The 42,162-nt window shown below is 62.9% G+C and carries 43 protein-coding genes and 1 riboswitch; of the genes, 19 read left to right on the top strand and 24 right to left on the bottom strand.

Annotated features, from left to right (window positions below):
* Nucleotides 1-177: 177 nt before the first annotated feature.
* The 3 genes from KFO72_RS28760 to KFO72_RS28750 all read right to left on the bottom strand — a co-directional run bounded on the left by KFO72_RS28760 (nucleotide 178) and on the right by KFO72_RS28750 (nucleotide 3,024).
* Nucleotides 178-810, bottom strand: coding sequence for a transglycosylase SLT domain-containing protein (locus KFO72_RS28760; protein WP_225033535.1), 633 nt, complete (start codon nucleotides 808-810; stop codon nucleotides 178-180).
* Nucleotides 811-927: 117 nt separating this feature from the next.
* Nucleotides 928-2,481 (bottom strand): phospholipase D family protein, encoded by a 1,554-nt coding sequence (locus KFO72_RS28755; RefSeq protein ID WP_225033534.1) that lies wholly within the window; start codon nucleotides 2,479-2,481, stop codon nucleotides 928-930.
* Between the two features lie 75 nt (nucleotides 2,482-2,556).
* Entirely contained in the window at nucleotides 2,557-3,024 is a 468-nt protein-coding gene (locus KFO72_RS28750) for a response regulator (RefSeq protein WP_225033533.1), read from the bottom strand.
* Nucleotides 3,025-3,276: 252 nt separating this feature from the next.
* Between KFO72_RS28750 and KFO72_RS28745 the strand changes: the two genes are divergently transcribed.
* From KFO72_RS28745 to KFO72_RS28735, 3 genes are all read left to right on the top strand, one after another.
* On the top strand, nucleotides 3,277-3,495 hold the full coding sequence (locus KFO72_RS28745; protein WP_035999855.1) for a hypothetical protein: 219 nt from the start codon (nucleotides 3,277-3,279) through the stop codon (nucleotides 3,493-3,495).
* A 349-nt stretch (nucleotides 3,496-3,844) separates the two neighbouring features.
* Nucleotides 3,845-5,407 (top strand): methyl-accepting chemotaxis protein, encoded by a 1,563-nt coding sequence (locus KFO72_RS28740; RefSeq protein WP_082433963.1) that lies wholly within the window; start codon nucleotides 3,845-3,847, stop codon nucleotides 5,405-5,407.
* Nucleotides 5,408-6,012: 605 nt separating this feature from the next.
* Nucleotides 6,013-6,267 carry a hypothetical protein gene (locus KFO72_RS28735; RefSeq protein WP_176052804.1) on the top strand — a complete coding sequence of 85 codons (255 nt, stop codon included), beginning with the start codon at nucleotides 6,013-6,015 and terminating at the stop codon, nucleotides 6,265-6,267.
* Between the two features lie 51 nt (nucleotides 6,268-6,318).
* Here KFO72_RS28735 and KFO72_RS28730 read toward each other — a convergent pair whose 3' ends face one another.
* Nucleotides 6,319-7,215: a hypothetical protein gene (locus KFO72_RS28730; RefSeq protein ID WP_054933000.1), complete on the bottom strand. Its 897-nt coding sequence runs from the start codon at nucleotides 7,213-7,215 to the stop codon at nucleotides 6,319-6,321.
* Nucleotides 7,216-7,425: 210 nt separating this feature from the next.
* Here KFO72_RS28730 and KFO72_RS28725 point away from each other — a divergent pair, with 210 nt between their 5' ends.
* The 4 genes from KFO72_RS28725 to KFO72_RS28710 all read left to right on the top strand — a co-directional run bounded on the left by KFO72_RS28725 (nucleotide 7,426) and on the right by KFO72_RS28710 (nucleotide 10,332).
* Nucleotides 7,426-7,959, top strand: a complete 534-nt coding sequence (locus KFO72_RS28725; RefSeq protein ID WP_054933008.1) for a carboxymuconolactone decarboxylase family protein — start codon at nucleotides 7,426-7,428, stop codon at nucleotides 7,957-7,959.
* Nucleotides 7,960-8,164: 205 nt separating this feature from the next.
* The gene (locus tag KFO72_RS28720; protein ID WP_054933007.1) at nucleotides 8,165-8,569 is read left to right on the top strand and encodes an FKBP-type peptidyl-prolyl cis-trans isomerase; all 405 of its coding nucleotides are present in this window, start codon (nucleotides 8,165-8,167) and stop codon (nucleotides 8,567-8,569) included.
* Between the two features lie 286 nt (nucleotides 8,570-8,855).
* Complete coding sequence (locus tag KFO72_RS28715) at nucleotides 8,856-9,368, top strand: low molecular weight phosphatase family protein (protein ID WP_054932999.1); 513 nt, start codon at nucleotides 8,856-8,858, stop codon at nucleotides 9,366-9,368.
* Between the two features lie 130 nt (nucleotides 9,369-9,498).
* Nucleotides 9,499-10,332, top strand: a complete 834-nt coding sequence (locus tag KFO72_RS28710; RefSeq protein ID WP_225033532.1) for a CHAD domain-containing protein — start codon at nucleotides 9,499-9,501, stop codon at nucleotides 10,330-10,332.
* Between the two features lie 31 nt (nucleotides 10,333-10,363).
* Here the strand turns inward: KFO72_RS28710 and KFO72_RS28705 are convergent, their stop codons facing one another.
* The 3 genes from KFO72_RS28705 to KFO72_RS28695 form a co-directional block, all read right to left on the bottom strand.
* Nucleotides 10,364-10,561 carry a DUF3562 domain-containing protein gene (locus KFO72_RS28705; protein WP_054932997.1) on the bottom strand — a complete coding sequence of 66 codons (198 nt, stop codon included), beginning with the start codon at nucleotides 10,559-10,561 and terminating at the stop codon, nucleotides 10,364-10,366.
* 243 nt (nucleotides 10,562-10,804) lie between these two features.
* Nucleotides 10,805-11,137 carry a hypothetical protein gene (locus KFO72_RS28700; protein ID WP_054932996.1) on the bottom strand — a complete coding sequence of 111 codons (333 nt, stop codon included), beginning with the start codon at nucleotides 11,135-11,137 and terminating at the stop codon, nucleotides 10,805-10,807.
* Between the two features lie 35 nt (nucleotides 11,138-11,172).
* Nucleotides 11,173-11,592: a secondary thiamine-phosphate synthase enzyme YjbQ gene (locus tag KFO72_RS28695; RefSeq protein WP_054932995.1), complete on the bottom strand. Its 420-nt coding sequence runs from the start codon at nucleotides 11,590-11,592 to the stop codon at nucleotides 11,173-11,175.
* Between the two features lie 139 nt (nucleotides 11,593-11,731).
* On the opposite strand from KFO72_RS28695, the gene KFO72_RS28690 reads away from it, so the two are divergent.
* Both KFO72_RS28690 and KFO72_RS28685 read left to right on the top strand, forming a co-directional pair.
* Complete coding sequence (locus tag KFO72_RS28690) at nucleotides 11,732-11,998, top strand: cupin domain-containing protein (protein WP_054932994.1); 267 nt, start codon at nucleotides 11,732-11,734, stop codon at nucleotides 11,996-11,998.
* Between the two features lie 135 nt (nucleotides 11,999-12,133).
* Nucleotides 12,134-12,997, top strand: coding sequence for an oxidoreductase (locus KFO72_RS28685; protein ID WP_225033531.1), 864 nt, complete (start codon nucleotides 12,134-12,136; stop codon nucleotides 12,995-12,997).
* A gap of 3 nt (nucleotides 12,998-13,000) precedes the next feature.
* On the opposite strand, the gene KFO72_RS28680 is transcribed toward KFO72_RS28685, so the two are convergent.
* Entirely contained in the window at nucleotides 13,001-13,675 is a 675-nt protein-coding gene (locus KFO72_RS28680) for an antibiotic biosynthesis monooxygenase family protein (RefSeq protein WP_054933006.1), read from the bottom strand.
* 27 nt (nucleotides 13,676-13,702) lie between these two features.
* Nucleotides 13,703-14,095, bottom strand: a complete 393-nt coding sequence (locus tag KFO72_RS28675) for a RidA family protein (protein WP_054932992.1) — start codon at nucleotides 14,093-14,095, stop codon at nucleotides 13,703-13,705.
* 200 nt (nucleotides 14,096-14,295) lie between these two features.
* On the opposite strand from KFO72_RS28675, the gene KFO72_RS28670 reads away from it, so the two are divergent.
* Both KFO72_RS28670 and KFO72_RS28665 read left to right on the top strand, forming a co-directional pair.
* A complete protein-coding gene (locus KFO72_RS28670) occupies nucleotides 14,296-14,772 on the top strand; it encodes a glycine zipper 2TM domain-containing protein (RefSeq protein WP_225033530.1) in 477 nt (158 codons plus the stop codon).
* Between the two features lie 45 nt (nucleotides 14,773-14,817).
* A complete protein-coding gene (locus KFO72_RS28665; RefSeq protein ID WP_060604201.1) occupies nucleotides 14,818-15,228 on the top strand; it encodes a VOC family protein in 411 nt (136 codons plus the stop codon).
* Between the two features lie 3 nt (nucleotides 15,229-15,231).
* On the opposite strand, the gene atzF is transcribed toward KFO72_RS28665, so the two are convergent.
* From atzF to KFO72_RS28625, 8 genes are all read right to left on the bottom strand, one after another.
* Nucleotides 15,232-17,034: an allophanate hydrolase gene (atzF, locus tag KFO72_RS28660; protein ID WP_225033529.1), complete on the bottom strand. Its 1,803-nt coding sequence runs from the start codon at nucleotides 17,032-17,034 to the stop codon at nucleotides 15,232-15,234.
* A 36-nt stretch (nucleotides 17,035-17,070) separates the two neighbouring features.
* Nucleotides 17,071-20,685 (bottom strand): urea carboxylase, encoded by a 3,615-nt coding sequence (gene uca / locus KFO72_RS28655; protein ID WP_225033528.1) that lies wholly within the window; start codon nucleotides 20,683-20,685, stop codon nucleotides 17,071-17,073.
* A 192-nt stretch (nucleotides 20,686-20,877) separates the two neighbouring features.
* Nucleotides 20,878-21,522 carry an urea amidolyase associated protein UAAP2 gene (locus KFO72_RS28650; protein WP_225033527.1) on the bottom strand — a complete coding sequence of 215 codons (645 nt, stop codon included), beginning with the start codon at nucleotides 21,520-21,522 and terminating at the stop codon, nucleotides 20,878-20,880.
* A gap of 14 nt (nucleotides 21,523-21,536) precedes the next feature.
* Entirely contained in the window at nucleotides 21,537-22,244 is a 708-nt protein-coding gene (locus KFO72_RS28645) for an urea amidolyase associated protein UAAP1 (protein ID WP_107202107.1), read from the bottom strand.
* Between the two features lie 17 nt (nucleotides 22,245-22,261).
* On the bottom strand, nucleotides 22,262-23,035 hold the full coding sequence (locus KFO72_RS28640) for an ABC transporter ATP-binding protein (protein WP_060604190.1): 774 nt from the start codon (nucleotides 23,033-23,035) through the stop codon (nucleotides 22,262-22,264).
* Nucleotides 23,032-23,847: an ABC transporter permease gene (locus KFO72_RS28635; protein WP_225033526.1), complete on the bottom strand. Its 816-nt coding sequence runs from the start codon at nucleotides 23,845-23,847 to the stop codon at nucleotides 23,032-23,034. Before KFO72_RS28635 ends, KFO72_RS28640 begins: the two co-directional genes overlap by 4 nt.
* 28 nt (nucleotides 23,848-23,875) lie before the next feature.
* Nucleotides 23,876-24,943 carry a putative urea ABC transporter substrate-binding protein gene (locus KFO72_RS28630; RefSeq protein ID WP_054932984.1) on the bottom strand — a complete coding sequence of 356 codons (1,068 nt, stop codon included), beginning with the start codon at nucleotides 24,941-24,943 and terminating at the stop codon, nucleotides 23,876-23,878.
* A 57-nt stretch (nucleotides 24,944-25,000) separates the two neighbouring features.
* Nucleotides 25,001-25,120: riboswitch (guanidine-I (ykkC/yxkD leader) on the bottom strand.
* Nucleotides 25,121-25,300: 180 nt separating this feature from the next.
* Nucleotides 25,301-26,257, bottom strand: coding sequence for a LysR family transcriptional regulator (locus KFO72_RS28625; protein WP_035999905.1), 957 nt, complete (start codon nucleotides 26,255-26,257; stop codon nucleotides 25,301-25,303).
* A gap of 188 nt (nucleotides 26,258-26,445) precedes the next feature.
* On the opposite strand from KFO72_RS28625, the gene KFO72_RS28620 reads away from it, so the two are divergent.
* From KFO72_RS28620 to KFO72_RS28610, 3 genes are read left to right on the top strand one after another with little or no spacing between them, the layout of a single operon-like run.
* Nucleotides 26,446-27,756: an MFS transporter gene (locus KFO72_RS28620; protein ID WP_107202072.1), complete on the top strand. Its 1,311-nt coding sequence runs from the start codon at nucleotides 26,446-26,448 to the stop codon at nucleotides 27,754-27,756.
* Nucleotides 27,757-27,788: 32 nt separating this feature from the next.
* The gene (locus KFO72_RS28615; RefSeq protein ID WP_225033525.1) at nucleotides 27,789-29,045 is read left to right on the top strand and encodes a Zn-dependent hydrolase; all 1,257 of its coding nucleotides are present in this window, start codon (nucleotides 27,789-27,791) and stop codon (nucleotides 29,043-29,045) included.
* Between the two features lie 13 nt (nucleotides 29,046-29,058).
* Nucleotides 29,059-30,087, top strand: coding sequence for a histone deacetylase family protein (locus KFO72_RS28610; protein ID WP_225033524.1), 1,029 nt, complete (start codon nucleotides 29,059-29,061; stop codon nucleotides 30,085-30,087).
* A gap of 194 nt (nucleotides 30,088-30,281) precedes the next feature.
* Here the strand turns inward: KFO72_RS28610 and KFO72_RS28605 are convergent, their stop codons facing one another.
* Entirely contained in the window at nucleotides 30,282-31,817 is a 1,536-nt protein-coding gene (locus tag KFO72_RS28605) for a complex I subunit 4 family protein (protein WP_060604177.1), read from the bottom strand.
* A gap of 393 nt (nucleotides 31,818-32,210) precedes the next feature.
* Between KFO72_RS28605 and KFO72_RS28600 the strand changes: the two genes are divergently transcribed.
* On the top strand, nucleotides 32,211-32,459 hold the full coding sequence (locus KFO72_RS28600; RefSeq protein ID WP_054932979.1) for a hypothetical protein: 249 nt from the start codon (nucleotides 32,211-32,213) through the stop codon (nucleotides 32,457-32,459).
* 109 nt (nucleotides 32,460-32,568) lie between these two features.
* Here the strand turns inward: KFO72_RS28600 and cyoD are convergent, their stop codons facing one another.
* The 4 genes from cyoD to cyoA are packed head-to-tail and all read right to left on the bottom strand — an operon-like array spanning nucleotide 32,569 to nucleotide 36,433.
* The gene (gene cyoD, locus KFO72_RS28595) at nucleotides 32,569-32,913 is read right to left on the bottom strand and encodes a cytochrome o ubiquinol oxidase subunit IV (protein WP_035999922.1); all 345 of its coding nucleotides are present in this window, start codon (nucleotides 32,911-32,913) and stop codon (nucleotides 32,569-32,571) included.
* The gene (gene cyoC, locus KFO72_RS28590; RefSeq protein WP_007743998.1) at nucleotides 32,914-33,522 is read right to left on the bottom strand and encodes a cytochrome o ubiquinol oxidase subunit III; all 609 of its coding nucleotides are present in this window, start codon (nucleotides 33,520-33,522) and stop codon (nucleotides 32,914-32,916) included.
* Nucleotides 33,522-35,528 carry a cytochrome o ubiquinol oxidase subunit I gene (gene cyoB, locus KFO72_RS28585; RefSeq protein ID WP_054932978.1) on the bottom strand — a complete coding sequence of 669 codons (2,007 nt, stop codon included), beginning with the start codon at nucleotides 35,526-35,528 and terminating at the stop codon, nucleotides 33,522-33,524. The genes cyoC and cyoB overlap by 1 nt, the downstream gene beginning before the upstream one ends.
* Before the next feature lie 2 nt (nucleotides 35,529-35,530).
* Nucleotides 35,531-36,433 carry a ubiquinol oxidase subunit II gene (gene cyoA / locus KFO72_RS28580; RefSeq protein ID WP_225033523.1) on the bottom strand — a complete coding sequence of 301 codons (903 nt, stop codon included), beginning with the start codon at nucleotides 36,431-36,433 and terminating at the stop codon, nucleotides 35,531-35,533.
* Nucleotides 36,434-36,711: 278 nt separating this feature from the next.
* Between cyoA and KFO72_RS28575 the strand changes: the two genes are divergently transcribed.
* The 4 genes from KFO72_RS28575 to KFO72_RS28560 all read left to right on the top strand — a co-directional run bounded on the left by KFO72_RS28575 (nucleotide 36,712) and on the right by KFO72_RS28560 (nucleotide 39,804).
* On the top strand, nucleotides 36,712-37,131 hold the full coding sequence (locus KFO72_RS28575; RefSeq protein ID WP_054933005.1) for a DUF1810 domain-containing protein: 420 nt from the start codon (nucleotides 36,712-36,714) through the stop codon (nucleotides 37,129-37,131).
* A 143-nt stretch (nucleotides 37,132-37,274) separates the two neighbouring features.
* Nucleotides 37,275-37,727, top strand: coding sequence for a Fur family transcriptional regulator (locus KFO72_RS28570; RefSeq protein ID WP_054932976.1), 453 nt, complete (start codon nucleotides 37,275-37,277; stop codon nucleotides 37,725-37,727).
* Between the two features lie 83 nt (nucleotides 37,728-37,810).
* Entirely contained in the window at nucleotides 37,811-38,473 is a 663-nt protein-coding gene (locus KFO72_RS28565; protein ID WP_225033522.1) for a response regulator, read from the top strand.
* A complete protein-coding gene (locus KFO72_RS28560; protein WP_225033521.1) occupies nucleotides 38,470-39,804 on the top strand; it encodes a sensor histidine kinase in 1,335 nt (444 codons plus the stop codon). Before KFO72_RS28565 ends, KFO72_RS28560 begins: the two co-directional genes overlap by 4 nt.
* A 54-nt stretch (nucleotides 39,805-39,858) precedes the next feature.
* Here the strand turns inward: KFO72_RS28560 and KFO72_RS28555 are convergent, their stop codons facing one another.
* On the bottom strand, nucleotides 39,859-41,310 hold the full coding sequence (locus KFO72_RS28555) for a heavy metal sensor histidine kinase (protein WP_224099426.1): 1,452 nt from the start codon (nucleotides 41,308-41,310) through the stop codon (nucleotides 39,859-39,861).
* Complete coding sequence (locus KFO72_RS28550; RefSeq protein WP_035999940.1) at nucleotides 41,310-41,987, bottom strand: heavy metal response regulator transcription factor; 678 nt, start codon at nucleotides 41,985-41,987, stop codon at nucleotides 41,310-41,312. Before KFO72_RS28550 ends, KFO72_RS28555 begins: the two co-directional genes overlap by 1 nt.
* Nucleotides 41,988-42,162 lie beyond the last annotated feature (175 nt).

Here is a 42,162-nt window from a genome sequence, read left to right as displayed (position 1 = left end):
GCCGCCCCGCACAGGGGCGACGCGTGAAGCACGCTAACGAATCGCGGATGCCAGCAAAAGCAAAAGCAAAAGCAAAACCAAAACCAAAACCAAAACCAAAAACCCCGACCAGCAACGCCTGAACCACACAAACAATTCGCCGCTGCCAACCCAAACACACGCGCATGCGCCAAGACGTCAGGGAAGGGCATCCGCTGACATCTTCATGCCCGGCTGCACGCTGCCGCCCAATACCGCACTAAACCGCCGCATATGCACCGCCACGCGGCGCGCATACCCTTTCCCGCCGCCGCTATAGCGCCAAAGCGCGGCATCGATATCGCCGTCCGCAGCATCGAGATAACCGCGCAAAATCGACGAGCCGATGCGCACGTTGATAGCGGGATCATCGAGCTCTTTCACGTTGGAAAAAGCACGCGGATGCGCGGCGGGCAGCACCTGCATCAGCCCGCGCGCACCGAGCGTGCTCACGGCGCGCGGATCGAAGCCCGATTCGACCGCCATCACCGACAACAGCAGCACGGGCGACATCGAATAGCGGTTGGCTTCAGTCAGAACGGCTTGCGCGATCGTCAGCGCATCGGTGGCTGAAACGCGGAATTGCGCGCGTAGGGTGGCGACGATATCGGCGGGAGAGGGAAGCGCGGGCGGATCGGCGCCCTGCGTTGCCGACGACGCCTGCGGCGCGGTTTCCGCTTGTGCATGGCCGAACGGCAGCGCGCTGCATAGCGCGAGGCTCGCGGCCATCAACGCGAGCCTGATCAGCGTGTACCGCCACCGTCCTTTGGCCAGATTGTGTTGTTCCTGCATATCGTCTGATACGAGCCCGGATGCAAGCACTCTACGAATATCGCCGTCGAAATTTTCAAAAGAAACGCACAGTGCGCGTAAAAACCGCGTAAAGGCAGGTTCGCCGTGCGGACTCCGCTATAGCTGCGATTCAATCGGCAAGATGCTCAAAAACCAGATACCGGCCTTGCGCATTGCCGACACATCCGGCTCGCTATCGAGTACTTTCACCGTGCCGTCGGGCGCCGTGTCGACCCACACGATACCGCTCGTGCCGTTCGCTTTCGCGCGCAATTCGAGCCGCCATGCAATGCGATCGAGGTTCGGCTCCAGCGTATCGACAACCTGCGCGGCGGCTGGCGCGCTCTCGCAGTACACGCCAATCTCCGTGTTGAGTTCGACCGAACGCGGATCGAGATTCATCGAGCCGATAAAGATGCTGTCGCGGTCGAACACGTATGTCTTCGCATGCAGCGACGCCTTTGACGAGCCGAACAGATGCTTCTTGTCTTCCGTTTTGTCTTCCGCGACGGGTTTCAGTTCGTAGAGCCGCACACCTGCTTCGAGCAGCGCCTTGCGGTAGCGCTGATAGCCGGCATGGACGGCGGCGACGTCGGTGGCGGCGAGCGAGTTGGTCAGCACCGTGACGCGCACCTGCTTTTGCGTGAGTCCCGAGAGCCACGCGACGCCTTCTTTTCCAGGCACGAAATACGGCGAGACGACGAGCATCTGTTGCGTCGGCTGCAAGTCGAGCGCCTTGAGTTGCGTCATCAGTTGGCCTTGCGAGTCGCCCGGCGCGCGCGCGATCTTCGCGGGATCGTCGTAGAGCAAAGTGGCTTTGCCCCATGAAAACACGGCATCCTGCGAATGAATGACCTGGGTGAGCCGTGAGCGCGCGTTCACGACGTAGGGGTTGCTTTCCTGCGAAGCCAGATACGCGTCGAGCTGTTTGCGTACGTCGGCCAGTGCCGCAGGGTCCGCCCTGCGGCCCATTAGCACGTCGATCGGATACGCGGCCTCGGAGTTCCAGAAAAGGTCGAATGCCGACGACACGTCATGCACGACAGGTCCATGCACGAGCACATCGAGATCGCCGAACGCGACGTCGTTCGAAGCGCCGAAGTACTCGTCGCCGATATTGCGCCCGCCGAGTATCGCGCCCTGGTTGTCCGCGATCATCGACTTGTTGTGCATGCGCCGGTTCACGCGAAAGAACTCGGCGGCCATGCCGAGCTTCTTGAACGTACGATTGGCGACGGGGTTGAAGAGACGAATCTGCACGTTTGGATGCGAGTCGAGCGCGAGCAGCAGATTGTCGTCGGCATTGGTGCCGAGATCGTCGAGCAGAATCCGCACGCGTACGCCGCGATCGGCCGCGCGCATCACGGCAGCCGCGAGCCCGCGGCCCGTCAGATCGTCATGCCAGATGTAGTACTGCAAGTCGAGCGTGCGGTCGGCTGCTTCCGCTAGCACGAGCCGCGCGACGAGCGCATCGACGGCATCGGGCAGCAGGTGGAACGCGGTTTCGTCGGGATGCCGCTGTTCTTGCGGCGCGAACGCGATGGCGAGCCGCGTGTTCTGCGTGTCGGTGACGGCGTGCGTCTGGATGCGATCTGCCTGCGGCGGCAGACTCGCGCACGAAGTCAGCAAGGCGACGGTGAAGGCCGCGAGAAGACTTCGTAACTTGATCATGGGCGCGCTCCGCAACGGCGATGCGCGTCAGATTAACGGGACGGAACGGCCCTTACAAGTGGCGTCGCGCGGCAGTTACGAATGATAGTACCCGCGCTTCAACGCGGGCATGGCCAGCAGCGTCGAGAGGATGTCGACGGCCGTCAGCGGATCGACGGGCTTTATGCATACGCCGTCGAAGCCGCCGGCGCGCAACTCGGCATAGTCATCGCCCGTTTCGCAGGCGGTGTAGGCGAGCAGCGGCACGCTCGCCATTTCAGGCAACGCTCGCAGTGTACGCGCCACCGCAAGCCCCGACAGGCCCGGCATTGCGATGTCGAGCACGACGCTGTCGGGGCGCCATTCGTTGGCGATCTTCAACGCGTCGCAGCCGTTGTACGCCACGCGTGTGTCGAAGCCGCTGTTGGCAAGAAACGCCGCGAGTGCATCGGCGGAATCGATGTAGTCGTCGACGACCAGCACACGCGGCGGCATCGAATGCGCGGCAAAGCGCGCAGCCGTCCATACGCGGCTTCGGGTTGGAGTGAAGGTTCTGTTGTGCATGCTGTCCCTCCTGCTCTTCTGGCACGGTTTCGGAAGTCTTATGGAGAAGACAGCAACAGGCATTCCACACGCCAAGCGGCGGCATTTGCATCAGATCGACGGTTGCAACGACTGAAATGGAGTGCGCCAGCGTGCAATACAACGTAAAAGGGAGGACCGAGCACGCGATTTGCCATGCTACGATTGATTCATCCGCCGGGAGAAACCCATGCCCGGATTGCATCGCACTTTCTTCGCTACAGGGGGTTTGCCATGCATTTCGACTACAAGGGATTTCACATCGACTGCCGGGCCAGGCACGACGAGGACGGCCACTATGTCGCCCAAGCCAAGCTCACTCGCGGGGCGACGGCCAATACGCCCGCCGAAGTGCACCAATCGGGCGATATCGATTCATTCGTCGACGAATCCGACGCCATGACATGTGCGCGAACATGGGCGATCGAGTGGATTGACGAAAACTGGGACTGATCTTCCCTTTCACGAAAACCCATAAGGCACGCGTTTTGCCGCCGCACCGGCGGCGCGCAGGCGCTGCCCGTTTCGCCCATTGTTTCTCGCCTACTGAGTACTTTGGCAGGGAGCATCCTGCCGATTCCCGCCCGGGTCGATTGAACGCCTGCGTAAAAACCCTAAATTGTTAAATATTGGGAGGCGGAAGCCGATATCCAGTAAATCGGAGCGAATCCGCGCGCAGAACCCGTAGACAGCGCGCGGACACCGCACGAACAACGCCTGAAACCTGAGAGCAGGCGTTTTTTTGCACAAAAAAGATTCATTGCGAAAACAGATTTTGTCGGTAAAAACCCGGGGGCCAGTAATGAAAAAGAACTTGACCATCAAGACAAGGCTGTTCGTCGGTTTTCTGTCCATGGCGGCCATCGCCGTTGTCATTTCCGTTGTTTCGCTATTCAGCCTTGCCAGCACGACGCAGGCATTCGGCCAGTACGTGCATGGCATCGACGCGCGCGCGCAGGTGGCGGCCGAGTTGCGCGCGGCCGTCGATCGTCGCGCGATCGCCGCGCGCAATCTGGTGCTCGTCACGACCCAGGCAGATTTCGACCTCGAGACGGCTGCGGTGAAACGCGCGCATGAGGATGTCGGCATCAAGCTCAAGCAGCTCAACGACATGATCAACAGCGCGAGCGACACGAGCGAAACCGCGCGTTCGCTGGCCGCCGAGATGAATCGCGTCGAAGGGCTTTATGGGCCCGTTGCGCTTAACATCGTGGGCCTCGCGCTGAACAAACATCACGATGAGGCGATCAGGGAAATGGACGACCATTGCCGTCCGCTGCTGGCCGCGCTCGTCAAGGCAACCGACGACTACGCGAGCTACACGAAGAAGCGCCAGGGCGAGATCGTGCAGAACTTCGAGGAGCGCTATGCGATGCTGCGCAACGCCATTCTCGGCGTGAGCGCGCTGGCGATACTCGCATCGCTCGTGCTTGCCATACGCATGGTGCGCTCGATCACGCAACCTATCACGCGCGCCGTCGAAGTCGCGCGCACTGTTGCGACGGGCGACCTGACAAGCCGTATCGTCGTCGACCGCGATGACGAAGCAGGCGAACTGCTGAAGGCGTTGCGCGACATGAACGACCGGCTCACCGAAACGGTCGGCCGTGTGCGATCGAGCAGCGCAAGCGTCTCCACGGCGACGAACGAGATCGCCACGGGCAACAGCGACCTTAGCCGCCGCACGGAGGCGCAGGCCGCATCGTTGCAGGAGACGGCGGCGAGCATGGAACAGTTGACCTCGACCGTCAAGCAGAACGCCGACAGCGCGCAGCATGCGAAGTCGCTGGCGTCGAACGCGTCGGAGATTTCCCAGCGAGGCAGCCACACCGTCGAACGCGTGGTGACGACGATGGAAGCGATCAGCTCCAGCTCGGGCAAGATCGCGGAGATCACCGGGATCATCGAAGGCATTTCGTTCCAGACGAACATTCTCGCGCTGAACGCTGCTGTCGAGGCGGCGCGCGCAGGCGAGGAAGGCCGCGGCTTCGCGGTGGTCGCGGGCGAAGTGCGCAGTCTCGCGCAGCGCTCGGCGCAAGCGGCAAAGGAGATCAAGGAACTGATTGCACGCTCGGTGCAAGAGATCCAGAGCGGCGCGTCTCTCGCAGATGACGCAGGTCGTACGATGGCCGATGTGAACCGGGCTGTCGCGCGCGTTTCCGAAATTATCGCGGAGATCGCTGCGGCTTCAGAAGAGCAAGGGCGCGGCATCGAACAGGTCAACCAGGCGATCTCGCAGATGGACACGGTGACGCAGCAGAACGCGGCGCTGGTGGAACAGGCTTCGGCTGCCTCGCAATCGCTGCGGCATCAGGGCCGCGAACTCGACGATACCGTTTCTTCGTTCAAGCTCGCCGTGGCTTGAACGCGGCCTTTACTTAAGCTGGGTGCGACAGCTTGCAAGCGGCGCGATTCATTCGCGCTGCTCGCGTATTCGCGCAAATATTGCTTCACCAGGCGATGAATGATTTCCGGCTTCACTTTTTTGCTCACGCGACAATCGGTAAATCATCAAGTCATATATGCACTTTACTTTCCATTCGATGTGAAAAAGAAATGCCAGGCGTATCCGTATTGCAAACAGGTTGCAGTGCGGTATAAACCTACTATGATAGGAACAACGCACCGGTCTCGATCCAGATGCCCATAGCGCCTTGTATGACGGCGTTTCAAAGGGTTTTGCGTTGCCGAGGCCCGCGTGTCGAAGGCCGTCGGGCCGCATCATGTGCACGGCTTGTCGGCGAATAAAGCGGCATTATCCCGGCGTCAACATTGCGCGATGAAAATCGCGTCGTTATATTTTGCGCCGGAAAACCATGCGTGGTCGTTTGATGTACTCAATTCAATCGCGCTTAACAGATGTGCACGGATGCACCGCTTTGCAGTGCGATCCGATTGCACGCGGAACCTGAGAGAGCAAACGCCGCAGCGGGCGGGGTTGAGCCATGGCGTTTTAGCGGAGAGGGCACGATGAACGCGGCATTGACCATTGAATCGTTCTGGAAGGCATTTTGCGCACGTCAGATTTCGCGTGGGGTATCGCAGGCGCAGCTTCGCGAGTCGAAGACGGCGTTCTATTCGGGCGCGGTCGCCATGTACGACATCATGATGACGGTCACCGATCCCAATCTCGATCCCCTAGAAGCACACTCGATACTCGCCGCGCTCTACGACGAGCGGGAAGACTTCCTGCGCATTCACGATATGGCGGCCATCGACCGCTAGCCAGCCGTCAAGCATGCCGCGCGGCATCGCGCCGTGCAATCATGAATAGCTTTATTGCGCAGTTTGCTGGCGCTGGTACTCGTTCTTCTTCATCTGCAGGTACGCTTGCCGGTCCACTTCGTGCAATTGACGCGGATATTGCTCGGTCGCATCGAACCACGTGGCGAAACGCTGATCGACGCGCTTGTCGGCGGGAAGCGCAAGCGAAGCCAGGTAGGCGTCGATGGCGAGGTAATAGCGCATCGTGTTGCGTTCCACCAGCCCGCGCACTCCGCCCACATAGTCGCCCGACGCTTTGGTGAATCCCACTTTCGCACTGCCTATCGTCGCGAGATACGTCTTCATCGCGATGCGTCCTGCCGTGCCGAATCCATATGAATACGTGAGATGCAGGAACGTGTGTCCTTTTCCGATATCGACGGCTTCGAGCACGATGCGATAGTCCCTCGTGCTGAGCGGTCCCGTTGCCGCGCTCAGATCGACCTGGAAATAATCCGGGTTTGTCGCCACTGACCTGTAGTTGAATTGCACGCGGTACGTGTCGCCGAGTTCCTGCTCCGTCTTCTTGCCCACGTTCATGCTGATGGTCGCGCCGTTGCCGCTGGCGGAGGCGCGGCAGTACTTCGTGTTCAGATGCAGGATCAAGACTTCGCACCAGTTGGCCGGGCCTTGCTGCGGGTCGTTGAAGGCTCGGTTGACGGTGGCGAACGGGTAATCGACGACTGCATAGATGTCGCCCTTCAACGTGTTCGAGGTCTCTTCCGAATCCAGATGGATCGGCCGGTTGAACGCGTTCGACTTGAGTTGCGGCGCGAGCGCGTCGTATTTGTCCTTGAGCGCTGTCGCGTTGTCGTCGGCCCAGCTCAGCGCGCCGAGCGTGAGGCCCATTAGCGCGAACACAACCAGTACGAATCGCCTTGTTATCCGCATGATCCCGTGAGTGCTCATGGCACGCGCTCCCGCTGACGGCGCTGTTATTGGGCAAACGTCGCACGAATATAGCAGAGACAGCGCACCACGCCGGTCAGCCGATGAGCCGTTCGAGCATAAACGTGATTTGAACCAGCATTCACCGTAGCAACGCACGTTCCTAGAATGACTTCCATGCGCTGACCCAGTCGCGCAACGCAAAGACCTCATCAACATATGGAGAACATCATGGAACGTCTGAATCGCCAACCCGTCAGTGAAGCAACCGGCCAGGCAGCAGAACTCTTTACAGGCATCAAGCGCGCGGTCGGCATGGTGCCGAACGCTTATGCCGCCATCGGCTCGAACAGCCCGGCTGCGCTGCAGATCGTGCTCGCCACGGGCGATGCGCTCGGCAAGGGCGCGCTGTCGCGCAAGGAAGTCGAAGCAATCAAGCTCGCGATCAGCGGCGTCGCGGAGTGTGACTACTGTCTCGCTGCTCACTCGCTGGCGGCGAAGAAGGTGGGCATCGCGGCCGACGATCTCGTCGCGCTGCGCGAAGGACGCGATGCAGCCGATGCGCATCTGAATGCCATCGCCACGTTCGCGCGGACCGTGTTCACGTCGCGCGGCACGGTGCCGGCGTCAGTCGTCGATGCCGTGAAGGCGGCGGGTTACAGCGATCAGCAGATTACGGAGACGCTGCTCGCGATCGCCGACATCACGTTCACCAACCTGTTCAACCGGGTCAACGACACGACTGTCGACTTCCCGAAGATCTGAACGCGCGGCGCATCAACGCTTCGAATCGCGGCTTTTCCCGCGGCGGGTGTTGTCCCGCCGCGGGTGTAGCCGTTCCAGGCGCACAGCGCCTGGAATCGCGCAATGGCGTAGTGCGCACGTATTTGTAGCAAGTTGATTCAGGTCTCCTGCCGCGCAGCGACGATCCGCTAGAATGAGGCTCGCTATTCACACCAAGGAGATACGCGTGAAATCAGTTGTTGCCCTGCTCGCTGCGGCCGCGCTCGCATCGGTGTCGCTCACCGCAAACGCTGCATCGACGGAGAAGTTGCCCTCTGGCGTCGTCGTCGAACACCTGACGCAGGGAAGCGGCCCGCAACCCACGGCGGCCGACGTCGTGCGCGTCAACTACCGCGGCACGCTCGCCAACGGCACCGAGTTCGACAACTCGGCCAAGCATGGCGGCCCCGCAGAGTTTCCGCTCGGCCGCGTGATCCCCTGCTGGACGCAAGGCGTCGCGACCATGAAAGTGGGCGAGAAAGCCAGGCTGACCTGCCCGGCTGCGACCGCGTATGGTTCGCGCGGCGTCGGCGTGATCCCGCCGAACAGCGATCTGACGTTCGAAGTCGAACTGCTCGCGATCGTCAAGTAACAGTAACGTTTAAAAAAAGCCGGTCTTTCAGACCGCGCAACGCCATGCGCAATCCGGCCTCCGAACGGCCGGGTTGTCCCGCCTGGCGCGCCACACCCGGCGCCCCCGTCACGCTGGCTCGACCCGGCAATTGGGACCAGACGCCTGATTATCGTTAACGCTGGCTGGCTGAACGCAAATTGGCGTGATACCTAAACGGTCTTGCGGCGAATCGGTTGGACGATTGGGATTCTGTCACCAATATGAAAAACTGTGCGCTCAGAATCCCGCAAAAAATAAAATCTGCATGACGGGGTGTAGGGTGACCAGAAAACAAAGAGTGCTGTTCCTTTGCAGGGACAACGCGACGCTCAGCATTTTGGCGGAAGCCTTGCTACGCGAGCTGGACGGATTGCATTTCGACGCATTCAGCGCAGGTCTCGAACCCGCCGACAAGGTTCAGGCGGCGGCCATGGGTGAGTTGCGCCATGGCTTTTCCAGTCTGGAGCTGCTGAATCCGAAAAGCTGGCTGGAATTCACGAGCGAATGGGCGCCGCAGATGGATTTCGTGGTGACGTTGTGCGACGAGTCGGCACGGGTCGACGCGCGCGCGTTCCATGGCGCGCCCACCTTTCGTCACTGGACGCTCACGCCGTCCGCGTATGGCGCTGCGGGCGCCGTCGAAAACGCGTTCTGGCAGATATTGAAGCGCGTCGAAGACTTCATCGCGGCCGAGCGCCGCCCGTGGCCATCGCTGAAGCTGCCCGCCGTGGCGGGCTGCACGCCCGACGCCTGCGACCTGCTGCTGAGCGGGCAGTGAGCCGCAACGCCGTTGCGGCGTCGCGCGCCGCAGCGGACGCAAGCCGACGGCACATCAAGGCAGCAGGTCCCTGAATTGCTTACTCGGTCATGACAGACACGCCGGGTCAGCAACCCATTCAGGGAACGCCATGAAAGACGACACACGGACTGCGCTGCCGCACGATGGCAACGCGCAAGCCCATTTCTCGCACTACGCCGCGCCGCTGATCGACAATGCGCTAGCCTGCGCCGCTGCATTGCGCGCGGATCCCGATGCCGAAGTCCTGCACAAGCTGCGCGTTTCGCTGCGACGCTTGCGCACGTTGCTGTGGGCGTACCGGCCGCTGCTGAACGAGCAGTTCGACAACCAGCAGCGCGCGCTTTTCAAGTTCTACGCGAGCGCTGCGGGCAAGACGCGCGACTGGGACATCCTGATCGCGTTGCTCGATGAAACGAAAGACGCCCCAAAGCAACCGCGCGACGCGATGCGCGCCGCCCGCTCGAAATCGCTCGACTCGAGCCGCGAGATCCTCGAACAGGCCGACGTGAAAGGCGCGTTGCGCGACACGCTCAAGGAAGCGAACCGGGAACTGAACACCGCGCACGAACGCACGCCGCTGCCGAAGTTCGCGCGCAAGCGTATCGGGGCGGCGCAGAAGTCGATGGCGAAGCGCATGAAGCGCGCCGCGCGTGCCACGCGCTCGGACTATGCGTCGTATCACGAGGTCCGCAAGGCGGGCAAAAAGCTGCGCTATCTGACCGAGTTCTTCGAGCCGATGCTGCCCAAAAAACAGCTGAAGGCAATCAAGCCGCTCAAGAAACTGCAGAAGCGCTTCGGCGCGTTGAACGACGTCGTGGCGAGCGAGCAGTTGCTGCGCGACAACCAGGCGCTGTTCGCCGACGATGCGGCCGCCGTGCACGCACTCGATGTGCTCGCGAAAGAGCGCAAGCGCCGCATGCGTGCCGCCGCGAAACTATTGTGACGCGGATGGAATGCGCTGTGAGGCTGGAACCTTACCGCCGTGACGCCGTGCGCGAGCGCAAGGTCTCGCGCACCCGCTTCGCCGCGAAGAGCGGCACATAGTCGAGGATGCGTGCGTCGCGCTCATAAGCCTGCACGGCATCGGTGTACATCTGCGAGACGACTTCTTCCGGGGCATCGGTGGATTCTGCGATTTCGTGCACGATCTTCTGCGAATCTTCCGTCTTCATGCAAGGCTCCTTGGAGTCAGTCGGCAATCTCGGTAGTCGGAACCTTGAATTGAAGGACATGCGATGCGAGTGCGCCAATAGAACTTCGCAATCGGTGGAACCGCGCGGTGGGAGCATCGGGGGCACGTGCAAGGAAAGCCTGTTTGATCATACAGATAGCGCGTGCACCCAAAACTTTTCCACAGGTCTTTCAACAGAAATTGTGGATAACATGAGCGCAATTCGGCCCCGACGGGCGCAGGGCTATTGAAGCCACTTGCGTACGTCTTTTTCCCATTCGGGGTCGCCGCAACCCTTCGGATTTTCCGGGCCGAGCACGGTGATATAGCCTTTGCTCTTCATGCACGACTCGTAGGCGCGCACCTTGGTGCACTGCCCCGGCCCCGCGTTGCGCGAGACCGTCTTGCACTGCGCGATGGTGCGGTCCATCGGGCCGAAGTCCATGTCGTTCGCGTTGGTGGTCATCGGCGCGTCGGCGCCTGACAGCGAGAACTCGACCGGGCCGGTGTGAGTGCAGGCTGCGGTCAGCATCGCGAGCGAGGCCGCCGCGACAAGAACAGGCGCGCGCAAAATCATGTTTCACTTCCTTGTTGGTGTTGTGCGTTGAAATGTCATTCACCGATCAGATGCAGCACGATATCGCGCTCCTGCGGCCGCGCGCGATGCTCGAACAGATAAATGCCTTGCCACGTGCCCAGCGTCATGCGGCCATGCTCGACGGGTATCGACAATTGCACCTGCGTCAGTGCCGTGCGCAGATGCGCGGGCATGTCGTCGGGGCCTTCCGTGTCGTGCTCGTAGCGCTTGGGATCTTCGGGCGCGAGCATCGCGAAGTGCCGTTCGAGATCGCGCTGCACCGAAGGGTCCGCGTTCTCCTGGATCAATAGCGACGCCGACGTGTGCCGGCAGAACACCGTCAGGATGCCCGTGGCGATCGACGCGTCGCGTACGAAAGCGGCGACCTCCGTGGTGAAATCGAACAGTCCGCGAGCGCGCGCCCGCACGTTCAGATGGCGAATGGCCTGGCGCATATATCGTTCTCCGTTGTGCGATATGAAATGACGGCTAACGAAGAGTTTACCGCGAGCCGCGCTGCCGATCCCTTGATGCAAAACCGGCTATGCTGATGCTTCTGCGTCATCGCACACACGAGAAAGGAAGGCCATCATCATGGAACGCGACGAATTCATCAATGCATTGAAGAGCGAAGGCTACGCGGAAATCGCGACCGCCACGCGCGACGCGAACGGCACGGTCGACGATCATGTCCACTCGTTCGAAGCGAAGGCGTTGATTCTGCACGGCGAACTGGCGATACGCATCGGCGCTGCGGAGCAGGTCTATAGAACGGGCGATGTATTCCATCTGCAAGCCAATGAAAGCCATTCGGAACGCTACGGGCCCGAAGGCGTTCAGTATCTGGTGGGCCGTAAATAAGCGCGAAGGTAAGCCTGAACCCAGGCAGACCGCCAGCAAGTTTCTCGTCTACCGGCTACCATTTTTTTCGAAGCGTCGACGCGATGTACACGCGTCGATGCCAGATCGCTCATTCCGTCATCGAGGAGGTTTTGAATGCCCACGTCCACGACGCCCGTCTGGTTCATTACTGGCTGTTCAACCGGCTTCGGCAAGGAACTGGTCCGCGCGGTGCTCGAACGGGGCTGGCGCTGCGTGGCGACGGCGCGCAACGTCGCGTCGCTCGCCGATCTGGCCGAGCCCGGCAGCGACGCCGATGGGCGTCTCGCCCGCGTGAAGCTCGACGTGACGGATGCCGCGCAGATCGCCGCTGCCGTCGAGACGGCGCAACAGCGCTTTGGCGCGATCGACGTGCTGGTGAACAACGCGGGCTATGGCTATCAGTCGTCGATCGAAGAGGGCGACGAAGCGGAGATACGCGCGCAGTTCGACGCGAACGTGTTCGGCCTGTTCGCGATGACACGCGCGGTGCTGCCGGGCATGCGCGAGCGGCGCAAGGGGCATGTGCTGAACATCACGTCGGTGGCGGGTATCGCGGGCTTTCCTGGCTCGGGTTACTACGCGGCGAGCAAGCACGCTGTCGAAGGCTGGTCCGACTCGCTCGCGACGGAAGCCGGGCCGCTCGGCATCCGCGTGACCTGCGTCGAGCCGGGCCCATTCCGCACCGACTGGGCAGGTCGCTCGCTCAGGCAGACGCCCAACCGTATTGCTGACTACGCGGACACGGCGGGCAAGCGCATGCAGGCGACGGCGCAAAACAGCGGGCATCAGGCCGGCGATCCCGTGCGTGCTGCTCAGGCAATGATCCGCATCACGGAGACCGACCAGCCGCCGCGTCATCTGGTGCTGGGCGCGTTTGGCGTCGATGCCGTTTCGAAGCGCCTGCATTCGACACTCGCCGATATCGAAGCGTGGCGCGACACGAGTGTCGGCGCGGACTTTCCGGACAGCGGGAAATAAGCTTCAGCCAGGCCGTGCAGCGTCGGGATAGTATTGCGGCGCTTCGCGGCGGTCGAACATGCCGTAGTCGCGCACCACGCGCACGCTGCGCAGCCGTGCGCCATCGGGCAATGCGAGCGCGTCTGCAAAGGCCTCGGCGGCTTGCGCATCGCGCCATGCAGTGAGCAGAACGACGTCGCCCGGCGTCAACACAGCGTCGAACGCATCCCAGGATACGAGCCCCGTTGTGTCTTCACGCAAGCCCAGCTTGCCCGCGACTTCGCGCGCGCCCGCCTGTTTCACCCAGTCCGGGTCGCGTCGCGCGTCGATCAGCACGATCGTGGTCGCGTCGCCCGTTTCTGTTTCGTCGAGTCGTTGCTCGTGCAAGGTGTGACGGGCGGGCAGGCGCGTGTCGCGCGTCACCTGCCCCACGCGCAGCCGATAATCGCTAAACGTCTGCGTGCGGCCTTTTTCCTGCACGCCGTGATGCGTCGCCTGCGTGCGCCACCTCACCAGCGCTTTCTCGTCGCGCCAGCCGGACAGCGACAGCAGCACGCCCTCGCGCGTGAGGCTGCCGTAGCGGACGTTATCGACGAAGCCGTCGATCTGCTCCAGTTCCGGCCTCAGCAGCTTCGCGTAACCGAGATACGCATCCCAACGGTCGGCGCGCGGTTGCACTTCGAACAGCACTGAAAACATCGTGTCCTCCACGTGAGCGAACGCGGTTCAAATCGCCGCAATGCAATCTATTTCGATGTCGAAGCGCCCCGGCCACGCGGGCACGCAGACAAAGATACGCGCCGGTGGATCGTTCGGAAAATAGCGCGCGTAAATCGCGTTGACGGCCGCGAACTGCTCGACCGACGTGCAATAGACATGGCACTTGAGCACATTGTCGAGCGACGAACCCGCCGTCTCGACGCACAGCTTCAGCTGTTCGAGCACGAGCTCGGTCTGCCGTTCGAGTGGCACGTCGGCGACTTCGCCTGTCTCGGGATCGAACGGCGGCAGGCCCGACACATAGATCGTGCCGCCGTGCCGCGTGACGGCGGAAGTGGGCGCCTTCCAGCGTTCCAGCCAGCCCGATAGCGGTTCGACCCGGATGATCTCGCGTTTCATTGCAATGCTCCGTTTGCATGATCTGGCTGTCATCGTAGCGCCGGGCACCGCGCCGACGTTTCAGGCTGAGACGAAATGACGGTGCGAATGCGCAAATGCGCAGCTCATTTTCCTCTCATTCTTCGAGCTTACGATTCACACATCGAAAGAACCTGCAACGCGCCACACAACCCGGTGCGCTGCTCATAGAGGGGAACATCATGAACAGGTCATTCGTTACAGCATGTGCTTCGGCGCTCGTCGCCTCGCTCGCCTTGAGCGGCTGCGCAACCTTCGACGGCTCCGCCAACGTCTACAGCGCGTCGCAGGCCCAGCGCGAGGCAACGGTCCGCTTCGGCACCATCGAAAGCGTGCGCCCCGTCACCATCGACACCAGCAACGGCCAGCCCGGCTTTCTCGGCGCGCTCGGCGGCGGCGCGATCGGCGGCATCGCCGGCAGCGCGATCGGCGGCGGTCGCGGCTCGATCCTGACGGGCATCATCGGCGGCATTGCGGGCGCGGTGGCGGGCAACGAGGTGCAGAACCACTTCGAGAAGAAGCAGGGCGTCGAAATCACCGTGCGCCTCGACGACGGTTCGCTGCGCGCCATCACGCAAAGCACCGACGGCCCGATGTTCTACGCGGGCGAGCGCGTGCGGTTGCTGTCGGAAGGCGGCGTGACGCGCGTGACGCTGTAAGCGCGGCAACGCGGGCAACAAAGGCAAAGGAAGAAGGAGAGCATCATGTTCATGCGCGACGACGTGATCTACGAGTTTCATCACATCGGCATTCCGACCAGCGACGTGCGCGAAGGCGAACGCTACAGCCCGCAGTACCGGATGTACACGAGCGACAGCGATTGCAAGCTCGCGCGCATCCAGTACCACCGCTTCGAAGCCGATAGCCCGCTGCACGAACTGATGCGGCGCATGCCGCACCTGGCGTTCAAGGTCGACGATCTCGACCGCGCGATCGAAGGCAAAGAGGTCCTGCTTGCCCCGTATGAACCGATCGACGGGTTTCGCGTGGCCGCGATCATCGACGGCGGCATGCCCGTCGAACTGATCCAGACCGTCCTCGACGACGAAGAGATCTGGACCCGTGCGGTGACGGGCAGGCACGCGCGGCTGTACGCCGCGCAATACGAAGCTTGAGTTTCAGGCGGCGCGCTGCAGCCACGCGCGCCAGCCGCCGTATTGCGTGATATCGACGGCGCCTTCGAGCCCGTACGCCTCGCAAACGAAGCCGGTTTCCCAGCGCCCGTCCGCAAGCTCGACCTTGCCGAGCGCGAGCGGCGCCGGAATGCCCGCGAGGAAGGACCCTGCTTCGCTGGCGGGCAATTCCCATACTTCGACTTCGATTGCCGCGCCGTTCGCCGCATCGCGCATCATGCCGGGCCGCTGCGTCGCGCCGCCGCCCGCGAGCGCATACAGCCGGTAGCGCGGCGCGCTGGCCGTCTTCTCGACGAGCCGCGCGCCACGTGCGATCAACTGCCCGTTCAGCGCCAGCCCTTGCAGATGCGCGCCGCACACCACGAGCTTCATCCTGTCATGGCGGGCTGCATTCGAGGTCGCATTCGCATGCTGTTGCGCGCCGCCGATCAGCGGCACATTCAGCTTGCGATGCAGCGCATCGGCGACGCTCAGCAGGTATTGATCGGTGAACCCGCGGCCGAACAGCGTGACGCCCCACGGCAGCCCATTGCGCATGAAGCCGGCAGGCGTCGCGACGGCGGCGTAATCGAGCAGGTTCATGAAGTTGGTGTAATACCCGAGCAGCGAGTTAGGGCTGATAGGATCGCGCTCCAGTTCGTCGAGCGTGACGGCGCGTGGAATGGACGGCGTCAGCACGCAATCGAGTTCCGCGAGCACGGCGTCGCAACGCTGCTTCAGCGCCTGGAGCCGGTATTGCGCGCGAAATGCATCGACGGCCGTCGTGCCCGGCGCCTTGGCGAGCACGTCGCGAATCACGGGCAGCACGGCATCGGGTTGCGATTCCATCAGCGCGCCTGCCACGCTGTAGCGCTCGGCAACCCACGGTCCTTCGTAGAGAAGTCGCGCCGCTTCGACGAAGGGCGCAAAGTCGATCTCGACGGCCTCGCCGCCGATCCCTTCTAGCGCCGCGCGCGCCTGCGCGAACAGCGCGGGGCTCTCGTCGCAGCCCGCGAATTCGAGCTGACGCGGCACGCCGAAGCGAAAGCGCGTGACGGCGCCGAACGCGGTCGCGTCGTTCCATTGCGGATTCACGCGGCTATAGGCGTCGGCGGGATCATGGCGGGCGGTGAGCGCGAGCAGTTCGCTCGCCTCGCTGGCTGTCGCGGTGAAATACGTCACGCAGTCGAGCGTGCGGCAGGCGGGCACGACGCCCGCCGTCGACAGCAAGCCCTTCGTCCCTTTGGTGCCGACCAGGTTGTTCAACGCGGCGGGCACGCGGCCCGAGCCGGCCGTATCGGTGCCGAGCGCGAAGCTCGCGACGCCGAGCGCCACCGCCAGCGACGATCCCGCGCTCGATCCGCCCGAAGGATATGCGGCGTGCACGCTGTTGCGGCACTTGCCGTATGGCGAACGTGTGCCGTTGAGGCCTGTCGCGAACTGGTCGAGGTTCGTCTTGCCGATCGGCACCGCGCCGAGCGCGATCAGTTGCGCGACGAGGGTTGCAGACTCTTGAGGCGTATACGCGAATGCAGGGCACGCGGCCGTGGTCGGAATACCGGCGAGGTCGATGTTGTCCTTCAAGGCGAACGGCACGCCGTAGAGCGGCAGCGAATCGGCATCGCGCCCGTCGAGCGCCGCGAGATAAGGCTCGATCTCAGCGTCCGACAGCAGATGAATGAACAGGTGATAGTCCGGGTTCAGCGCGGCGGCGCGCTCGCGCAATGCGCCAAGCAGCGCGCGCGGCGTCGCGCGGCCTTCACGATACGCGGCGCGCACTGCGGGAAGACGCAGATCGAATGAAGCCATGTCGGATGGTTCCTTAATGCGTTCAAGTGAGTTGTCTCATGCGTGCTGTTCGATCACGACGACGCGTTGTCCCGCGCGAACGGGCGAACCCGGCGCGACGTGAATCTCGCCGACCGTGCCCGCGCAAGGCGCGATAACGGATATCTCCATCTTCATCGATTCGATCACGAGCAGCACGTCGCCTGCTTCGACAGTCGCGCCGGGCTCGACGCGCACTTGCCAAAGGTTGCCGGCAATTTCGCTATCGACGGCGATCTGGCCGTCGGTGAGCGGCGCGATTTCCGCGTCGGCAGTGACGGGAGGCTCCAGCGCGTCTTCGTTGCTGCCCGCTTCGTGCCAACGCTGCCGCTCGGCCTGAAACGCGGCTTGCTGACGCGTGCGGAATTGCGCAATGTCTTGCGCCTCGCGTTCGAGAAACGCCTGATAGTCGGCAAGCGACAACTCGGTCTCTTCGATCTTCAGCGGATAACGGCCGAGCGGAAACGCTTCGCGGATGCGCAGCAGTTCGTCGGCGGAGACTTCGTAGAAGCGGATCTGATCGAAGAAGCGCAACAGGTACGGACGACCCGCAAAATCCGCGACTTCGCGATAGCGGTTCCACATCTGCAGCGTGCGTCCGACGAACTGATAGCCGCCAGGTCCTTCCATGCCGTACACGCACAGATATGCGCCGCCGATGCCGACGGAGTTCTCGGCCGTCCACGTGCGCGCCGGGTTGTACTTCGTCGTCACCAGCCGGTGACGCGGATCGAGCGGCGTCGCAACGGGCGCGCCAAGGTAGACGTCGCCGAGCCCCATCACCAGATAGCTCGCGTCGAACACGATGCGCTTCACGGCATCGATCGAATCGAGGTCGTTGATGCGGCGGATGAACTCCAGATTGCTCGGACACCAGGGCGCGTCCTTGCGCACGGTGGTCATGTACTTGTCGATGGCGAGCTGGCACGCGGGGTCGTCCCACGACAGCGGCAGGTGCACGATACGCGACGGCGCCCGCAGATCCTTTTGCAGCAGCACGCGCTGCCATGTCGCCGCGACGTGATCGAGCAGCGTCGCAAGCGGCAACTGCTCCGGCTGATAGTGGACCTGCAGCGAACGGATGCCGGGCGTCAGATCGATCACGCCGGGCAACTGCAACGCCTCGAGCGATTGCATCAATGCATGGCCGCGAAAGCGCAACACGAGATCGAGTTCGGACGGGCCGATTTCGAGCAGCAGATGCGTGTCGCCGGACAGTCGCGCGACGAGCCGGTCATCGCCTTCACCGACGTTGAGCACGATGGGCGACTGCAACGCCGCGCGTTCTTCGCCGGCTTGCGGAGTGCTTGCGTGCGCGGCGAGCGTGACTATTTCTTCGATACGTGCGCGTGCCGCTGCGCGGGCGGTGGCGATATCGACGGGCACGAAGCGCACCTTGTCGCCTGCCTTCAACTGGCCGATCTGCCACAGGTCCGCTTCGATCACCGTGACAGGACACACGAAGCCGCCGAGACTCGGGCCATCGGGGCCGAGAATGACGGGCATGTCGCCCGTGAAATCGACTGCACCGACGGCATACGGATTGTCGTGAATGTTCGACGGATGCAGCCCCGCTTCGCCGCCGTCGGCGCGCGTCCATTCGGGCTTCGGGCCGATCAGCCGCACGCCTGTGCGGCTCGAATTGAAATGGATCTCCCAGTCGGTGTCGAGAAACTGATCGATATAGGGCGCGCTGAAGTATTCGGGCGCGCCATGCGGGCCGTAGATCACGCGCAGCACGCGCACATCGTCGAGGCGCTGGGTGAGCGCAGCAGGCATTGAAGCGCCCGCATTGCGATCAGCGAGCGGATGAAGATGCAGCACGTCGCCCGCCCGCAGCGCGCGTCCGCCGTGGCCGCCGAACTGCCCGAGCGTGAAGGTGCTGCGGCTGCCCAGATACTGTGCGACGTCCAGCCCGCCGCGCACGCACAGATAGGCGCGCGCGCCCGCGCCGCGGATCGTGCCGAGCGCGAGGGTCGAACCGGCTGCGACGAGGAACGTCGTGTTCATCGGCTGCGGAATCTCGTCGAGCATGACGGGCAATGTCGCACCCGTCACGGTGACGACGGCATCCGTGTTGAACCGCAGCGTGGGCCCGCTCATCGTGATTTCGAGCGCGGCGGCCTGTGCGTCGTTGCCGAGCAGACGGTTGCCGAGGCGCAGCGCACGGTCGTCCATCGGTCCCGAGGGCGGCACGCCGACGGCCCAGTAACCCGGACGGCCCGGGTAGTCTTGCACGGTAGTCTGCGTGCCGCCGCTGAGCACTTCGAATGTCGATGCGCGATAACGCAGGCCTTCAAGGCAACGCGTCCACGGATGGCCGCTCGCGAACGGCGTGTCGGCAAGAATCTGCCGCAGATAGTCGCGGTTCGTCTCGACACCGTAGATGCGCGACGCTTCGAGCGCGGCGTCGAGCGCGTGGCGCGCCGCATCGCGGGTCGGTTGCCAGGCGATCAGCTTCGCGAGCATCGGATCGAACCACGGCGGCACCTCGCAACCGGCCTCGATCCATGTGTCGATGCGCAGCGCGCGGCCATCGGCAGGCGGGAACGACACGTCGGTCAGCAGCCCGGGGCAGGGCTTGAAATCGCGGCCGGGATCTTCCGCATAGAGGCGCGCCTGGATCGCGTGGCCTTGCGGCCTCAGATCGCGCGCCAACACGTCGAGCGGCGCGAGCGTGCCCGCCGCCAGTTCGATCATCCAGCGCACCAGGTCCACGCCCCACACCTGTTCGGTCACGCCATGCTCGACCTGCAAACGCGTGTTCACTTCGAGAAAGTAGAAGCGCGCAGCATCGCTGTCGTAGACGAATTCGACCGTGCCCGCCGAGCGATACGACACCGCTTGCGCGAGCCGGATCGCCGCTTCGCATAGCGCGGCTTCGACGCCGTCGGGCAGGTTCGGCGCGGGCGTTTCTTCGAGCACCTTCTGGTTGCGCCGCTGCACGGAGCAGTCGCGCACGCCGAGCGCAATGGCCGCGCCCTCGCCGTCGCCGAATACCTGCACTTCGAGATGCCGCGCTTTCTCGATGTACTTTTCGAGGAACACGCCGGCGTCGCTGAAATTGTTCTGCCCGAGGCGCTTCACGTTGTCGAACTGCGCCGCCAGTTCCTCCGCCGAGCGGCACACGCGCATGCCGATCCCGCCGCCGCCCGCCGTGCTTTTCAGCATCACCGGGTAGCCGATGCGTTGCGCCGCTTCGAGCGCGGCGTCGAGCCCGTCGAGCAGGCCCGTGCCTTCGAGCATCGGCACGCCTTGTTCGGCGGCGATCGCGCGGGCCGTGTGCTTCAGACCGAAGGCGCGCAATTGCGCGGGCGTCGGCCCGATGAACGCGATGCCAGCCGCTTCGCATGCTTCGGCGAACGCCGCGTTTTCGGACAGGAAGCCGTAGCCCGGATGGATGGCCGGTGCGCCTTGCGCGCGTGCGATTTCCAGAAGCTTCGCGATGTCGAGGTAGGTGACGCTTGCCGCGCCGTCGCCGAGACTGCATGCCGTATCGGCGAGGCTGACGTGACGGCTCGCGCGGTCCGCTTCGCTATAGACGGCGATGCCTTCGACGTTCAGTTCGCGCAGCGTGCGCAGAATGCGGCAGGCAATCGCGCCGCGATTCGCAATGAGGACTTTATCGAACATGAGTGGATGTTCAATGCGTGGGCGGGTCGTCCCGCCACGTGGGCATGCATGCCGAGGTCGTCCACGGCAGGTCGCTTCGTTTCGGTTCTTAAAAGCGGGCTGGGTGCTTCGTGTATTCCATAGCGCCGTCGATGCGCAGCAAACGCCCGGCGCGTACTTTCATCACCGTGTAGAGCCACAGACGCAGCGTGCTCAGTTCCATATCGTCAGCTCCGCGGGAGTGGGGTTGTAGGCGTTGCACGGATTGTTCAGTTGCGGGCAGTTCGAAATCAGCACGATCACGTCCATTTCCGCGCGAACTTCGACGTATTTGCCGGGCGCGGAAATGCCGTCCTCGAATGTGAGGCCGCCCTCGGATGTCACGGGCACGTTCATGAAGAAATTGATGTTGGCGGCGATGTCGGTTTTCGACAGACGGCCGTCGTGCGCGCAGGCGCGCAGGTAGTTGTCACGGCAGCTGTGCATGTAGCGCTTTTCGAGCGCGTAGCGCACGGTGTTGCTTTCCTGCGCGCATGCGCCGCCGAGCGTGTCGTGACGTCCGCAGGTGTCGGCGACGATGGTCAGCATCGGGTTGCCGAGGTTCGAATAGAGCACGGTGCCCGTGGTCAGATAAAGGCTTTGCTGGCGGCGCAGCGTGCGTTGCGCGTCGTAGCGCTCGCGCGGATCGGCGAGGCTGTAGAACAGCGTGTCGATTGCCTGATTGCCTTCTACGTCGCGAATGCGCAGCGTCTGGCCGGCTTTCAGTTCCTTGAGCCATGGCTCGCCCGCAGGCAAGGTCTCGCGAAAGATCGCGTCGGCGGGGTCGAGCCTGCTGGTCGTGAGGATGGATGTCGTCATGGCGCGCGTTCCGCTCAGAGAAAGAATCGTTCGGTGTTGATGAAGCCGCGCGCGTTTTCATCGCATGACGTGCGGCAGATTTCCGCGACCTGGCTGTCGGCGGCGCGCAGCGTGAGCTTCACGGGTTTCGGTGCGTACTCGGGGTTCGGGTCGAGCGGATGCTGGATCGCCGTCAGCACGACGAGCGTGTTCATCGGCGCATATAGTTCGATGTAGTCGCCCGTTTTCGAATTGCCTTCGACGAAGCTGAGCGCGCCCGCATCCGTCACATCGACGCGGCTGAAGAGATTGAGCGTCATGAGCAGATCCGACACGCCGAGCCCCCACTTGCCGAGTTCGACGAGCAGGTTGTCGGTGCCGTTGCGATAGAACGCGTTGCGCAGTTCCTGATAGCGGCCTTGTCCGTACTTCTCGAACACTTCCGCCGCGTTCGATACACCCGCGAGACTGTCGTGCCAGCCACACGTATCCGCGACGATGGCAGCGAGCACGCGGCCCATGTCGGAATACAGGCAATGGCCTTTGGTCAGTTTAGCCGTGTGCTGGCACTTGAGCGTATCGGGCAGATTCAGGCGCTCGCTTTTTTCGGTGGCATTGAAGAGCAGCATCGCGACGTTCGCGCCGCCGCGCGGATCGGTGATGCGCAACAACTGTCCGCGCTTGACGATCAGCGATGCATGGCCGCCGCCGGGCACGGTTTCTTCGAGCAATGTTTCGTTCATGTGTTGTGTCCTTTCCATCATGCAGGCACGGCGAGCAGCGGCGGAATCGTCGTCGCCGCGTGCGGTTCGCGCACGCCGTTGCGTTCGAGGGGAATGTCGTAGGTGATGCGCGCGCCGTACGCCTGCGGCGCTTGCGGATCGATGCGCACCTTGTCGAACACCAGCACTCGGCTGCCGAGCGTGAAGCCTTCCTTCAGATCGTGCGTGACCATGAAAACGGTCAGCTTCGCCTCGCGCCACAGGCCCGTCAGCAGTTCGTGCATGTCGCGGCGGATGCCAGGGTCGAGCGCGCCGAACGGCTCGTCGAGCAGCAGCACGCGCGGCTTCATCACCAGCGCCTGAGCGAGCGCGAGACGTTGCTGCATGCCGCCCGACAGTTGATGCGGATACTTGTCGAGCGAATCGGCGAGACCGACGCGCGCGAGCATCGCCACGGCTTCATCTTTTGCAAGGCGGCGGCGCGCGCCGAACAGGCGCCCCGTGAGCGGCGCATGCGGCAGTTCGAGGCCGAGCATCACGTTGCGCAGCACGGTGAGATGCGGAAACACCGAATAGCGCTGGAACACGACGCCGCGATGCGGGTCCGGCTCCGGCGGCAACGGTTCGCCATCGAGCAGGATGGCGCCGCGCGTCGGACGTTCCTGGCCGAGCAGCAGGCGCAGGAAGGTCGACTTGCCGCAGCCCGACGCGCCGACCATCGAGCAGAATTCGCCCTCCGCGATGCGCAGATTGAGCCGCTCCAGCACGACCTGATCGTCGTATTGTTTCCACAGGTTGCGGATCTCGATCATGCGCGGCCTCCGTTGTACCAGGGGAACGCCCACTGCGTGAGACGGCGCAGCGCTTCGTCGATCAACCACGCGAGCAGCGTGATCCACGCGACGTACGGCAGGATCACATCCATCGCGAGATAGCGGCGCACGAGAAAGATGCGATAGCCGAGGCCATTCGTCGAGGCGATCGCTTCCGCCGCGATCAGAAACAGCCACGCCGACGTCAGCGCCAGACGCAATGCGATCAACAGACGCGGCAACAGTTGCGGCACGATCACGCGCAGAATCAGCGTCCAGCTCGATGCGCCGAGCGTTTGTGCCTTGATCCATAGCTCTTCGGGAATTTCGCGCGTGCGCTGTTGCAGATCGCGGATCATCATCGGCGTGATGCCGATCACGATCAGCACGACTTTCGACAGCTCGTCGAGGCCGAACACGATGAAGAGAATCGGCAGCACCGCAAGCGGCGGGATCATCGATATCACCGTGATGAACGGCGACAGGGTGGTGCCCGCGAGCGGAATGCTGCCCGTCACGATGCCGAACACCAGCGCGATCGCCGCGCTCGCGGCCAGCCCGATGCCGAGCCGCTTCATGCTCGACACCGTGTCGTCCCACATCATGTATTCGCCCGTGCGCTTGTCTTCGGAGAACGCGTACTCGTGCAGTGCGTCCTTCATCTGCGTGGCGCTCGGCAGCAGCTTGTCGTCGGGATTGGCCTGCAGCCGCAGCGACGAGCCGGTGAAGTACACCGCGATCAGCACGATGAAGGGCAGCAGCAACAGCATGAGACTGCCGGTGCGGCCGGGATGTCGGTTGATGAGCCGCATGGGCCTCTCCTTCAGAACGCAGCCGCGCTCACAGCTTGCCTTGCGCGGCGAGGCGCACGTACGTCGGATCGAAACGCAGCTTCAGGTTGCTCTTGCTGCCGACCACCACGTTGTTGTCGAACGCCATGCCCACTGCGCCCGCGTTCGGTGCGCCCTTGCCGAGCAGCCCGTGATCGAACGAGAACTGCGCGACGCGCGTCATGATCTTCGGCATGTTCGGGCTGGTGGCGAAATCGAGCGCCTGTTGCGGCGTGTAGAAGAGCGCCGTGGTCGAGAGTTGCGCCTTGTAGCCCGCGAGGTCGGTGCCCGATGCTTTCGCCATCTCCGTGAGCGCGGCCTGGCTGTCGGGCGACGTGCCGTGCATCGTCTGCATGATTTCGAACCATGCGCCCGTCAGTGCCTTGCCGAGCGCGGGGTTGTCATGCAGCGTCTTCGTGTTGACGACCATCATGTCCATGATCTCGCCCGGAATGCGGCTCGAATCGAACACTTCGGTGACGTTCGGTTTCGCCTTCAGATCGGCGAGCATCGGGTTCCACGTGACGGCGTTGTGCACGGCGGGCGTCGCGAACGCGCCGGAAATGTCGGCATCCGACGTGTTGACGGTCTTGATGTCGCGCTCGCTCATGCCTGCCGATTCGAGCGCGCGCGCCAGCAGATAGTGCGAGACGGAGAGTTCGACGAGATTGACGGGCTGACCCTTGAGGTCGGCGACTTTCTTGCCCACGCCCTTGATGAGCACGCCGTCGTTGCCGTTCGAGTAGTCGCTGACGATCAACGCCGTGCTGTCCACGCCGCCCGTGGCGGGAATGGTCAGCGCGTCCATGTTGGTCATCGCGCAGCCGTCGAACTTGCCGGCCGTGTACTGGTTGATCGATTCGATGTAGTCGTTCAACTGCACGACATCGACGTTGATGCCGTACTTCTTCGCCCATTTGGACATGATGCCTTGCGTTTTCGCATAGCCCCACGGCATCCAGCCGGCGTAGATGGTCCAGCAGACCTTGAAGTCCTTACGGGCTTGAGCGAATGAAGGCGTGGAAAAACACAGGGAGAGAGCGACGGCGGCAGCGGCTGCAAAACGAAGCTTGCGCATGAGGTTGACCTCGCAGGGACGGTTATCGACGGCAGGAGCGGCGCGACGCATCGCGTTCTCTCCCGGGCTTTTATCCCGCCGTGTAACCTCATCGAGGTCGACAACTCTCGGACCAGCGTCGCACACCGGATGCTTGCGTTCGCATCGATGCGGACCGGAACCCTAGTCGTCCATTTGCCAGATTGTGACTGCTAAACCGGATGCTGCACCGGCTCCTGCCTGTCACTAAGCGATAAGCATGCCATTGCCGTCTTTACTTGGATTCGGCGCTTGTCGCATGCGGTTCGTGCACAAGGTTGAAGCGAGATCGCGATCTGCGCGCGCGCGTGCGCACCAGTCGGGTGCTTCGCAGACAGGTCATTTGCCCAGTCGTTCCGCCAGCGCATAGCGGCGCATGCAGCGCTCCATGCTGTCGAGAAACGCGTGATCCGCCGCATTCATCTTGCGCTCGCGATGCCACAGCAGATGCACGTCGACATCGACGAGTCCTTCTTCGGGCGGCAGACGCCACAGGCGCTGCTGCGCGATGTCGTCGCGCACGATGTGCTCGGGCAGGCAGCCGATGCCGAAGCCCGCGAAGATCAGCCGCCGCACTTCATCGAGACTCGGCGACGACGCGACGATGCGCCCCGTGAAGCCCTTCTGGTCGCGAAACACGGTCAGCGGCGACAGGCTGTCGCCGATCTGGTCGCTCGTGAACGACACGAAGTTTTCCGCGAGCAGGTCTTCCATTGTCAATGGCGACTTGCCGTACAGCCGGTGATGACGGCCGCAGAAAATCGCATAGCGTTGGCGCAGGAAGCAGCGCATTTCCAGTTTGTCGTGCGGCGAGCGGCACAGGCCGAGGCCCGCCGTCGCCGTTTTCTGCAGCAGCGACGAGATGATGTCGGACGAGCGCATCACTTCGATCTGCAAGTCGATACGCGGATACGCGCGATGAAAGTCCGCCAGAAACTCGTCGTACACGGGCGACTCGATGCGGCTGATGGTCAACAGGCGAATCGACCCGCTGATGTCCTCGGTGCGGTCGTCGATCTCGGTTTCGAGCCGCGAGATGTTGCCGTAGATATCGCTCGCAATGCGATAGACCTCTTCGCCCGCCTGGGTCGGCGCGAAGTACGGGCCGCGCCGGTCGATCAGCTTGCGCTCCAGCGTTTCCTCCAGACGCCGCAACGCCTGGCTCACGGCTGGCTGCGTGACGTGCAGGCGTGCGGCGGCGCGGCTCAGGCTGCGCTCCTGCATGATGACGAGGTAGGTGCGCAGCAGATTCCAGTCGAGCCGGTCGTTCAGAAAGCGGGCGATGTCGGTACGCATCGAAGGAAATTATAAGTTGAATTTATGAACCGAATAATAACTCGAAATTTGACTAATGTTTTCTGGCCGCCGATAAATGTCACATGCCGTGGCGCGCGACCGCCCGGGGAGAAGGGCGGCATATCCATCCCAACACCGCGCGCGAAACCACGGGTTCAACCCACGTCAGACGTGTATCAGGAGCCAGCATGACCCAAGCCATCAGTACCGCCCGTCAGCCGGGACGCGCCGCAACGGCCGCGTTCATCGGCACGATGATCGAGTGGTACGACTTCTATATCTACGCGACGGCCGCCGCGCTCGTATTCGGCGAGCTGTACTTTCCGTCGGGCGACCGCTTCGTCAGCACGATGGCGTCGTTCGCGACCTTTGCCGTGGGCTTTTTCGCGCGGCCGCTGGGCGGCATCGTGTTCGGCCATCTTGGCGACCGCATCGGCCGCAAGAAAGCGCTGATGACCACGCTGATGATGATGGGCGTTGCGACCGTGTGCGTCGGCCTGCTGCCCGACTATTCGAAAGTCGGCATGCTTGCGCCGGTGTTGCTCGTGCTGCTGCGCGTCGTGCAGGGGATTGCGGTTGGCGGCGAGTGGGGCGGCGCGGTGCTGATGGCGGGCGAACATGCGCCGCAAGGGCGCCGCACGTTCTTCGCTTCGTTTGCGCAGCTAGGCAGCCCGGCGGGACTGATTCTGTCGCTGATCGCGTTTCGCGCGGTGACCTCGATGGACAAGGCGGACTTCATGTCGTGGGGCTGGCGTCTGCCGTTCCTCGCCAGCTCCGTGTTGTTGATCGTCGGTATCGTGATCCGTCTCGGCGTGAACGAATCGCCGGAATTCCAGCGTGTGAAGGAATCGAACCGCACGGCGAAGCTGCCCATCGCCGAAGTGTTCAGCTCGGCATGGGGCCTCGTGCTGCTGTGCATCGGCGCGAATACGATCGGTATTGCGGGCGTGTACTTCACCAACACGTTCATGATCGCGTACACGACGCAATACGTCGGCGTGACGCGCTCGCTGATTCTCGATTGCCTGTTCGCCGTCGCGATCATCCAGTTCGTGTCGCAGCCGCTAGCCGCTTGGCTGGCAGAGCGCATCGGCGGCGCGCGCTTCCTGAAGATCGCGGCCTTGCTCGCGATGATCTCGCCGTATCCGATGTTCATGCTCGTGCAAAGCGGCTCGGCCGTGCCGATGGTGATCGGCATCGCGATTGCCGTGGTCTGCATGGCGAGCTTCTACTCGGTGATCGCAGGCTTCGTCAGCGGCATCTTCCCGACACGCGTGCGCTACTCGGGCATCTCGCTCGCGTACCAGGTGTGCGGCGCGGTGGCGGGCGGTCTCACGCCGCTGGTCGGCACGTGGCTCGCGCATCGCTATACGGGCCAATGGTGGCCGCTCGCGGTGTTCTATACCTGCCTCGCGGGGATTTCGCTGGTGTGCATCGTCGCGCTCGACGCACGGCGCGCGGCGCACGCGGAACAGGCTGAAGCCGTCGGCGCGCATTGAACCGAACTCACGTTGAACGACCCGGAAGACTCATGAAAGATCTGTTGCAAATCGACGGCGCGCGCCTTTGGCGAAGCCTGACGGACATGGCGCAAATCGGCGCGACGCCGAAGGGCGGCGTGCGGCGTCTTGCGCTCACCGATGAAGACGTGCGCGGCCGCGATCTGTTCGCCACGTGGTGCCGCGACGCGGGCATGACGGTGAGCATCGACGAAATCGGCAATCTGTTCGCGCGCCGCGAAGGTGCGCAGCAGGATGCAGCGCCTGTGCTGATCGGCAGCCATCTCGACACGCAGCCGGAAGGCGGCCGCTTCGACGGCGTCTACGGCGTGCTTGCCGCGCTCGAACTGGTGCGCGCGCTGAACGACGCCAACATCGTGACGGAGAAGCCAATCGAAATCGTCTCGTGGACCAACGAGGAAGGCGCGCGCTTCACGCCTGCGATGCTCGGTTCTGCGGTGTTCACGGGTATCACGTCGCTCGACGACGCGCTGGCGAAGGAAGACGCCGATCACATCACGCTCGCCGATGCGCTGACAAAGAGCGGCTATCGCGGCGCACGCGCGGTTAAAGGCCAGGCCGTCGATGCGTATTTCGAAGCGCATATCGAGCAAGGCCCCGTGCTCGAAGCGAACGGCACGACCATCGGCGTCGTGACGGGCGGCCAGGCGATCCGCTGGCTCGACGTCACGGTGACGGGCATGGCCGCGCATGCGGGCACGACGCCGATGCCGTATCGCAAGGATGCTTACTTTGCGAGCGCGCAGATGGCGACGGAGCTGGAGCGCATCGTCGAACGCTACGCGCCGCGCGGGCTCGTGACGATCGGGCAGGTCGGCATCAGGAATGCGTCGCGCAACACGATTGCAGGCGAAGTGTCGTTCACCGTCGATCTGCGTCATCACGAAGACAGCGAAGTCGATGCGATGGAGCGTGATCTGCGCGCGGCCTTCGAGCGCGTGGCGCAAGCGCGCGGCGTGCAGCTTCGCGTCGAAACGTACTGGCGCAGCCCCGCGACGCCGTTCGATAGCGCATGCGTCGATCTGGTGGCGCAAGCGGTCGAAGCGCTCGGCTATTCGAACGAACGCATCGTCAGCGGCGCAGGTCACGATGCGATTCATCTCGCGCGTTATTGCCCGACGGCGATGGTGTTTATTCCGTGCGTCGACGGACTGTCGCACAACGAGGCCGAAGACGCGCTGCCTGAAGACGTCACGCGCGGCGCGAACGTGCTGCTCAATGCGGTGCTGGCGCGCGCGGGCGCGATGGCGACGGCGGATGCGCAATAAGAAAGGATTGGCGATGAAGACTTTTTTTCACCCCGAACAACTGCTGCATCATCCGCGCTCTTATCTGTCGCGTGGCCAGATGCGTGAGCCGCAGGAAGTGCCCGAACGCGCGGCGCGGCTGGTGGCCGCGGCGAAGTCGCTGGACTTCGATGTCGTCGAACCGGCCGATCATGGCACGGCCGCCATTGCCGCTGTGCACGACATGAACTATCTGCGCTTTCTGGAAGAGGCGCACCGCGACTGGAAGAAGATGCCCGACGACTGGGGCGACGAAGTAATGTCGAACATCTACGTGCGCGATCCGAATCCGTTGCGCGGCGTGCTCGCGAAGGCGGCGCGATATCTTGCCGACGGCAGTTGCCCCGTGGGCGCGAATACGTGGCGTGCCGCGTACTGGTCGGCGCAGAGCGCGTTGGCGGCGGCGTCGGCCGTCAACGCAGGCGCGCGCGAAACCTATGCGCTGTGCCGGCCGCCGGGCCATCACGCACGCGCCGATGCGGCGGGCGGCTTCTGTTATCTGAACAACGCGGCCATTGCGGCGCAGTCGTTGCGCAGCCGCTTCAGGCGCGTCGCGATCCTCGACACCGACATGCATCACGGCCAGGGCGTGCAGGAGATTTTCTACGGACGCGACGACGTGCTGTACATCTCCATTCACGGCGATCCGATCAACTTTTATCCCGTGGTAGCGGGCTATGAGGAAGAGCGCGGTGCGGGTTCGGGCGATGGCTTCAACGTCAATCTGCCGATGCCGCATGGTTCGTCGGAAGCGGTGTTCTTCGACAGGCTCGACGACGCACTGCGTGTGTTGACGCGCTTCGAGCCCGACGCGCTGGTGCTCGCGCTGGGCTTCGACATCTACAAGGATGATCCGCAGTCGCAGGTGGCCGTCACGACGGAAGGTTTCGGGCGGCTCGGTGAAGCGATCGGCGCGTTGCGCTTGCCTTCCGTGATCGTGCAGGAAGGCGGCTATCACCTGGAAAGTCTCGAAGCGAACGCGCGAGCGTTCTTCGGCGGTTTTATGGAGAGGCGCGGCGGATAAGCGCGCGTTTCAGGCTCGATGTAGAAACGGCCTCGCAGCGATGCGAGGCCGTTTTTTGTTGGGCCTGTGCAAATGCGCCAGCGCAAATGCGCCAGCGCGAATGCGCCAACGCAAATGCGCCAACGCGGATGCGCCAACGCAAATAAAAACGGGCGTCCGATGGACGCCCGTCGAATGCTTGCCGTCGAAGCCGATCAGCCCGGCATACGAGGCGCAGCAGCCGGCGCACGGTTGTTCGAAGCGACGCCCGTATCCGTCGGCAGCGCGGAGCCCTGTGCTTGCGCAACGAGGTTTTCCGTGGCCGGGCCGATCGCGTCCGTGAAGGTCTTCGGACGCACGCCGATAGCCAGCACCAGCACGGCCATCGCGCCGAGCAGCACGAATTCGCGGCGGCCCAGATCGCGCAGGCTCGACACGCGCGTGTTCTTGACCGCGCCGAACATCACGCGCTTGTACATCCACAGCGTGTACGCGGCGCTCAGGATCAGCGTCAGCGCAGCCGTCGCGCCAACCCAGAAGTTGAAGCGGATCGCGCCCATCAGCACCAGAAACTCGCCGACGAAACCCGACGTGCCCGGCAAGCCGACGTTCGCCATCGAGAACAGCATCGCAAACGTGGCGAGCTTGGGCATCGAGTTGGCGACGCCGCCGTAGGCATCGATCGAGCCGTTCTTCGTGCGGTCGAACAGCATGCCCGTGCACAGCAGCATCGCGCCCGACACGATGCCGTACGACAGCATCTGCACCACGGCGCCTTCCGTGCCCATGCGGTCGAACGTGAACAGGCCGAGCGTGACGAGGCCCATGTGCGCGACGGCGGAGTAGGCGAGCAGCTTGCGCATGTCGGTCTGCGCGAGCGCGAGCAGGCTGCCGTAGATCACCGCGACCAGCGACAGCGCGATCATCGCCGGTGCGAAGAAGTGGCAGGCGTCCGGGACGATAGGCAGCGCGAAGCGCAGCAGGCCGTAGCCGCCCATCTTCAGCATGCCGAGCAGCACGGCGGCGCCCGTCGGGCCATCCGAGTGGACGTCGGGCAGCCACGTGTGCACGGGCCACATCGGCACCTTCACCGAGAAGGCCGCGACAAAGCCGATGAACACCATGATCTGCGGCATGAAGTCGAGCTTCAGCGTGCGCCACGTGGCGATGTCGAACGTGTGCGAGTGCGCCCAGAGGTAGATCAGCGCGGCGAGCATCGCGAGCGAGCCGACCAGCGAAAAGAAGAAGAAACGCACGGCTGCGTAGACGCGGCGCTTTTCGCCCCACGTGCCGATCAGCAGATACAGCGGAATCAGCGACGCTTCGAAGAACACGAAGAACAGCATGCCGTCGAGCGACGTGAACACGCCTTGCATGCAGCCGGACAGCAGCAGGAACGCGCCGTAGTACTGCGCGACGCGCGTGGTGATCGATTCCCACGACGCGATCACGATGATCAGCGTCGTCACGGCCGTCAGCACGGTGAACCACAGCGAAATGCCGTCGACCCCGAGGTGATACGAGATGCCGAACTCGGGCAGCCACGCGGACTGCTGCTCGAACTGCATCGTCGACAGCGACGAATCGAAACCCGCTACCAGCGGAATGACGGGCAGGATGCTGACGGCCGCGCCGATCAGCGCAAGCCAGCGCGTGCGGCTTTGCGCGCTGTCAGAGCCGCCGAGCAGCACGACGATACCGGCGACGATGGGGACCCAGATCAGGAGGTCGAGGACTGATGGGAGGTGCATTTGCTCTTTGATGAAACGCCTGAACGCGAATAGCAGGCCCTCGCCCCCAGGGCGAAGGATCAAAAAACCTTACATGGACATTTCGACGGACGGCCCCGAGGGGCGCGGGACGATGCGCGGCTTGCGCACGCGCGTAACCAAAACGCATGACGGTCAGGGTTAACGAGGATAACTCAAAATAATAATGTTGCGCTGCCACAAGTGCGTTTTTTATTTATTGCGAAACTCGGCATTGACATTGCTGGATGGTCCTGCGCAGGAGAAGTGCGCTGCACAAAAAAGCGGCACTGGAAGCGCTTCCACACGATGCGGCGCAATGGCGGCTTACAGGGGTTGCCCTAGATTTAAGCGTCCGTTGTTCGCTGTACGCTTAAGTCGCGAGGAGACGAACCCATGAGAAAAGTTTTCCACATCGCCGTTATTGCCGTTTTGGCTTACCTGGTTGCCGACCGGGCGCTGCTGCATGCGCAGGCGCGGGAGGCCAGCACGTTCGCTTGCGCGCAAGGTGCCGAACAGGTGAAGCTGGATGCGCTGGGCAGAGGGTTTGGCGACGCTGCCGCCAGCAGTCAGGGCGAAGCGTTCAGGTCGGGATGTCTCGTGACGGGACGTGGCCGTCCGATGGAGATGCTGGCGCGCAACTGATCAGCAGTTGATGTGCAAATAAAGCGCAGATGAAGCAGGGGAGGGAAACCGCGCCGGCCGCACGCTATGGCATGTGCAACCGGCGCGAGGATGCGCGCTTAACGCAAGGTTAGCGCGACATCATGTTCATGCTGACGTTATGCATGACCCACAGCGTACCGCCGATCACGATAACAGCCGTCAGCACGGTGAACGCAAACGCGGTCACGTTCCAGCGCTGACCCGACGACGTGTTCATGTGCAGGAAGTACACCAGGTGCACGATGATCTGCACGAGGCCGAGACCGGCGATCGCGTAGAGCGCCTGCGTGCCCGTCGCCCAGCCCGCCAGCACCACGCCGAATGCGGCTGCCGTCAGAATGACGGACAGCACGAACCCGATCATGTAGCTGCCGAAACTGCCGTGGCTTTCGTCCCCGTGCGCCGAATGTGATGAGTGAGAATGGCTGCTCATTTAGATCACGCTCGCAAGATAGACAAACGAAAAAACACCGATCCACACGATGTCCAGGAAGTGCCAGAAAAGGCTCAGGCACGTCAGACGGCGCAGTTCGCGCTCACCCAGAGCGGGCGCGCGCACCACCTGAATCATCATCACCAGCATCCACACCAGACCCGACGTGACGTGCAGGCCGTGCGTGCCGACCAGCGTGAAGAACGCCGACAGGAACGCGCTGCGGTCAGGACCCGCGCCGTCCGCGATCATGTGCGAGAACTCGCGGATTTCCAGCGCGACGAACGATGCGCCCAGCACGAACGTCACAGCCAGCCAGAACAACGTGGTGCTCTTGTTGTTCTTGTGTGCGCCGAGCATCGCGAAACCGTACGTGATACTCGAGAACAGCAGGATCGCCGTTTCGATCGCCACGCCCTGGATCTCGAACAGATCCTTGCCGCTCGGACCGCCCGCGAACTGGTGGCTCATCACTGCAAACGTCGCGAACAGCGCCGCGAACAGAATGCAGTCGGTCATCAGGTACAGCCAGAAGCCGAACACGGAATTGGACGGAGCGTGTTCCGCGTCGTGATGATGCGGGTCCGCAACAATAGCTTTTTGTAGCATCAGGCAATCTCCTCAGCTTCGGGCAGTTGCTTGGCGATCGCCGCGCCCGAACCAGCGCCGTTACGTTCTTCCATCATGCGAACGGTTTCGGCGGGGATGTAGTAGTCGGTGTCGTTATCGAAGCTGCGTGCGATCCACGTACCGATCGCGCCGATAAAGGCCGCGATAGCCAGCCACCAGATGTGCCACGTCAACGCGAAGCCCAGCGCGAGGCTGAACACGCCGATGAAGAAACCAGCGCTGGTGTTCGACGGCATGTGAATGTCGCGGTAGACGGGCTTCTCGACATTGCCGCGTTGCTTCATGTCGTGGAATGCATCCAGTTCATGCACGACAGGCACGGTCGCGAAGTTGTAGATCTGCGGCGGCGAAGTCGTCGCCCATTCGAGCGTACGGCCGTTCCACGGATCGCCCGTCAGGTCGCGGTTTTCCGGCTTGTTGCGGTCGCGGATCGAGACCACGAGTTGCAGCAGCTGGCAGGCGATACCGATTGCGACGAGCACGGCGCCCAGTTCGGCAACCAGCAGCCACGGGTGCCATGCCGGGTTGTCGTAGTGGTTCAGACGGCGCGTCATGCCCATGAAGCCGAGCACGTACAGCGGCGTGAACGCAACCCAGAAGCCGATCTGCCAGAACCAGAACGCAGCCTTGCCGAGCTTCTCGTTCAGCTTGAAGCCGAACGCCTTCGGGAACCAGAAGTTCATGCCGGCGAGGTAGCCGAACAGCACGCCGCCGATGATCACGTTGTGGAAGTGAGCAATCAGGAACAGCGAGTTGTGCAGCACGAAGTCCGCGCCCGGAATCGCCATCATCACGCCCGTCATGCCGCCGATCGTGAACGTGACCATGAAGCCAATCGTCCACAGCACGGGCGTCGTGAACTCGATGCGGCCCTTGTACATCGTGAACAGCCAGTTGAACACCTTCACGCCCGTCGGGATGGCGATGACCATCGTCGCAATGCCGAAGAACGCGTTGACGTCGGCGCCCGAACCCATCGTGAAGAAGTGGTGCAGCCACACGAGGAACGACAGCACCATGATCGCGCACGTTGCGTAGACCATCGTCTTGTAGCCGAACAGCGGCTTGCGCGCGAACGTCGAGATGACTTCCGAGAAGATACCGAACGCCGGCAGGATCAGGATGTAGACCTCAGGGTGGCCCCATGCCCAGATCAGGTTCAGGTACAGCATGGCGTTGCCGCCGGCATCGTTCGTGAAGAAGTGCATGCCGAGGTAACGGTCCAGGCCGAGCAGCGCGAGCGTGACGGTCAGGATCGGGAACGCGGCCATGATCAGCACGTTCGTGCACAGCGCAGTCCACGTGAAGACAGGCATCTTCATCAGCGTCATGCCGGGTGCGCGCATCTTGATGATCGTGACGAAGAAGTTCACGCCCGTCAGCAAGGTGCCGATACCCGACAGCTGCAAGCTCCACAGGTAGTAGTCGACACCGACGCCCGGGCTGAACTGCAGCTCCGACAGCGGCGGGTATGCGAGCCAGCCCGTTTGCGCGAATTCGCCGACCAGCAGCGAGATGTTGATCAGGATCGCGCTGATCGCCGTCATCCAGAACGACAGCGAGTTCAGGAACGGGAATGCGACGTCGCGTGCACCGATCTGCAGCGGCACGATCAGGTTCATCAGGCCGACCATGAAGGCCATCGCCATGAAGAAGATCATGATGACGCCGTGCGCCGTGAAGATCTGATCGTAGTGGTGCGGCGGCAGATAGCCAGGCGCGTGATACGCGAGCGCGAGCTGCGTACGCATCATGATCGCGTCGGCGAAGCCGCGCAGCAGCATGATCATCGCAACGACGATGTACATCACGCCGAGCTTCTTGTGGTCGACCGACGTGAGCCATTCGGTCCACAGGTAACGCCACTTGCCGAAATACGTGATTGCGCCGAGCACGGCCAGCGCGCCGAGAATCATCCCGGCGCCTGCGACCACGATGATGGGTTCGTGGTACGGAATGTCTTCCAGGGTTAATTTACCGAACATGCTTACCCCTTGGTCCCGTTAGGTGCACAGTTCACGTCCTTCATGTTGTCGATGACGTGACCGTTGTTGTAGCGGGCAACAATGTTGTTGAAGAGCTTGGGATCGACCGACGAGAAGTACGACACGGAGGCCTTTTCTTCCGGCTTCGCCACTGCGTAATAGCGATCCATGGAGAGGTGGTCCGTCGATGCGCGTGCTTTCGCGACCCATGCGTCGAAATCTTGCTGCGACTCGGCGAGCGCGCGGAACTTCATGTCCGAGAAGCCCTTGCCGCTGAAGTTGGCCGAGGTGCCGGCGTAATCGCCCGCTTCTTCAGCCAGCAGATGCAGACGCGTCTGCATGCCTGCCATCGCGTAGATCTGGCCGCCCAGTTGCGGGATGAAGAACGAGTTCATCACCGTGTCCGACGTGATGCGGAAATTCACCGGAGTGCCCACGGGAATCGCCAGCTGGTTCACGGAAGCGATGCCGAGATCCGGATAGATGAACAGCCACTTCCAGTCGAGCGCGACGACTTCGACATTGATCGGCTTCACGTTCGATTCGAGCGGCTTGTACGGGTCGAGCTCATGCGTGCTCTTCCACGTCAGGACGGCGAGGAACAGAATGATCAAGGCGGGGATCGTCCAGACGGCGACTTCGATTGCCGTCGAATGCGACCAGTTCGGACGGTATTCGGCGGACTTGTTCGATGCGCGATAGCGCCATGCGAACAGCAGCGTCAGGAAGATGACGGGAATCACGACGATCAGCATGGCCCACGTCGAGGTCGCGATCAGCGACTTCTCGGCGGCGCCGATGGGGCCTTTCGGCGTGAGCAGCTCGAGGTTGTTGCACCCCGAAAGCAGGAGGGCTGGGGCAATTGAAACGAGACCGGCTAGCCGGCCCGCGATTTTTTTCGTCATCGCGGCCCTCTACAAAAACAAACGAACGAACGCATGCATTTCCTTGCTCCTTTTATAAGCGCTCGCATAATACGAAATGCACGTGTTGCAGTACAGCACTTTGATGCGAACGAACTATTGCGCGATCAGAGGTGAGACATAGTGTCGCAATGCCGCATCGGAGCCCCTTTTGTGGCGCGCCGACGGTCGGAAAGGCTGGGCTGAAAGGTTGTTGTATGGAGTTGGCGGGTATGCCGGATGCGTTTGCTGCGGCACGCCAAAGAATTGCGGAGGACGGGATGGACGATAAATTCGACCTTCGACGCTTCGTCGATGCTCAGGCACCTATTTATGAGCAGGCGCTAGCGGAATTGCGAGGCGGGCGCAAGCAAACCCACTGGATGTGGTATGTCTTTCCCCAGTTTCAGGGGCTCGGATCGAGTCAAATGGCCCAAAAATTTGCCATTGACTCACTCCCCGAAGCTGTCGCGTATTTGCAACATCCGGTGCTCGGTCCCCGTTTAAAGCAGGTGACGCGGGCCGTCAACGAAGTCGAGGGCCGGTCGATCGAGACCATCTTCGGCTATCCGGATTACCTGAAGTTCCATTCGTCGATGACGTTGTTTTCGAAAGCCGCGCCCGACGAGCCGGTGTTCACCGAAGCGCTCGCCAGATACTTCGGCGGCAAGCCGGACGAGAGGACGCTGGAGCTCCTCTGAGCGTCGTACGCAAAGCGCGCCGAAGGACCAAGACGCGCTGCGCCCGCCCCGCAAGCCCGCTAAGCAATTCTTAAGGATCGCGCGGCCAGAATGGCCCGTTGCGAAGCCCGACAGAGGCTTTGCGCTACCGGACGGGGCTCCCCATGATTGCAATCTACGCTGCGTTAAAAGCGGCCGGCCTGCGCCCGACCTCGAGCCGGGCCTCCGTGCTGAGGCTTTTCCACGAGCTCCCGCACGAGCATTTCACCGCCGATCAGGTGTATCGCAAGCTGTCGCGCGAGCCGGAGCCTTGCAGCCTGGCGAGCGTCTACCGCGCGCTCTCGCAGTTGCATGAGGCGGACCTCATCTCGAGCGCGACCTTGGGCGATGCGCGCATCATCTACGAACTCAATCGCGGGCAGCGCCACTATCACCTCGTCTGCAACCGCTGCGGACGCATTCAGGACGCGTACGATCCGGGCCTTGAACAGCAGCAGGCCAAGATCGCCGCCGATCAGCACTTTCACTACCTGGCGTCGAGCCTCGTGATTTTCGGCCGATGCGAAGCCTGCGAAGGCCTCCCTGCGATACCGAAGCGCGTCGGCGCGAGCGTCTGAGCGGCCTTCCGGCGAAGCGCTGCTTAAGGGCGCGTTAAGCTACGGGTTTCGAGAATGGAGGCTATCGACGGAGAGCATGGGCCATGCGTTTGCTGCTGGTGGAAGATGACGAAATGATTGGCGAGCCCGTCGTGGATACGATGCGTGGCGCGGGCTATGCCATCGACTGGGCGCACGACGGGCGCGAAGCCGAGCTGTCGCTCGCCCACGACGTCTACGATCTGGTGCTGCTCGATCTCGGCCTGCCGAAGGCCGATGGCATCGACGTGCTCAGCCGCTACCGGCGCAGCGGCGGCGGCGCGCCCGTGATGATTCTCACCGCGCGCGACGCCGTCGAGAGTCGCATTGCGGGGCTCGACGCGGGCGCCGACGACTATCTCGTCAAGCCCTTCGATCTCGACGAACTCGCGGCGCGCGTACGCGCGTTGCTGCGCCGGCGCACGGGGCACGCCCATCCCGAGTACGCGCACGGCGATCTGACCTTGAACCCGGCCGCACACGAAGCGACGCTGAAGGGCGAACGGCTGTCGCTCGTGCCGCGTGAATTCAGCTTGCTGCAGGCGCTGATCGAAGAGCCGGCGCGCGTTTTCACGCGCTCCGAACTCGAAGACAAGCTGTATGGCTGGGGCGAGGAAGTGGGCAGCAACACCATCGAAGTGCATGTGCATAGCCTGCGGCGCAAGATCGGCGCCGACCAGATCGTGACGGTGCGTGGCGTCGGCTACCGGCTCAAGCGCGCCGTATGACGTCGATCCGGCGCTGGTTGCTCGGCTGGCTGATTGCGGGTCTCGCGCTCGCGGCGTTGAGCGCGGCGTATGGCATTTTCTATACCGCGCGGCTCGAAGCCACCGAGCTGTTCGACTACGAATTGCGCACGGTGGCGCTCTCGGTGCCGGCGACGGTCGGCAGCATCAACGAACTCGCGCGGCGCACGCCGGACTTCGCGGGCCTCGCCGACGATCGCCTGTTCATCGAAGTGTGGGACGACGCAGGTCAGAGCGTGTACAAGTCGCTCGAAGGCATAGACGTGCCGCGCTATCCGCCGGGCTTGCGCACCGTCGAGCGCGACGAGTATCACTGGCGGGTCTTCGGCGTACAGGAAGGCGACCGGTTCGTGCAGGTCGCGCAACCCGTGTCCGTGCGCGAAGATCTCGCGCTGCATCTCGCATTGCGCACGCTGTGGCCGCTCGCGCTGCTTCTGCCCGTGATCGTGCTGATCGTGCTGTTCGTGGTGAGACGCGGTCTTGCGCCGATCGGCAGCATCTCGCGCGCACTCGCGACCCGTTCGTTCGATTCGCTCGATCCGCTGCGCCTGGACGGACGCATGCCCGTCGAACTGAAGCCGCTCGTCGATGCGCTCAATGACCTGCTGCACCGCCTGAACCTCGCATCGCAATCGCAACGCACTTTTGTCGGCGACGCTGCACACGAACTGCGCTCGCCGCTCGCCGCATTGAAACTGCAGTTGCAGGGGGCCGAGCGCGACGGCTCGCTGGTCGGCAACAAGCAGACTTTCGAGCGCATCGAAGGGCGTCTGAACCGGCTGATCCATCTCGTGCAACAACTGCTGACGATGGCGCGCGAAGACGCGCAGCGCAACGCGCATTTCGAGCCGGTAAGCCTGCGCCGCCTGTGCGAGCGCGCCGTGGGCGACTTTTCGACGCTCGCCGAAGCGCGGCAGATCGACCTCGGCCTGGAGTTCAATCCCTCTCGCGATGCCGACGACGCCTACAAGGTCAGCGCCGAGCCAGCCGGTATCGAGGTGCTGCTCAACAATCTGATCGACAACGCTATCCGCTATACGCCGCGCGGCGGCAAGGTGGATGTGATCCTGAAGCGCAATGGCGACACCGTCGGCCTGTGCGTGTCGGACAGCGGGCCCGGCATTCCGGACGTGGAGCGCGAACGCGTGTTCGACCGCTTCTATCGCAGCGCGGGCAACAAGGAACATGGCAGCGGGCTGGGCCTCGCGATTGCGCTGAAAGTCGCGCAACGCCATCAGGCGACGCTGAGCATCGACAACAACGAAAACGGTACGGGGCTTCGCGTCACGCTGTCGGGACTGCGGGCGCAATAGAGCCGCAATAGCCGCTGAATAGCAGCTGAATCGCGGCTAGCTTGGCGCGCGCACTCAACGAAACGTCAGCACGAAGCGCGTGCTGCGCGCGTCGCTTTCCGCATGCACGGTGCCACCGTGCAGCTCCATGATCGTGCGCACGATTGCGAGGCCCAGCCCCGTCGACCCCGGCGAGCCTTGCGGCGAACCTGATGACGGCAACGAACTGCGCGACGGGTCGACGCGATAGAAGCGGTCGAAAATCCGTTCGAGATGTTCGGGCGCAATCGGCTCGCCTTCGTTCGACACCGTGATGCGTACGCTGCCGTCGGTCTCATGAGCGTCGAGCACGATCTCGCGGTCGCGCGGTGTATAGCGCAGCGCGTTCGCGAGCAGGTTGCCGATGGCGCGGCGGAAGAGTTCGAGATCGGCGGTGAGCATCGCGGCGCCTGTCACGCGAACGCGCACGCCGGCATCTTCCGCGACACCTTCGAAATACTCGCCGATGCGCGTCAGTTCCTGTACGGCATCGAACACGCGCATATGCTTGACGAATTGTGGATGCTCCGCGCGCGCGAGAAACAGCACGTTCTCGATCATGCGCGACAGGCGTTCGCACTCTTCGAGGTTCGATGCGAGCAGGGCTTCGTATTCGTCGGCGGAGCGCGTGCGTGCGAGCGCGACTTCCGTCGCGCCGCGCATATTGCTGAGCGGCGTGCGCATGTCGTGCGCGAGATCGGCGGTGAAACGCGACATCTGTTTGAAGCCGTGATCCATGCGTTCGAGCATGGCGTTGAGCGTGGTCACCAATGTTTCGAGTTCGCGCGGCACGCGTTTAACGGCAATGCGCGTGTTCAGGCGGTTCACGGTGACTTGCGCGGCGCTCGCGGCGATATCGCGTACGGGCCGCATCGCCGCGCGAATCAGCAGGTAGCTGAGCACGGTGGTCAGCAGCACGCCAATGATGCCGTAGATCTTGATCTGATCGCGGTAGTGATCGAGCAGTTCGTAGCGGTCGCTCAGGTTGCGCGCGATCAGAATGCTGACGGTTTCGCCGTCGCGCAAGGTTGCGTCGGTGGCGACGCCGCGAATCGGCGCGCCCGTGTTGTTGCGCCACGCGACGATGTCGTCTTGCGTGATGCGCGCCGTTGGCGGCACGCGCTGAATGGAGCGGCCGGTGGCGAGAATCGAGCCGTCGCTGGCGGGCATGGGCATGCCGAGCGTGCTCGTCAGATTGTGTTCGATGGCGAGTTGCCCGTCGGGATCGAACACTTCCATCGACATGCCGGGATTGCCCAGCACGATGCTCGTGATGCGGTCGCCATGCTCGCGAATGCCTTTCGATGCTTCGATTTCCTGCGCGAGGCGTCGTGCATGACGGGCCGCGAGCACGATGCTCATGTCGTCCTGCGAACTGATCTCCCGTTCGAGCGCGCGATACAGAAAGTTGCCGACCAGCACGAACACGGCGAGCGTCGTCGCGCCGAATGCGAGCGCGAGCGTGGTGGTGATCGAACGGCCGCGCATCAACCCGCGTCCTTGATTTCGAGCACATAGCCGACACCGCGAACGGTATGAATCAGCTTGACGGGGAAGTTGTCGTCGATCTTGCTGCGCAGGCGGCGAATGGCGACTTCGACGACGTTCGTATCGCTGTCGAAGTTCATGTCCCATACGTACGACGCGATCTGCGTACGGCTGAGCACCTCGCCGTGCCGGCGCGCGAGCAGTTGCAGCAGCGAGAACTCGCGCGGCGTGAGATCGATGCGCGTCGTGCCGCGCTTGACGCGGCGGCGGTTCACGTCCATTTCCAGGTCGCCGATGCGGATCAGTTCGCTTTCGCGCGGCGGCCCGCGACGCGCGAGCGTGCGTACGCGTGCGAGCAGTTCGACGAACGCAAAAGGTTTGACGAGGTAGTCGTCGGCGCCGAGTTCGAGACCGCGCACGCGGTCGTCGACGTCGTCGCGGGCGGTGAGAAAGAGCACGGGGGTGGTGCGCGTGGCGCGCAGCGTTTTCACGACGGTCCAGCCGTCCATCCACGGGAGCATTACGTCGAGGATGATGACGTCGTAGTCCTCCTCCTGCGCGAGAATCAGGCCGTGGGAGCCGTCGTTCGCTACCTCGACTGAATAGCCGGACTCTTCCAGTCCTTTCTTCAGGTAGGCGGCTGTTTTGGGTTCGTCCTCGATGACCAGGATGCGCATTGTTCTGCTCCGCTTTGCGGATAGAGGGGGATGGTTTGATCATACCGAGATGTGGGTGGGGGTTGATTACATTTCGGTAATGTTGGTTTTGGTTTTGGTTTTGGTTTTGGTTTGCTGGTGTTTGCGCTGGCATCCGCGAATTGTTAGCTCGCTTCACGCGTCGCCCCTGTGCGGG

The sequence above is a fragment of the Paraburkholderia sp. XV genome, from assembly GCF_020177535.1.
Lineage (GTDB): Bacteria > Pseudomonadota > Gammaproteobacteria > Burkholderiales > Burkholderiaceae > Paraburkholderia > Paraburkholderia caribensis.
The sequence above is the reverse complement of the archived record's forward strand: the minus strand, read 5'-3'. Positions and strand labels throughout refer to the sequence as shown.

Coding starts and splice junctions, on each gene's coding strand:
- KFO72_RS28565 (WP_225033522.1), top strand. CDS start 37,811: ATGCGTTTGCTGCTGGTGGAAGATGACGAAATGATTGGCGAGCCCGTC.
- KFO72_RS28675 (WP_054932992.1), bottom strand. CDS start 14,095: ATGAAACGCGAGATCATCCGGGTCGAACCGCTATCGGGCTGGCTGGAA.
- KFO72_RS28695 (WP_054932995.1), bottom strand. CDS start 11,592: ATGCGCCAGGCCATTCGCCATCTGAACGTGCGGGCGCGCGCTCGCGGA.
- KFO72_RS28600 (WP_054932979.1), top strand. CDS start 32,211: ATGAGAAAAGTTTTCCACATCGCCGTTATTGCCGTTTTGGCTTACCTG.
- KFO72_RS28690 (WP_054932994.1), top strand. CDS start 11,732: ATGGAACGCGACGAATTCATCAATGCATTGAAGAGCGAAGGCTACGCG.
- KFO72_RS28605 (WP_060604177.1), bottom strand. CDS start 31,817: ATGCACCTCCCATCAGTCCTCGACCTCCTGATCTGGGTCCCCATCGTC.
- KFO72_RS28615 (WP_225033525.1), top strand. CDS start 27,789: ATGAAAGATCTGTTGCAAATCGACGGCGCGCGCCTTTGGCGAAGCCTG.
- KFO72_RS28705 (WP_054932997.1), bottom strand. CDS start 10,561: ATGAAGACGGAAGATTCGCAGAAGATCGTGCACGAAATCGCAGAATCC.
- KFO72_RS28630 (WP_054932984.1), bottom strand. CDS start 24,943: ATGCGCAAGCTTCGTTTTGCAGCCGCTGCCGCCGTCGCTCTCTCCCTG.
- KFO72_RS28750 (WP_225033533.1), bottom strand. CDS start 3,024: ATGCACAACAGAACCTTCACTCCAACCCGAAGCCGCGTATGGACGGCT.
- KFO72_RS28610 (WP_225033524.1), top strand. CDS start 29,059: ATGAAGACTTTTTTTCACCCCGAACAACTGCTGCATCATCCGCGCTCT.
- cyoA (WP_225033523.1), bottom strand. CDS start 36,433: ATGACGAAAAAAATCGCGGGCCGGCTAGCCGGTCTCGTTTCAATTGCC.
- KFO72_RS28560 (WP_225033521.1), top strand. CDS start 38,470: ATGACGTCGATCCGGCGCTGGTTGCTCGGCTGGCTGATTGCGGGTCTC.
- KFO72_RS28730 (WP_054933000.1), bottom strand. CDS start 7,215: ATGAGCACTCACGGGATCATGCGGATAACAAGGCGATTCGTACTGGTT.
- KFO72_RS28555 (WP_224099426.1), bottom strand. CDS start 41,310: ATGCGCGGCCGTTCGATCACCACCACGCTCGCGCTCGCATTCGGCGCG.
- cyoB (WP_054932978.1), bottom strand. CDS start 35,528: ATGTTCGGTAAATTAACCCTGGAAGACATTCCGTACCACGAACCCATC.
- KFO72_RS28635 (WP_225033526.1), bottom strand. CDS start 23,847: ATGCGGCTCATCAACCGACATCCCGGCCGCACCGGCAGTCTCATGCTG.
- KFO72_RS28740 (WP_082433963.1), top strand. CDS start 3,845: ATGAAAAAGAACTTGACCATCAAGACAAGGCTGTTCGTCGGTTTTCTG.
- KFO72_RS28670 (WP_225033530.1), top strand. CDS start 14,296: ATGAACAGGTCATTCGTTACAGCATGTGCTTCGGCGCTCGTCGCCTCG.
- KFO72_RS28685 (WP_225033531.1), top strand. CDS start 12,134: ATGCCCACGTCCACGACGCCCGTCTGGTTCATTACTGGCTGTTCAACC.
- KFO72_RS28570 (WP_054932976.1), top strand. CDS start 37,275: ATGATTGCAATCTACGCTGCGTTAAAAGCGGCCGGCCTGCGCCCGACC.
- KFO72_RS28575 (WP_054933005.1), top strand. CDS start 36,712: ATGGACGATAAATTCGACCTTCGACGCTTCGTCGATGCTCAGGCACCT.
- atzF (WP_225033529.1), bottom strand. CDS start 17,034: ATGGCTTCATTCGATCTGCGTCTTCCCGCAGTGCGCGCCGCGTATCGT.
- KFO72_RS28550 (WP_035999940.1), bottom strand. CDS start 41,987: ATGCGCATCCTGGTCATCGAGGACGAACCCAAAACAGCCGCCTACCTG.
- KFO72_RS28735 (WP_176052804.1), top strand. CDS start 6,013: ATGAACGCGGCATTGACCATTGAATCGTTCTGGAAGGCATTTTGCGCA.
- cyoD (WP_035999922.1), bottom strand. CDS start 32,913: ATGAGCAGCCATTCTCACTCATCACATTCGGCGCACGGGGACGAAAGC.
- cyoC (WP_007743998.1), bottom strand. CDS start 33,522: ATGCTACAAAAAGCTATTGTTGCGGACCCGCATCATCACGACGCGGAA.
- KFO72_RS28680 (WP_054933006.1), bottom strand. CDS start 13,675: ATGTTTTCAGTGCTGTTCGAAGTGCAACCGCGCGCCGACCGTTGGGAT.
- uca (WP_225033528.1), bottom strand. CDS start 20,685: ATGTTCGATAAAGTCCTCATTGCGAATCGCGGCGCGATTGCCTGCCGC.
- KFO72_RS28665 (WP_060604201.1), top strand. CDS start 14,818: ATGTTCATGCGCGACGACGTGATCTACGAGTTTCATCACATCGGCATT.
- KFO72_RS28760 (WP_225033535.1), bottom strand. CDS start 810: ATGCAGGAACAACACAATCTGGCCAAAGGACGGTGGCGGTACACGCTG.
- KFO72_RS28645 (WP_107202107.1), bottom strand. CDS start 22,244: ATGAACGAAACATTGCTCGAAGAAACCGTGCCCGGCGGCGGCCATGCA.
- KFO72_RS28755 (WP_225033534.1), bottom strand. CDS start 2,481: ATGATCAAGTTACGAAGTCTTCTCGCGGCCTTCACCGTCGCCTTGCTG.
- KFO72_RS28745 (WP_035999855.1), top strand. CDS start 3,277: ATGCATTTCGACTACAAGGGATTTCACATCGACTGCCGGGCCAGGCAC.
- KFO72_RS28620 (WP_107202072.1), top strand. CDS start 26,446: ATGACCCAAGCCATCAGTACCGCCCGTCAGCCGGGACGCGCCGCAACG.
- KFO72_RS28625 (WP_035999905.1), bottom strand. CDS start 26,257: ATGCGTACCGACATCGCCCGCTTTCTGAACGACCGGCTCGACTGGAAT.
- KFO72_RS28715 (WP_054932999.1), top strand. CDS start 8,856: ATGACGGGGTGTAGGGTGACCAGAAAACAAAGAGTGCTGTTCCTTTGC.
- KFO72_RS28640 (WP_060604190.1), bottom strand. CDS start 23,035: ATGATCGAGATCCGCAACCTGTGGAAACAATACGACGATCAGGTCGTG.
- KFO72_RS28710 (WP_225033532.1), top strand. CDS start 9,499: ATGAAAGACGACACACGGACTGCGCTGCCGCACGATGGCAACGCGCAA.
- KFO72_RS28725 (WP_054933008.1), top strand. CDS start 7,426: ATGGAACGTCTGAATCGCCAACCCGTCAGTGAAGCAACCGGCCAGGCA.
- KFO72_RS28700 (WP_054932996.1), bottom strand. CDS start 11,137: ATGATTTTGCGCGCGCCTGTTCTTGTCGCGGCGGCCTCGCTCGCGATG.
- KFO72_RS28650 (WP_225033527.1), bottom strand. CDS start 21,522: ATGACGACATCCATCCTCACGACCAGCAGGCTCGACCCCGCCGACGCG.